Here is a 55,813-nt window from a genome sequence, read left to right on the forward strand (position 1 = left end):
CACCAACGCATGAATGCACCACGGTAGCACTCGGACATATCTTGGCGTAGCGGGGGCAGTGTGGACACTCGACAGCTTCAGGCTTTTCTCAGTGCGGTCGATGTCGGGAGTTTCACGAGAGCGGCGACCAGGCTCAACGTCACTCAGCCGACCATCACGAATCGCATCAAGGCCCTTGAGCAGTCGTTGGGTTCCATTTTGCTGGAACGACTGCCGGGCGGCGTCCGGCCGACCAGCAACGGCCTGGCGGTTATACCCCACGCCCGCGAGATCGTCCGGCTCACGGAAGAGGTGCAGCGGACGATCGCCGCACCCGGTGAAACACGTGGCCGGGTGAGCGTGGGTTCGCCGGAGAGCCTGACCAGTCATCGACTGTTACCTCTCATCGAATATCTCTACATCCGCTATCCGCTCATCGATTTTTCGGTCCATTTATCGTCTCCGCAGGATGCTGTTGCTCAGCTTCGTAGCGGTCAGCTGGACTGCGTTTTCCTGATCGGCGCGCAGCAGTCGCACGAGGATCTGGAATTCAACGTCCTCCGTCCGGAACCGCTTGCGCTGGTGGCCGCGCCAGGCCGGACCGAGGGCGACGGCGACCGGGGCACACCGACTGCGGATTCCTTTTCGACCATGCTGGTGTGTTCCGACGTCGATGCCGCATTCTGTGACGGCATTCCCCTGCTCAGCGATGTCGCCACCGGAACTCCGAAACGCCGGACATTGAAACTCAATACGATCGACGCGGTGAAACGGATCGCCGCTAACGGAATAGGCGTTGCCCTGCTGCCGGAAATAGCCGTCGCCCAGGAGATCGCACAGGGGGTGCTGCGGAAGCTGAACTGGCAGCCCGCGGTGCAGACCTTCACCCAGACGGTATGGCGACGCAGCAGAATTCCCCGGCCGGCTCTGGACACCGTTCTCGCGGCTGCGGAGCAGGTCGTCCGCGAAGAATAGACGGCCGTCCCCGATTCCCTCTCCGTTTCCCCGTACGGACGAACTCCTCCGCGGTGCCGCGCGCATCGGATCACGCCGCACCGCGGGAAGGACAACAAAGCTTGTCCGACTAGGCGCTCGCGAGTGAGGCGACAAGTTTACGGTGATCGGTTTTGCCGTGCTGATTGACCGGCAGTGCGTCCGTCACCCGCATGAGGCTCGGCGCCATGTAAGCGGGCATCGAGCGCAGACAGAACGCCACGACGTCGCTCTCGTCGGCGGGCCGTGCCTCCTCGTCGAAGACCACGAAGGCCGCCAACTCGGGTTCTTGTCCCGGGGATTCCACCACGAGGGCGGCGGCCTCGGTCACTCCCGGGAATTCCAGGAGACGGCGCTGCACCTCATTCAGTTCCACCCGGTTGCCACGGATCTGCACCTGGGAGTCGTTGCGTCCGCAGAAGTACAGCTCGCCGTCGTCTCCGCGACAGGCGAGGTCGCCGGTCCGGAAGACCCGTTGCCCCGACCGGGGTTCGACCGGATCGGGGACGAGGGCTGCGGCGCTCGCCCCGGGGTCCGCCCAGTAGCCGGAGAACAGCGCGGGACTGCGCAGGTACATCTCGCCGACCGTCCCCGCCTCCTCGATGACCGTGCCGTCCTCCCCTACGAGCAGCAGTTCCGCCCCGGTGTGCCCCTGGCCGATCGGCAGGCGCCGGGTCTCCTCCGGGAGCGGGCGGGGTACGTCGGCGAAACTGGCCGCCATGGACTCCGTGGCGCCGTAGCAGTTGACGAGGCGCATCCGGGGACGCAGCCGCTGCAGGTGGCGCAGTTCCGACGTGGGGAACTCCTCGCCGCAGAACAGGACACCGCGCAGGTCGGGAAGTTCGGCCAGCTGCTCGGGGACGTGTCGCAGCACCTGGCGCCAGATCGACGGAACGCCGTTGACCTGGGTGGCCCCGGTGGCCCGCAGGACCTTGAGGAACCGGGTCGGCCAGCGCAGCAGGGGCCGGGGTACCGGCACCAGGGCGGCACCGCTGCCCAACGCGAGGCCCAGGTCCAGCAGGGAGAAGTCGAACTGAAGGGGCGAGGTGGACGCCACACGGTCGTCCGCGCCGACGATCCTCTCGGCCAGCATCCCCCGGTAGAAGGACACGACCGCCCGGTGGCTCATCACAACGCCCTTGGGCCGACCGGTGGTTCCCGAGGTGAAGATGATGTACGCCGTGTCGGTGGGCGCGAGGGCCCGGCGGCGGCGCGCGCCGGGCACCGGCGGGTGCGGCACCCTGATGCCCTCCGGGCCGAACGAGCCCTGCCCGACGGGGGTCGCACCCGGCGCGGCCGTGGCGTCGCAGGAAGCGGCGGTGAGACACAGGGCGGGTTCGGCGAGTTCCGCGATCGTCGCGCGCCGTTCGGGCGGCGCCTCCGGGCTGACCGGTACGAACGGCAGCCCCCGTGCGGCGCAGGCCAGCAGAAGCGCGACGGCCTGCGCCGACATGTCCGACACGATCATCACCCGGTCGCCGATGTCGAGGCCGTACCGGTCCAGCTCGGCGGCGTAACGGGCGGCGCTGTCCTGCAATTCGCGGAACGTCGTGGTGCGTACGGTGCCTTCGGCGTACTCCACCACCGCGGGCCGCTCGGGGGTGAGGGCCCCCGCCGCGAGAAGGAACTCGTCGAAGCGTTGATCGGGCACGTGCGTGAGGTGTCCGGGGGACATCAAGGCCTCCAGGTCAGCGGATGTCGTCGGGTGTCGTCGGCCGGGGAAGGGCCGGCACCGTGGTGTGGGGCTCGCCGGTCACCAGCACCAGGGGTGCCGCGGCGGCGGCGCGCAGGTCACGGACGGAGCCCACGAGCAGGATGTGGTCGAGGGCGCGAAGGGACTGTTGCAGGTCGCAGACCAGCGACACGGCCGCACCGCTGAGGAGAGGGGCCCCGTGGGCGACGGTGTACTCCAGCCCCCGGAAGCGTTCGCGTGCGCTGCCGGTGGCGAACCGGCGTACCAGGGAGCCTTGCTCGTGCGAGAGCACGTTGATGACGAATCGTCCCGCGGCCTGGATGTCGTCCAGGGTGCGGCTTCCGTACTGGAAGGCCACGAGCACGCTCGGCGGGGCGACCGACAGCGACATGAGGGAGGTCGTGGTGCATCCCACCGGTCCTGCGGGCCCCAGTGCGGTGGTGACGGCCGCACACTTGGCCAGCCTGGTCATGGCCGCGCGGAACTCGCGTTCGTCGACGGCTTCCTCAAGGCTGATCATGGCGTTCCACCGTCCTGGTCGTGAGCTCGATGAGCGTGTCGAAGGCCTCGGCGACGACTCCGCCGCGGTGGCGGCCGCGCCGGGCGGATTCGGAGGCGAAGCGCAGGGCTTTCGGCAGTTGGGCCCACGCGGCCGCCGCCTCGGGGTCGCCGTGCCGGGTCAGCGCGTGCTCGTGGTGGCGCGCCGCGGCCCACAGGTCGTCGGCGTGCTGGTGGAGTGCCTGCTCGTCCCTGACAAACCGGTCGCGGAGTGCTTCCAGTACCTCTGGCAGCTCCCGTAGCCACTCCCCCGACCAGTCGGTCTCCGCGCCTCCGGCGGGACGCAGCCAGCGGTACCGGTCGGGGTCGCCCACGTGGGTGGGGACGCCCAGTGCGTACACGTCCCGGTGGTGCAGGTGGGGGGCCTGGCGGCCGAGGGGGGTCATCGCTCTGCACAACTCGGCGTCGCCCAGCGTGCCTTCGAAGGGGCGCTGCTCGCCGCCGGGCATGAGCGCCGTGAACCCGTCGGTGACGTCCCACGCGTCGTCGCGGCGTCCGCGCAGCAGGAACCAGTGGGCCACCGGCCGCTCATCGTGGTGCGGGGACCAGGGGAGGTGGAAGGCGTTGCCGACCACGATCACCGAGGCGTACCGGGCGAGCTGCTCCCCGAGTGCCCGGCTTGCCGTCGTCCAGTCCTCCGCGTCGGCATAGGCGAGGCCCGGGTCGATGCGGTCGTGATGGGAGAAGGCCAGCGTTCCGTCCGGGGCGTCGGTGCGTACCCACAGATGCACGGCGTCCGCCAGGCGGTCTGCGGCTCCGGGGCCGAGGTGGTCCACGAGGGCGGTGCTGTAGCACGACAGCGGAGTTGTCATCGGCTCTCCTCGTCCCAGGCGCAGGCCATGGGGGCGTCCGCCAGGCCACGCACCTTGCGCCACTGCAGTCCCTGCCAGCTGCCCCGGTCGGCGTGCGGGGGCACGTCGATGGTCCACGGGAGGCCGCCGATCCCGGAACCGTCCGCCTTGACACAGGCTTCCTGCACGGTCCAGATCTCGGCGAAGACGGTGTCGCGCCGTCGCGGGGAGAGTCCGGCCAGGGCCTCCAGGTGGCCGCGGGCGCACCTCCGCAGCAGCCGAGCGCCGACCCGGTCGGGTGGTAGTTGGATGTCCACGCCCACGCGCCGGTCCGCTCCCACGCAGACCGCCAGGTGCTCGTCGTCGTGGGAGATGCTGATGCCGAGACGGGGCCGGCCGTGGAGGAACGGTTTGCCGTTCGGTCCCGCGACGACCGGCGCGCCCGCGGCTTGCGGCAGCACCTGCGAGAGCAGTGCCCGCAGCAGCGCACGGCCCCCCAGAAGCTGCTGGGCGCGCCACGGGGCCGCGCCGCGTACCGCGATCCGGTCCGCCGCCGTCACCTCCTCGGTACGGGGCGTCCCGCTCGCCGCCCACACGGCGGGGCCGATCTCACGCACTCTCATCGGTCCAGCTCCTCAAGGAGGTCGGTGGCGGCGCCGGCCATGACGGACAGCACGATCTCGGTGGTACCGCCGCCGATGCCGAACAGGGCGGCCTGGGCGCGCAGCTCCTGGGGCCCGCCGCGGCGGAAGCCGTGTGCGCCCTGGAGGTGGGCGCACTCGTCGAGGACCCGTTCGACGGTGCCGGCGGCGCTGGCCTTGAGCATCGCCGCGGACGTGGCGTCCCGTCCGGACGCGACCGCGTCGGCGAGGCCCGCGGTGAGCGCCTGGTGCTGCCGGGCGAGCAACAGGGCGGCCGCGTACCGCTGCCGGATGCCTTCCACATGCCACAGGGTGCCGTCCGCATACGGGCGCTCCCGCAGGTGGTGCAGAGTGTCCCGCAGCACCCGTCGGCACAGTGCGACGGCCCACAGTGCTCCGGCGAGGCGCTCGGAGGCGATGTGCGCGGCGAATCCGCTCATTCCGCGGCCGACGCCGCCCATGACGTGTTCCCGGCCGAGGCGGACGTGGTCGAAGGAGAGGTGTCCGGTGCCGGAGCCGTCGAACAGATCGGTGTCGGCCGGTTCGGCGTGGACTCCTGGGGCGTCGGCCGGGACCAGTACCCAGGTGAAGTTGGTGAAGTGGGGGCCGGGCCGGTGCCGGGCCAGGACCAGTAGGGCCTCGCACCGGGTCGCGTTGGTGATCCAGCGTTTGGTGCCGTTGAGTTCGACCACGTCGTCGTCGAACACGGCTTCCGTGTTCAGCGACGTCAGGTCGCAGCCGGCCGTGTCGTCGGTGGCGGCGAGCGCCACGACCGTCCGGCCGCGCAGCGCGTCGCTCAGCGTCCGGGAGGCGGGGCCGGCGGCTCGGGCCAGCAGCGGCAGGCAGGTGGCGAGCGGCACGCACACCGCAAGGGTCGTCCCCAGGGAGAAGCGGCCGTCCACCGCCGCCAGCAGTCTGCCGAGCTCGCCCGGTTCGAGCCCGCGGCGCGGGTCACCGTCGCGGTACGCGCGGGGCAGCAGCCCCTCGGCGCCCAGCGCTCGCCACACCTCAGGTCCGCTCGCCCCGGTCGTCAGAGCGTCGAGCGCCCGGTACGAGGGCGGGTCGGCCCGGGGCAGCAGCGTCGGCGTGCTCACGCCGCCGCCTTCCGGTCCTCCTGGCCGGTGCCGGCCCGCTGCACGGCGTTCCACAGGGCGCCCGCCGTGGCGAACGTGGCGTCGTTCAGGTCCTCGTCCGGCAGCGAGACGCCCAGCTCGTCCTCGATGGTGAAGAGCAGGTCGATGGCTTTCATGGAGTTCAGGCCCAGGTCGTGCAGTCGGCTGTCCTCGGTGAGCGGATTGCCGTTGAGGTACGGCAGGAAGGGGGTCAGCAGATTCTCGAACGTCGCGTTCACGGGGTCTCCTTCTGGTCGGTCGGGGTGGCCAGGACTGCACGGTCGGCGGTGAGGGCGGCGGCCAGGTCGGGCAACAGCGCCCCGGGGGTGGGCCTGCCCCTTTCCGCCCGGCGCAGGGCGATGAACGCGGCAGCGGTGAGTTTGTCCCAGCGCTGCAGGTGCTCCTGAGCGTCGAGGTGCTCGCCCCGGTGCAGGCGGTAGGCGGCGTGCAGGCGGCGTGCCCTGGTCATCAGCCAGGTCTCGGCGGTGAGTCGGCGCAGTGCCGCGAGCCGGTCCGGGTGGCTCTCGTAGGCCTCGACGTAGGATGCCGGGTCGGCGAGGTGCACAGCGGGGGCGGGAGCGCGGTAGCCGGCCGAGGCGGCGGGGAGCGTCGCGAGGGTGACCGTGGGCAGTCGGTGCCACGGCAGCTTCCACCGTCCGGGGCGGGCGGGCCCCCACGCGGTTTCGTTGTCGTAGGCGTCGACCACCACTGCCTCGTCCCCCTCGGCGGCGACGAGGAAGCTGTGCTCCATGTGGCTGTGGCCGGCGTAGGGCAGCCACGGCATGTGGTAGCTGTCGCCCACGGCGTAGACGACGGGTGCCTGTGCCGCGAGGACGCGCAACCGGTCCGGCCGCAGGTCGTGGTGGCAGTTGCCGGTGGTCAGGCCGACGAGTCCGGTCGCCTCGGCCACATGGGACTCGACGGCCGGGTCCACGGTGGGCAGTCCGTCCGGCCCGGTGCGCGGCGCGAAGCGCAGGGTCGCGCCCAGAGCCAGGTGGCGCAGGGGCCCGCCCCAGCGGTCGGCGAGCACGGCGAGGTTGGCCTGGATGCAGTCGAGCAGTTCCGTACGCACGTCGGTGGCATCGGCGAGGACGGCGGTCACGTTCGAACTGCCACGGTCGCCAGTCCGGACACCGCGTGTGCCAGTGCCTCGTCGGACGGAGACTGGTCCTCGACGCCGCCGTCGAGGAAGTGCTCGTACGCCGCCAGGTCCAGGTAGCCGTGACCGCTGACGCAGACCAGGACTCCCTGGCGGGCGTCCGGGGAGGCGGCGATCCTGGCGGCGGCGGCCAGAGCATGTCCCGACTCCGGGGCGGGCAGGACGCTCTCGTGGCGCGCCAGCAGCCGTCCCGCGTCGAGTGCGTCGGCCTGGCTGACGGCCATCGCGTCGATGTCCCCGCTGTGCCGCATGGCCGAGATGACCTTGGCCGCACCGTGGAAGCGCAGCCCCGCGGTGTGGGCGTCGGGAATCTGGTAGTCGCTGCCGATGGTGTACATCGCTTCCATCGGTCCGCTGCCGGTGGCGTCGGTCTTGTCGTACGCGTAGACGCCACGGGTGAGTTTCGGGGTGGAGCTGGACTCGGCGGCGACCAGGCGGGGGCCTTCTGTTCCCGCTGTCCGGGCGGCGGCGTGGAACGGCAGGGCGATGCCGCCGAAGTTGGAGCCCGCGCCGACGCACCCGATCACGGTGCCGACCGGGGCGTCGAGTGCGGCGAGCTGCTCCGCGGCCTCCAGGCCGATGACCGACTGGTGCAGGATGCTGTAGGTCTCGCCACTGCCGATGCAGAAGGCGACCCCGTCGTTGTCCGCGGCGTACTCGACTGCCTCACCGATGGCCAGGGAGAGGCTGTTGCCCGCGGCGAGGTCCTCCTTCGCGGCGACCTTGGTCAGGCCACTGGGGCTGGAGTGCAGTTCGGCGCCGAGCATCCGCATGAGCACCCCTCGGTAGGGCTTGCGCTGCAGGCTGGAGTCGACCATGAAGACCCGGCAGCGCAGTCCGAACAGCGCGCAGGCCGCGGCCAGCGCGGTGCCCCACTGGCCGGCGCCGGTACCGGTGACGAGCTCTTCGACGCCCGCCGCCTTGTAGTAGTGGGCCTGTGCGAGCGCGGTGTTGAGCTTGTGGCTCCCGGAGATGTTGCCGCCCTCGTTCTTGACGTAGATCGGCACCCGCGCGTCGACCGCCTCCTCGAAGCCGCGGGCACGCCACAGCGGGGTGGGCCGGTATTGGCGGTAGCGCTCGACGACGGGTGCGGGGATGTCCCAGTACTCGCGGGTGGACACGCTGTGCCGGATGAGCTCGACCGGGATGTTGATCTTCACATCGCCACTGGCGCGGGGAGGTGTCACGTCCGGCGGCAGCGGCTCGGCCAGGTGGGGGAGCACGCTGCGCCACCGGCTCGGGGTCTCGAGTGTCATCGTGTGGCCTCCGCGGTGGTCACGACGTCGATCAGGTCGCCGACGGTGCGGAAACTGCGGCCCACGAACAGGTTGTCCGGCAGTGCCGCGTCCAGTTCGTCCTCGATGCGCACGAGCATGCCGACGAAGCCGAGCGAGTTGACGTGCAGCAGGTCACCCACGAGTGGCTCGTCCTCGGAGACGCTCTCCGGGGCGATGGACAGCCGGGACTCGGCGACGACCGTCTTCTTCACGACGGTGGCCACGGCGGCCCGGTCGAGCGACAGGTTCGGAGGCATGGTCTTCCTTTACGGGTACGGGAGGGAAGGGAGCGGAGGGTCAGCCGCGCAGCGCTCCGGCCGCGTCGGTGACGTAGCCGTAGGTGACGAGCGAGGCGAGGGTCACCGGGCCTCGGACGTGCAACCGCCCGGTGGCGATGGCGATTTCGGAGCCGAGGCCGAGGGTGGGGCCGTCGTGCAGGCGGAGGGAACCGTTGACGACGACCATGGCGGCGTCGACGCGCCGCCGGAACGCTTCGACGACGTCCGCATCGTCGGCAAGGACGCCTTCGGTGTGCCCGGAGCCGTGGGCGCGGACGTGCTCCAGGGCCTCCGCCACCCCGTCGACGGCTACGAGTGCCACGACGGGGCCGAGGAACTCCCGGCCGAGGTCGTGCGGGGCCAGCGGTTCGGCCCGCAGCCCCGGCGAGACGGGAATGGTGGTGCCTGGCTCAGTCCTGACGGTCAGCGTCGCGTCGGCCTCCTTGAGTTCCTGCGCCAGGGCCTCCACATAGGGGGCGGCGACCGCCCGGTCGACGAGGACGGTCTCCACCGAGGTGCAGCCGGCCGGTTCGGGGAGTTTGCTGTCGAGCGTGACCCGGGCCGCGAGGCCGAGGTCAGCACTGTGATGGACGTACAGGTGGTTGGCGCCGCCGCCACTGGCGATCAGCGGGATCGCGCTGGTGCGGCAGTAGTCGACGAGTGCGGGGCTGCCCCGCGGGATCAGCACGTCCACCTGGTCGGGGCGCTTGAGCAGGGCCCGCAGCAGTCGGCGGTGCGGATCGTCGAGGACGGTCACCAGGCCGGGCGGCAGTCCCGCGTCGGTCAGGGCGTCGTGCAGGGCGCGCTGCAGTGCCGCGTTGGTGGCGGCGGTTTCCTTGCCGCCGCGCAGGAGCACCGCGTTGCCGACGGCGACCGGCAGCAGCGCTCCGTCGACGGTGACGGTCGGCCGGGCCTCGTAGACCATCATCACGAGGCCCAGCGGGCGCGGGACGCGGTGCACGGCGCGTGCGGCGCCCGACACCGGCACCTCCACGTCGGTCACGGTCGCCAGCTCCCGCCGGGTCCGCTCTGCCAGCGCCACCATGCCGTCCCGGTGGGCGTCGGTGAGCCGTATCCGGTCCACCAGGGTGGGCGGCATGCCCGCCCGTCCGGCTTCTTCGACGTCGGTCGCGTTGGCCGCCGTGATCTGCGGCCAGTGCGCGAGGAGCTGTCCGGCGAGGGCGGCGCAGTACCGGTCGTAGGCGGGGTCGCCGAGCGGCGGCGCGGCGGTGTGGGCCGCTCGGGCGCGGGCGAGCAGTTCGTCGGGCACGGTCGACGCGTCGGGCACGGCCCGCTCGTCAGGCACACTCCGCTCGTCAGGCACGTTCAGCCTCCGTGGTGGTCAGGAACTCGTCGAGGTGACCGAGCAGCAGCGGCAGACGGTCACCGTCGAAGGCGCCGAAGTGGTCGCCTGGCAGCGGCCGGACCGTCAGCCGGGAGGCCACGTCGCGCCATGCCGCGAGGTTCGCGTCGTTGTCCTCCTCGGCGCAGGGCAGCAGCAGCGTGGGACAGTCCTGCCGTTGTGCCGCCCGGTAGGCGGTGACCGCGTCGAGGTGCGCCTCGACGGTCCGGGTGACGTTCTCCTGGGGGACGCCTCCGTCGTCGGTGACTGAGCCACGCACCCGCTCCCGCCAGTGGTGGGCGACCGCCGGGTCGCGGTCGATGCGCGTCGCCGGGCTGTCGATGAGGACGACGCGTGGCCGAAGCCCGCGGGAACTCAGCCGTGCCGCCAGCTCCCAGGCGACCGCCCCGCCGAGGGACCAGCCGAACAGCAGGTCCGGCGGTTGCGGCAACTCGTCCAGCAGGTGGGCGTACCGGTCGGTCATCGCGGCGACCGTACGGTCCGGGGTCTCGCCGGCGGCGAGACCGTGACCCCGGATGCCGAACACCGTTCCCCTGCGGCGGAGTTTGAGAGCGACACCGGTATAGGCGCCGAGTCCGCCGCCGGCCGGGTGGATGAGGACGGTGCACATGCCGGGCCGGGGGCGGGTCATCGGCACCAGCATCGGCTGGGCGACCTCGACGTCGTTCACGACTTCGGTCCGTGTTCCGGACCGCGACGCGGGGCGTGATTCATGGTCGGCACTCCTTCGACGCTGATTGGTATCGACACGGCTTTCCCTGCCCGGCAAACGCAAACTCAGCTGTATCGAGGGACATTAAGCCTTCTTATCCGCACCTCAAGAATGCCTATGGGAATGCCCGCGGAAGCCAATTCATCTTTCGCATGACGTTATTCGAAATGCTGATGACGGAATTTCTTCGCCGTGCGTGCTCCGTGAGGTGCCGGGTAGTCGGCGGAGGACGTCGTGACCAACCCGGTGGGAAAAGTTCCACGGTTGCCCAGGCATTCCGCCGAGCCTTACTCGAAGGAATTCGCATGACACTGCTGCTCGATCGCCCAACGGGCGCCACACGCTTCCGGGCGTTCGGACCTCGCCAGATAGACGACATAGCGGACCGGTACGGATTGAGCCCGGCCCTTCGCGACGGCATCGCCCTGCTGGCGCACGTCCTCCCTTTCCGGGTCAACGAATACGTCCTCGACGAGTTGATCGACTGGACCCGGCCGGAGGACGACCCGCTCTTCCGGCTGGTCTTCCCGCAACGCGGCATGCTGGCAGCCGAGGACGAACACGCCCTGGAGCAACTGGTGCGCTCCGGTGCGAGTACGCGCGAGACCGCCGCCCTGGTCAAACGGATACGCACAGGCCTCAACCCGCACCCGTCGGGCCAGCAGGAGTACAACGTGCCGGTGCACCGGGGCGAACGGCTGCCCGGACTGCAGCACAAGTACCGGGAAACGGTCCTGTACTTCCCGACCCAGGGCCAGTCCTGCCACTCCTACTGCACCTACTGCTTCCGCTGGGCGCAGTTCGTCGGCGACCCCTCGCTGCGTTTCGCCGCGCCCAACCCGGGCCGGCTGGTCGCCTATCTGCGGGACCACCCAGAAGTCAGCGACGTGCTGGTCACCGGCGGCGACCCGATGGTGATGAGTACGGAACGGCTGTCCGCCCACCTGGACCCGCTGCTGAAGATCGGCTCGCTGCAGACCGTGCGCATCGGCACCAAGTCACTGGCGTACTGGCCGCACCGGTTCACCAGCGACAGCGACTCCGCCGAACTGCTGCAGTTGTTCGAGCGGGTGGTGGCGGCCGGAAAACAAGTCGCGGTCATGGCCCACTTCACGCATCCCCGCGAGCTGCGGACCACAGCGGTCCGGACCGCGCTGCAACGCATCCGCTCCACCGGCGCGGTGGTCTACTGCCAGGCGCCCATGGTGGCGCACGTCAACGACCGGGCCGAGACCTGGGCCGAGCTGTGGCGTGCCGAACTCGCCGCCGGTGCGGTCCCGTACTACATGTTCGTCGAACGCGACACGGGTCCCTACGACTACTTCAAGGTGCCCCTGGCCAAGGCGCTCGAACTGTTCCAGACGGCCTACCGGACGCTGCCGGGGCTGGCGAGGACCGTACGGGGGCCGGTCATGTCCGCCACGCCGGGCAAGGTCGTCGTCGACGGGGTCGAGGACCACGCGGACGGCCGCCACTTCCTGCTGCACATGGCACAGGCCCGCAACCCTGCCCTGGTGGGCCGCCCCTTCCGGGCCCGCTACAGCCCCGACGCGGCCTGGCTGTGCGAACTGGAACCGGCCGCCGACGTACCCGAGGACATCAGGGCGGCGATGCAGTCATGACGTCCATGTCTCCCAACCTGGCTCTCAACGAGCAGGTCGCCCGGCTGCGCGCCGACGGGCGTGCGATCGTCCACCTGGGCTTCGGCGAGTCCCGGCTGCCGGCCTTCGGTCCGCTGGTGGAGCAGTTGTGCGCGGGGGCCGGGCGCAACGCGTACGGCCCGGTCGCCGGGTCGCCCGACGCGCTCGCCTCCACCGCGGGCTGGTTCGCCCGCAGGGGTCTGCCCACCGACCCGGACCAGGTGATGCTGGGTCCGGGCAGCAAACCGCTCCTGATGGCGCTGAACCTGGTTCTGCCCGGTGACGTACTGCTCCCGCGCCCGTGCTGGAACTCCTACGCGCCGCAGGCCCGCCTAGCCGGCAAGCGGGTGTGGGGGGTACCGATCCCGGTCTCCTGCGGCGGCATACCCGACCCGGCCGCGCTGCGGACCACGATCGGCAGGGCCCGCCGAGAGGGCGGCGACCCACGCATCGTCGTCCTCACCCTGCCGGACAATCCGACCGGCACACTCGCCGGGGCCGACCTCGTGCGCGAGGTGTGCGCCGTCGCCGAGGCCGAGGATCTGACGATCGTCTCCGACGAGATCTACCGGGATGTCATGCACGTGCCGGACGCCCCGTTCCTGAGCCCCGCGGAAGTCGTCCCGCACCGCACCGTGGTGACGACGGGGCTGTCCAAGTCCCTGGCGGTGGGCGGCTGGCGGGTCGGAGCGTTGCGCGTACCGCCGGGCGACGACGCGGGACGGCGCCTGCGGGAGGGACTGATCGGTGTCGCCAGCGACATGTGGTCCACCCTGTCCGGGCCGTTGCAGCAGGTGGCCGCGTACGCATTTGCCGACCCGCCGGAGATCCGGGCGCGCCTGGCGGCGAGCGCCCGGCTGCACGGCGCGGTCGCCCGCGCGGTGCACGCCGCGGTGGTGGCGGCCGGCGCGCACTGCCGCCCGCCGACGGGCGCCTTCTACGTCTACCCCGACTTCGAGCCTGTACGTGCGGCCCTGCGGCTGCGCGGCGTGAACGACTCGGCGTCGCTGGCGCGCCATCTGCTCGACGAGCTCGGTCTGGCCGTACTGGCGGGGCACCTGCTCGGGGACGATCCGCAGGCGCTCCGCTTCAAGGCCGCCACCAGCATGCTCTACGGCGAGACCGCGGAGGAGCAGGAAGCCGCCCTGGGCGCCGAGGACCCACTCGCCCTTCCGCACGTCGCCGACACCCTGATCCGCGTCGAAGAGGGATTCGCCAAGCTCACCGCCTGACCACTCACCTCCCGGGAGGGACCATGGACCAGTCCGACGTAAGCGCCGTCGTCATCGACACCACCGCCGAGGTCCTCGGCGTCGACCGGGCCGCGCTGCACGCGGCTCCCACTCTGACCGCCCTGCCGTCCTTCAACTCCTTCCGGATCGTGGAGATCGTCGAGCGCGTCGAGGAACAGCTCGACGTGGAGGTCGAACCGGGTGATCTGACGCCGGACAACCTGACCCGTCTGGACACCCTGACCGCCCTGTTCTGCCGGGCCGCCCTGGGAAGCGGGATCGCCCGATGACCGTCACCGACACCCGCCCCGCGCGTTGGTCGACCGCCGACCTCGACCGCGCGGTCCAAGAGGTCGACGCCGTCACCGCCCTGCACGCCGCCGACTGCGACCGTGACGCCCGCTTCCCCGAAGAAGCTTTGGCGGCGCTGCGCTCCACCGGACTGCTGGGGCTGATGGTGCCCGCCGAGTACGGCGGGGCGGGCGGCGGCCTCGCCGACATGGCCGCCGTCAGCAGCCGGCTCTCCCGTACCTGCATGTCCGTCGGAATGATCTTCACGATGCACTGTCAGCAGGTCGCGGCGGTCGTCCGTGACGGCGGCCCGCTGCGGGACCGGCTGCTGCCCCGCGTCGCCCGTGGCGAGCTGTACCTGGCGTCCGTGACCACCGAGGCCTCGACCGGGGGGCACCTGCTCTCCTCGGGCGCGTCACTGACCGGCGACGCGTCCACCCTGCACGTCGACAGGTTCGCGCCGGTCGTGACCGGCGGCAGCTTCGCCGACGGGTTCCTCCTCACGATGCAGGCCCCCGACGCCACATCGCCCACCCAGGTGTCACTGGTCTACGCCGACCGGGACCAGCTGCGGGTCACCGTCAGGGGAGGGTGGAACCCGATGGGCATGCGGGCGACGCACAGCGCGCCGCTGCACCTGGCCGGTGACGTACCGGCCGGACAGGTCGTCGGCGTGCACGGCGGGTTCCGCGACATAGCCGTACGCACCTTCGCGCCGATGGCGCACATTGGCTGGGCCGCGTGCTGGCTGGGCACCGCGGACGGCGCGCTCAGCCGCACCGTGACCCTGCTGCGGGCCGAACGGCGCAGCCGCGGCCTCGACTCGGAGCTGCTGCTGCGCCGACTGTCCCGGGTGCGCCAGCGGCTGGACACCGTGCATGCCCTGATCAACCACAGCGTGTCGGTGCTGGAGAAGACCATCGACAGCACCTCCGCGTCGGTTCAACTCCTCATCAACGCAGTGAAGTTGACTGCTTCGGAGATGTGCCCGGCCGCCGTCGACGAGCTGGTGGACCTTCTCGGCATGCGACACGGTTACCTGCGCGACTCCGACCTCGCCCTGGAACGGGCGCTGCGCGATCTGCGCTCGGCCCCCCTGAACTACAGCAACGACCGGTTGCACGCCGCCGACGGCGCACTGGTACTCATGGACCGCGAGGTACGCCATGTCTGAGACCCTCTACGACGTGTTCGCCGACGGCGCCCGCCGCCATCCGGACCGGCCCGCACTGGAGGTCGGCGGCACCACCCTCACCTACCGGGAGCTGTCGGCAGCCGCCGGCCGGCTGGCCACGGAGCTGGGCCCGGTGCCGGCCGGAGCGCGGATCGGGCTGCTGGCCTCCCGCACTCCTCTGGCCTACGCCGGGTACTTGGCAGTCCTGCGGGCCGGCGCGACCGTCGTCCCGCTGAACCCGATGTTCCCGCCGGAGCGCAACGCGACGATCGCCACCCGGGCCGGACTGTGGCGCATCCTGCTGGACACCTCGCTGCGTGCTTCGCCGGCACCGGTGCGGATACCGGTCGTGGAGGCCGGTCCGGACGGACGGCCGACGGGTTTTGCCCGCCCGACGGGTTCGGCTGCGACGTCCGCCGACGCACAGGGGCCGTCCCCCGCCGAACCGGGCCCGCACCACCCCGCGTACATCCTGTTCACCTCCGGCTCGACGGGCACGCCGAAGGGACTGCCGATCGGGCACGGCAACGTCCTGCCCTACATCGAGCACCAGGTCGCACGGTACGACGTCGGTCCCGGCAGCCGGCTGAGCCAGACCTTCGACCTCACCTTCGACCCGTCGGTGTTCGACATGTTCGTCACCTGGGCGGGCGGGGGGACGCTCGTCGTTCCCCAGCGCGACGACCTCGCCGATCCGGCGGCCTTCGGCGCACGGCACCGGCTGACGCACTGGTTCTCCGTACCCTCGGTGGTGTCCCTCGCCGCCAGGATGCGACGGCTGCCGGCCGGCAGCATGCCCGACCTGCGGTGGGGGCTGTTCGCCGGGGAGCAGCTGACGCTTGACCAGGCACGGGCCTGGCACCGGGCCGCCCCGGACGCGGTGATCGAGAACCTCTACGGGCCCACCGAACTGACGGTGACCTGCACGGTCCACCGGCTGCCCGCGGACCCGGCACACTGGCCGGACACCCGCAACGGCACGGTGCCTATCGGCCGTTGCCTGCCCCACCTGGAATACGTCGTCCTCGACGAGCACGGCGCCCCCTCGCCCGAGGGAGAGTTGTGCGTGCGGGGCCCGCAGCGGTTCTCCGGCTACCTCGAACCGGCCGACAACCAGGCCCGGTTCCTCGACTGGTCCCCCGGACGGACGGCGACCGGCCCGGCAGCCGCCGGCACGCCCGCGACGCACCTGTGGTACCGCACCGGCGACCGGGTCGTCGACGACGACGGTGTACTGACCCATCTGGGGCGGCTGGACGAGCAGGTGCAGGTCCACGGGTACCGCGTCGAGCTGGGTGAGATCGAGGCCGTGCTGCGCGCCCACCCGGGCGTGCAGGACGCCGCCGTGCTCTTCGACGGCGTCGACCTCAAGGCCCTGTACGTCGGCTCCGCCCTGCCCCCCGAGGACTTGGGCGGCTGGGTCGCCGCCCGGCTGCCGGGCTACATGGTGCCGGGCCGGTTCGTCCCCGTGGAGCTGTTCCCCCTCAACGACAACGGCAAGCTCGACCGCAGGAAGCTGGAGGCACTGGCGTGCTGAGGAACCCGCATGACGCCCTTTGGTACAACTCGATCACCCGCGAGGCCGTCGACACCGGTGCCATCGAGAGCAGCGCCATGTCCCGGGGCAAGGGGTGCTGGGTACAGGACGCCTCCGGCACGTGGTATTTGGACGCGCGTGCCGCGATGTGGAACACCACCCTGGGCTACGACGCCGAGCGGGTCGTGGAGGCGATGACCGGACAGCTGCGCCGACTGCCCGTCGCGCAGATCATCCGGTACGAGGAGCCGTCCGACGTGGCGCTCGAGTACGCCCGCCGCCTCGTGGACACGCTGCCCGACCCGCTCAACCACGTGCGGTTCGGCAGCACCGGCTCCCAGATGACCACCGCGGCCGTCCTGCTGTCGCGCTTCGTGCGCAAGGTGGCGGGACAGACGGACCGTACCAAGGTCATCGCCTTCACCAACGGCTACCACGGCACCGGAGGCATCGCCGGCGCCCTGACCGGGGAGCGGCAGATGCACGCACTGCAGGCGCCGCTCGTCCCCGACGTCCACCACGTGAAGCCGTGGAACCTGGAGGCACTCGCGAAGACGGTGGAGCGGCACGGTCCGGAGCACATCACCGCCATCATCGTCGAGCCCGTCATGGGCACCGACGTGCTCGCCGCTCCGGACGGCGCGCTGCGGCACATCCGCGACCTGTGCGACCGGCACGGCATCCACCTGATCGCCGACGAGGTGACCACCGGATTCGGCCGTACCGGCGCCATGTCCGTGATGGCCGACAACCGGGTGCTGCCCGATCTGCTGGTCCTCGGAAAGGGCATCACCTCCGGGTATTTCCCGTTGGCGGCGCTGGTCTGCACCGACGCGCTGTTCGACGAGGCCATCTCCCGGCCGGAGTACGTCTTCCCGCACGGCTGCACCGCCGACGGCCACCCCGTCGGGATGGCGGCCGGCCTGGCCGTCCTCGACGAGCTGGCCGACGGTTCCCTCTTCGGCCACGTGCGCGCCGTCGGAGAGCACCTGCGGCAGCGGTTGCGGGAACACGCGGCCACCACTGCCCTGATCCACGACGTGCGCGGTGCGGGGCTCATGATCGGTGTCGAGCTGCGCGACGGCGACGAGCGGCCGGGAGCGGCAAGCATGGCGGAGGTCCGGCGGGCCTGCCAGGAGGCCGGGCTGCTGCTCACGACCACGAACAGCACCCTGGTGCTGATGCCGCCGCTGGTACTGACCGAAACCGAGGCGGACGAGCTGGTGAAACGGCTGGTCGGCGCACTGGACGACGTCGCCGCGGCCCGGTCGTGAGCGGTCGCGGCGCGGGGCCCAACGGCCGGGGCACGATCGTCGTCGTCGACGGCTTCGGCTCGGCGGCCAGGCTGGTCGAGGCCTTCGGGGCCGCCGGATACAACTGCGTGCGGGTACAGAGCACCGTCGACGTCCCCGAGCACTACCTGCGCGAACTGGACCTCGGCCACTACCTCGCCAACGTCGTCCATCACGGCGACCTGGGGGTGACGCTCGGCGCGCTGGCCGTCCACCGGCCCCGCGCCGTCGTCGCCGGGGCCGAGCAGGGCGTCGAACTCGCCGACGCGCTGGCGGAAGCGGCCGGGCTGGAGGGCAACGGCACCGCTCTCAGCTACGCCCGGCGGACCAAGGACGCCCAGGCCGCCGCGGTGGCGCAAGCGGGTCTCGCGACGGCGCGCCAGCTCACGGTCCGGAACGCGGACCAACTGGCCGACTGGCACCGGGGCCTTGGCGGACGCGTCGTCGTCAAGCCGGTCCGCAGCGCCCGCAACGACGGCGTGTCCTTCTGTGACACACCGGACGAAGCCGTCGCGGCGTACCTCCGTGTCCGGTCGGCCGTCAACGACTTCGGTCTGCGCAACGAGGGCGTGGTCGCCCAGGAGTACCTCAGGGGCACCGAGTTCGTGGTGAACACGGTCGGCTGGGACGGCCGGCACCGGGTGACCGACGCCTGGCGCTACAGCAAGATCAATATCAACGGGGTGCGCGACCGCATCAACGGCATCCTGTCGCTGCCCCCGGCCGACCCGCGCTGGGCGGAGCTGCGGCACTACTCCTTCGCCGTACTCGACGCCCTCGGGATCCGCTACGGGGCCGCCCATCTGGAAATCGTCCTCACCGACGACGGACCCCGGCTGGTCGAGGTGGGGGCGCGGTTGTGCGGGTCGGACGTCGCCCGGTATGCCGTACTGGCGACCGGCGAGTCACAGACCGACCGGGTGGCCCAGGCCTACGCGGACAGCGAGAAGTTCCTGGCCGACGTGCACGCCCCCTACCGGCGCGACGCCCACGCGGCCATGGCGTTCCTCGCCTCCCCCGTGGAAGGCCGCCTCCGGTCCTACCCGCTGCTCGACCAGGTAGAGCAGCTCGAAAGCTACCGGGGGCGATCGGTCAAGGTCTCCCCGGGCCAGATGCTGCGCCGCACCGTCGACGACAGCTCCGAACCGCTCTCCATCGGTCTGGCGCACGCCGACGCCATCACGGTGGAGAAGGACTTCCAGACCCTCTGCTACCTCGACGGCCACGGATTCTACGAGCTGGAGGAAACCCCTCATGGGTAAGGGACGCACCATCGCCCTCGTCGACCCGTACGGTGCGGTCAACGACTTGGGGAAGGCATTCCGCGACGCCGGCCTCGACTGCGTCCGCGTGCAGTCGACCCCCGAGGTGCCTCCGTCCTACGGGCCGGCCGACCTCACCGGATACAGCGACAACATCGTCCACGACGGCGACTTCGACCACATGGTGGCCCGCCTGGCAGAGGTGGGTCCCACGGCCGTCGTGGTGGGCAGTGAGCTGGGCGTGGAGTTCACCGACCAGCTGGGCGAAGCCCTCGGCCTGCCCGGCAACGGCACCGCACTGAGCGAGGCCCGCCGCGACAAGTTCGTTCAGATCGAGACGCTGCGCGCGGCCGGGCTGCCGACGACCCGCCAGATCCGGGTCGACGACCCCGACGGGCTGGCGGCATGGCACCGGGAGACCGGCGGCCGCATCGTCGTCAAGCCCGTGCGCAGCGCGCGCAACGACGGGGTCTCCTTCTGCGACACGCCCGAGCAGTCGCGGGCCGCCTACCACCGCATCATGTCCCGCAACAGTGTCTTCGACGTGCCCAACGAGGGCGTCGTCGCACAGGAGTACCTCAGCGGGACCGAGTTCGTCGTCAACACCGTCAGCTGTGAGGGCCACCACCGCGTCACGGACATGTGGAGGTACCAGAAGATCACCGTCAACGGCATGCGGGACCGGATCAACGGCATGACCTCCCTGTCGCCCACCGATCCCGACTGGGACTCCGTGGCCGCGTACTCGTACGCGACGCTCGACGCACTGGGCATCCGGTTCGGGCCTGTCCACCTGGAGGTGATGCAGACCGACGACGGGCCCCGCCTGGTGGAGGCGGGCGCACGGCTGTGCGGCGCCGATGTCGCGCGGTACGCGGTGCTGCTGACGGGCGAGTCCCAGGTCGACCGCACCGTGCAGGCGTACGCCGACCCCGAGCGGTTCGCGGCCGAACACCGCAAGCCGTACGCACTGGACAACCACGGGGCCATGGCCTTCTTCGCCTCCCCCGTCGAGGGCGTCCTGCGGAGTTACCCGCACGCGCACCTCATCGAGGAGCTGGAGAGCTGCGTGGGCCTGCGGCTGCGGTTCACTCCCGGGGAGCGCCTCGTACGCACCACCGACGACGAGAGCGAACCGGTGGTGGTGGGTCTGATCCACCCTGAACGCTCCGTCCTTCTCCAGGACTTCGCCACCGTGTGCTACCTGGACGGCTTCGGGTTCTACGACCTCGAACCGGAGCGGTGAGCGGCCCGGCCGCCGCATACACCCCGCGGCCGGTGGCAGCCGCCGTACGAACGACAGAGTCGGCACAACAGTGTGAGGAGCACCATGGCGAAGGGCTGGCGCAGGGACTTCCGGTTCCTATGGGCGGGTGAAACCGCCTCCCTGGTAGGCACGCAGGTCTTCCAGCTCGCCATGCCGCTGACCGCGGTTCTGACGCTGGACGCCTCCCCGGGGCAGCTCGGGATGCTGGGAGCACTCACTTTCGCTCCCTATCTGGTCCTCGGTCTGCCGGCCGGGCTGTTGGTCGACCGCTGGCAGCGGCGTGGCGTGCTGATCATTTCCAGCCTCGGCCAGGCCGTCGCCATCGGCGCCATCCCCCTGCTCGCGGCACTGGACCGGCTGACCTTCAGCTGGCTCCTGGTGATGGCCTGCGTGGCCGGTACGGCGCGTGTCTTCTTCAACATCGCCTACCGCTCCTACCTGCCGGCGATTGTCCCGCCCGAACACCTCACCGGGGCCAACTCCCGCCTCACCGCCAGCGAATCGGTGGCGGAGGTCGGCGGCCCCGGGCTCGGCGGCGTGCTGGTGAACGCCTTCGGCGCACCCTTGGCGCTGCTCGCCGACGCCATCTCGTACCTCGGGTCGGCAATCGGCATCGGCGCCGTGCGTCAGCGGGAGAAGCCGGTCGAGATCGACAGGACGCCCCTGCGTTCGCAGATTTCCGAGGGTTTCCGGTTCACCTTTGCCAACCCGTACTTGCGTGCCTTCCTCGGTGAGGCGGCCAGCTACAACATCTGCTGGCAGATCGTGCAGACGGTCCTGGTGCTGTTCGCCGTCCGGGAACTGGGCATGAGTCCGGGCGTCCTGGGATTCATGCTGTCGATCGGAGCGGTGGGCGCCCTGCTCGGCGCTTCCCTCACCAGCCGGGTCGCGGACCGGGCGGGTCTGGGCCGCACCCTGCTGGTGGCCGCGGTCATCGGCGACCTCGCGCCCCTGCTGCTGCCGACCGCGCAGCGCGGCGTCTGGGCCGCACCGCTGTTCGCGGTCGCCTTCTTCATCCAGGGGGTCGGCATCACCGCGTGCAACGTCCACTCCATGACGCTGCGGCAGGCCATCACCCCGCTGCACCTGCTGGGACGCACCAACGCGGCGTACCTCTTCGTGGCGTTGGGGGTGAAGCCGGTCGGCTCGCTGCTCGGCGGCTGGCTGGGCACCCAGACGAGCCTGCGCACCGCGCTGTTGATCGGCACCGTCGGGTTGCTGAGCACCAGTCTGTTCCTCATCCTCTCGCCGCTGCGCAGGGTCCGTACGCTCGGCGACATCATGGACGAGAAGCGAGAACCGGCCGCCGCGCCCTGACAGGGAACGGCGGCCGGTTCCACGGGCCGCCCGACGTGGCGGAGGCCCGACAGCGGCCGCCCGGCACGGCGTCCGGCACGACAGCGGCGGCGTCGGCCCGGCGGCCGCCTCACTCCGTGGCGACCCGCAGCGCCCGTCCGGCCTGCTCCAGCGCGGACCGGCACTTCGCCGCGTCGGACCCCAGCGTGATGGCGTACGCGATGCGGCCGTCCATCAGCCCGTACGGTGGCGGGGACTTCACCTCGCCGGGCTCCGCGAGCCGTCCGTGCCGCACGACCTCCGCGGGCAGACCGTCCGGGTCGAAGGCGATCCCGCCGACGACGATGTTCTCCCGTTCCGGGTAGTAGAACCGGATGGCGGCGACCTCGCGGTGCGACGCGGCCTCCACGGCGGGCTGCCGCCCGCACGCGACGGCCGCCGCGGCGAGACCCGTGTCGGCGCCCCCGCCCAGCTGGTTCAGGTACGGGATCATGCCGCCGCCGATCCGTGCGTTGACCTCGATGATCTTCGGCCCCTCCGGGGTCAGCTTGATCTCGGTGTGCGTCGCCCCGTCGGTAAAACCCAGGGCGGCATGTGTCTTTGCAACGGTCCTCAGCAAGTTCTGGTCGTCCCACAGAAGGTCGGCGGGGTCGACCACGTGCCCGGTCTCCTCGAAGTAGGGCGCGAAGCCCACCTCCTTGCGCGCGATGCACAGCGGTGTCACGGTTCCGCGGAACACGACGCAGTCGACGCTGATCTCCTGGCCGTCGGCGTACTCCTCGACCAGGATGTTGCGCTCGTGCGTGGGCAGTTCCGGGGCCCGCGCACCGCTGCCCCCGGTGAACGCGACGAACTCCCGCAGTTCCCGCTCGCTGTTCGCCCGCACCACGCCGAAGCTTCCAGCCAGTGCCCGCGGCTTGAGGACCACCGGAAAGCCGATGTCCCGGGCCGCGGTGAGCGCGTCATCGGGGTCGGACGCCAGGCGGGAACCCGGCTGCGGAACCCCGCGAGCGTCGAGAGCCTGCCTCGTCCGGTGCTTGTCCCGGCACCGCTCGACGGCTTCCGGATCACCGGGGAGACCGAGCGCGGCGGCCATGTGTGCCGCCTGCAGGATCCATGTCTCGTCCCAGCAGATCACGCCGTCGACGGGATCGCGTTCCGAGATCTGCTTGGCGGCCCGCACCAGGTCGCCCCTGTCGGCAAGGTCGGCCACCACGGTCCAGTCGTCCACATGGGGGCGCTCCCAGGTCGGCGGCTCCGTCAGGACGAGGTGGACGCGGTACTCGCGACCGATCGAACGCAGGAGGTACTCGCGGTAGGCACGTATCCCGGAGGTCAGAACAAGAAGGTGAGGTGTCCGCATGCCTGCCCACCTACCCGCACCCTCAGCCCACACGCGGCACACACCCGGAGGCCGCCGCATGGTCGGGGCCGGGCCGACAACGCCGACGTCGCCGCATCACTGCGGTGCATGAGCCTTCGCGTTGAGCGGCCGTGTCCCCGATCCGACGCCGGTTGCAGGGCGGCTGCGCGGGGAGTCGACGGAAGCGTGCCGAGCGCCCGGCGTACGACCGTACGAGGAGTGCGCTTGGCCGACGTCAGCAGCGAGGCCGCCGGCCGGGCAACCGTGCGCGAACACGTGGCCGTTGGTCCCGGCCCGATCCGGTGAGTGGCCCTCAGAGCAGCCGCTGGATGTCTCCGCGCACCCGGTAGAAGCCGCCGGCCGCCGTGTGCAGGGCGTCCACCACGTAGCGGGCGCCGGGTTCGCGGATGGCGCGGGGGAACTGGACGTTCAGCGAACGGTCGTAGCCCTCCGACAGCACGCGCACCCGCACCTGGCTCGCCTCCTGCACGCACTCCACGACGATCGCCCCGCTGGGGGCCTGTGACACCGTGGCCAGCGCACCCGCGGTCGTGGCAGGCGCGCTGGCGGGCATGGCCGCCGCCAGCTTGACGTCCCGTGCCACCGGCACCGTGCCCGCCTGGGCGGCCGCGATTGCCGCCTCGCTGGCGTCCACGCAGACCAGCGAGCCGTCGGTGGTCACCAGGTAGAGCCGCTCGTCGTGGTACTGCATGGACAGTGCGGAGCCGTCGCCCGTGCCCAGCTTCCACAGCCGGGTGCCGTCCTGGTCGAAGCAGTAGACGGACGAGGAGGCGTCACCGGCGAACACGAACCGGCCGCCGGGCGAGGTGGCGCACGAGTACACGGCGCTGTCGCAGGTGTACGTGGCCTCGATCGCGCCGGTGTTCTTCGACAGCCGCTGGACCGCCTTGTGCGCGGTGCCCGCGTACACCACGTCGCCCTCCTGCCAGCCGAACAGCACACCGCCCCGGGTGCGCGTGTGCCACAGTTCCCCGCTGCCGTCGGGCGCGTAGGCCGTGACGCCCTTGCTGTGACCGTGGTAGACCGCCCGGTCGTCGGCGCGGACCATCCAGGCGTGCTCGCCCTGGCTGCGGCGGGCCCACTGGTGCTCGTCCTCGTGGTCGATGACGGTGAGGCGGCCGTCGCGGTCGGAGACGTTCAGCTCGCCCTCGTGGATGTCCAGCCAGAAGATGTCCACGTCCGCCGCGATGTCGTAGGCCGCGAACGGCAGCTTCGACGACAGGTCGTACACCTTGCCGTCGTCACAGCCCGCGTAGATCCAGAAGTCGTCGGCCACCAGGCACTTCACTCCGTCCGGCAGACGGAAGCGGGCCAGTACGCCGCCCTCGTGGTCCAGTGTGTACACGTCGCCACGCTGATTGCCGACCCAGCAGCGCTCGTCGTCGACGTGGATGCCGAACGCGGCCGAACCGGTGCGGAAGCGCCACACCACGGGCGCGGCGGCGCGCGCGGTGGACGGTGCGGAGGAGACCTGCCGCCTGGTGACCGCGCGCGGCAGGCGCTGCCCCCGGACCGCCGGGGCGTACCCCTTGCGGACCTTCTCGCCGATCTTCTTCGCGGCGGCGGCCCGCGCCTTGTCCGCCGTCGCGAAAGTCGTCGTCTGCGTCTGCCCCTCGGCGCCGATCCGCCCGTACCGCACGGTCACGGTCAGATCGGCGACGGCCACCTCGTAGAACTTGTGCGCCGCGCCGTCCTCCTGGGACAGCTCCAGATACGTCGTCGACACCACGGCGGAACCATGGGACATGGCAGACCCCTCCCCTGTGCATCCGCCGTCCGTCCGGCGAACTCCATTGATCGAACCGTAGGGGACGGCACTGACAACGCTCCTCGGCACGGCCCCCGCCGGCCTTGTCGCTGCGATCGGAGCCCTCAGGTCGGCGCGGTGGCGTCGCGCGGCGGGCAGGAGGCGGGAGCCGAGGGGAGCCGCCTACGGTTCGACGATGTGCCGCAGATAGGCGTGCGGGTCGGCGAGGTAACGGCGCCAGTGGTCGACGACGCCCAGCTCCCGCCAGGCGACCCTCCGCATGCCGTGCTCGCCGACCTCGATGATGTCCGCGCCGGGCAGTGCGGTCAGCAAAGGGGAGTGCGTGGCACAGATGACCTGACCGCCCTCCTTGGCCAACCGGTCGATGTGCCCGATCAGTTCGAGGCACGAGGTGAAGGAGAGCGCTGCCTCCGGCTCGTCGAGAACATAGAGCCCGGCGTGCAGGAACTTCCCGCGGAACGCGGCGAGAAAGCCCTCACCATGACTGACATGGTCCGGCGAGAACCCCTCCCTGCCCAGGGCGTCCAGTGCGGTCTCGGCGCGCAGGAAAAACCCTTTGCGCGCCGACCAGCTGGTGACCATGCGGCGCCCGCGCCCCGAGGCGGCGTCGAACTTCATGCGCTCACCGAGAACCGACTTCTCGCGCGAGGACGCGTAGCGCCAGTCGTGGGAACCGCCGTACGGGTCCAGGCCGAAGCCCTCCGCCAGTGCCTCGACGAGGGTCGACTTGCCCGAGCCGTTCTCCCCGACCAGGAAGGTCACCGGTGCGGAGAAGCGCAGCCCCTCGTCGAGCAGCTGCCGCACGCAGGGCACCGACCACGGCCAGGCATCCTCGTCGTACGTCGAGAGGTGGGCATATGCGCGTTCGACAATCACCCCACCAGTGTCACCCGGCCCCGGCCCGTACGTGCGTCCCTCCCGTCGGCGTCAGCACCTCGTGCGGCTCCGTTGCGGGTCCGTGAGCCGGGGGTGCCGACGGCGCATCCGGCCAGGCCCCGTCCCGCGAAGGGATCGAACTGCGGGCCCCCGCCGGACCAGGCCGGAACCGACCCGCCTTCGAGGGGCGGCCCACCGCAGGGCACGGACCCGAGCGACACACGGGACCCGGTCACAGCAGAAGCAGCACCGCCACACCCCACAGCACCGTCAGGGCGACCAGCGGCGGTCCGACCGGCATGCCCTGCTGCCCCGTCGGCGCCTCCTCCAGCGGGCGCAGCTCCGGCTTGAGCAGCAGTGTCCGCAGCTCCTGTGCGGTGCGCACCGCATGCGGCTCGCGGCCCAGGCGGCGCTCCAGCCAGGGCCAGCCGGTGGGCGATATCCCGACCGGGGAATTCGTGGCCCTCTCGACGCGGATGCCGTCGTCGGAGTGCCGCACGGACAGGATCTCCGTCCACGGGACCCGCCGCACCCGCCACGCCCCGGTCACCCACAACCCGTCACGGTCGGCGGTGATACGCCAAGCGAGTGCCGTCGCCACGGCCGTCACCAGCCATGGCACGCTCACGACCAGCCACAGCCAGTGCCACGACGGCCCGTCGTCGAACGCCGCCCAGATGCCACCGCCCTGCACCAGCAGCAGACCGAGGCCAACGCCCCGAGAAACGCCGTGCGCCGACCACACGCGCGGTCCCGCCATGGGCGTCATACCTGCGGTGATCTCGTCATGGGACGGCTGGGGGTTCTTCGGCGCACGGCGCCGCGACGCGCGCTCCGCCAACCCCGGGACGGCCGGCTTCACCGCGGTGGTGCTGCACTGCACCGAGACCGCGAGGTCGTCCTCGTCGTCGACCGTGACGAAGACGACCTCGGCGCCGGTGTACGGGACGCCGTACAGCACGGCCTCCCGCAACGGCGGGGGCGGGTCCTCGCCCTTGAGGATCTTCTTGATCCTGTCGAGTTCGATGACGGCTGCGTCGTCACCGTCCACGTCGTCTTCTTCCTCGTGCTCGTCCTCGTCGTCCTCGAAGGCGTACAGCGAATGGAAGTGCAGGATCGGCCGGAGGCCGTGCGGGTCGTCGGCGGCGAAAACCCAGGTGCGACCGTCCTCGTGATCCTCGCGCACCAGTACGTGCAGCACGGGCAGCGGCCCCCTCCGCAGCCGCAGCGCACGCGTCCGCCCGTCCACGCCGTTCGCGAGGAACGCCAGTCCCGCGACGGAGCCGACCAGCACCAGCAGTTCCCAGCCGGTGGCGTCGTACGGCTCCGCGGCCAGCGCCGACCAGTCACCGTCCACGACGACGTCGACCCGGCTGTCCACGGGAAAGTCCTCGGGGAAGGCCGTCTCGAAACGATGGGTGCGCCCGTCGGCCTCCACCGTGACGAGGTCGATGTCGTCGTCCTGCTCCAGAGCCGTGACCCGTCCGGGCAGTTGGGTGGCAGCCGCGGCCCGCTCCTCGTACGCGTCGGCGGCCTGCTGCACCTGCATGCAGCCGAACCCGGCAACGCCCAGCAGGAGGGCGGCCAGGACGAAGGAGAGCCGCCCCCTGCGGAACGTCCGCGCGGCGGCGGGCAGCGGTTCGCCGACCGGCCCGGCCGCCTCAAGGAGCCGCGCCCGTTGCCGCCCCGCGGCGGCCAACCGGTGGACGAGCCCGGCCGTGGCGAACGCGGCGGCCGCCAGGAACGCGAGCGCGGACGGTTCGCCGAGCGCCGAGGTGAAGCCGCTCTCCACGGCGAACCCCGTCAGCGTCACCGCGAGCCCCGCGAGCGCGAGCCGCGGCTGCCGCCACACCCAGTACAGGGTCAACAGCACTACGACGGCTGTCCCGAGGCCAAGCCAGTCGGTACCGCACGGGGCGGCGGACGTGCAGGGGGCGACGGGAGCCGCCGCGATGTACCAGATCAGCGAGACGGCCAACGCCGACAGCGCCCACAGAGGGTGCGCCCACCGGGCGGGCGCGGCGGCGAGCCACCGCTCGGCGTCCGGAGTCCGCCACTCGACGGTGCCGGGCGGTATGTGTTCGGCGGGCAGCGGCAGGGGAGGTCTGTTCACCCGCGCATTATGACCAGGTGCGATGTGCCGGTCGGCTCCGGGGACGGCGGAAGGCCGGACACCGGCCGACGTGTCCGGCCTCTTTCCGCTGCGGCCGCTCACCGTCCCGCGATCCCGGCCGCGTGGTCATCGAAAGCTGCGACGGCCGACGTCGCTCGCCGGGGAGGGTGCGGGAGTGCGTGCGCGGGGGAGTCGCCACAGCCCGCGCGGGCCCGGACTCCCGCCGAGTTCACCGCGTCCCTGCGCGCTGCGGGTCTGGAGCGGACTGACCTACCGTCAGCTTGAGGCCTGCGAGACCGCGGTCGCGGCCCAACGCCGCTGTACGAAGGACGCACTGCCCCAGGTGTTCCTCGAACCGCTGAGCAGGAACACCGCGCAGATTCAGTGGCACCACCCGCAGTACGGCATCGGTTGTCTCACCGTCCTGGCCGATGGGCCGGGCCGTGATCCGATCGAATCCCGCGACGACTGCGCCGACGGCAACCCCGCCGCACAGTTCCGCCTCGAACTCTTCGGCCCGCGTGCCGCGATCCACCTCCGTATCCGCCCGGCCGTCACCGGTCAATGTCCGGGCCTGCGCGGCCAGGACACCCAGGACGGTGCGGAAGTCGTCCACGACCGCTGCTCCGGTGCCCTCGACCAGGACTTCCTGATCGAACTGACACCACCCCCCGCAGCCGGCCTCGGGAAGCAGACGTCCGTCCGGTGACCGCCGGTGTTCGCCCCTTGCGTCCTCAACCCCCGCCTCGGCGAAGCACCTTGGCCACCAGGTACTTCCGGCGAAGCCAGTCCCCCAGCTCCCCCACCGCGACCAGCAGCGCCGCGGAGGCGGCGCAGCGCGGGATGTCGGTGAGCTGACCGGTGCTGCGGCTCAGCGGCCAGAGAACGAGTGTGAGCATGATCCACCAGAGGCCGACCGACCCGATCCCGCGCTGCCAGGACCGTGACTCCGTCATGACACGGCGCTTGCGGTGCGGTGACACGTCAGCCGCGGCGGGCGGTGGCGAGAAGGACGAGTCCGGTGACGAGCACGGTGAGGCCGAGAACAAGAACGGGAAGACCGGGGCCGGGCAGCACGTACATCGCTGCTCCGGCCAGGGCCAGTACGGCCCCGGCGGCGGTCAGGAACGCTCCGACACGTCGTGCGGGCATGCTGGCTCCAGGTGCTGCTGCGGGTGGTCGTGGACGGTGCTGGCGGGACCCGTTGTCCTGCTCCCGGGACGTCGCTCAAGGTGCGCCGTCGCTGCCGGTCGGGGTGCCCCCCTTCCTTGCGAGCCGACCCCGGGCCGGACATCCACGTGATCATGACACCGCGTGAACAGTACGTCCACGGCCCCGCTCCCGGTGGTCATGACCGGCGGGTACGGAGCGACGGTGCTCCGGGGCCGCAACGGCGTGACCTGAGCCCGGGGGGTTGCGGTCGCAGGTGGGCGACGCCCCAGGCAACGGCACACCACAGGACAAGGAGGGGACGCGGGCCCGGGCAACGGGGCTGTGATCCTCCGGCCCCCCGTCAGACCTTGTGCACCAGCGACCGGGCGTGCCGTCCGGCGCTCCGCGTGTGCTGCCGCTGCACTACCCATCGGACCGACGGCAGCAGACCGAGCCACACCACCCGCATGACCGGTACGTTCGTCAGCCGTGGCGCATGGGAAGCGGTCCCTCGCTGACGCGTTCTCACGGGCTTCAACCATGCCGGGCGAAGATTTCACGTACGCGCGCGAGGTACGCCTTCTCGTACCGGGTCGCCGCCAGACTCTCCGGAGTGAAGTCCCGCCCAAAACGGTAGACGTCCAGGCAGTAGGTGAGGCCGGACTCGCGGAAGAGGTCCGCGTCCTCGCGGCGGCAGTGCTCCGCCAGGCCGTCGGACACATGCCAGCGCGTGCCGTCGTGCCAGAAGACACCGCCCGCGTAATGGATCGTCCGGCCCGTCGCGGAGTCCGTGAGGTTCAAGGACTCGTAGTTCTCGGGACGGTCACGGACCAGGGCGACGAGGGATTCGGGAACGCCCGCGTAGAAGGACTCCTGGAGGGCGAAGTCGTCCTCGGCGTACAGGTTCAGTTCCGACTCGTGGTCGAACGTCAGCAGCAGCACGCGGCCGTCCTCCGCGAAGTACCAGACCGCGGACTGACCGCCGCGGTCGTTCCAGGCCAGGCGGCGTGCGCCGGTCACCGTCACCGGTTCGACCCCGGCGAGGTCGTCCACGACGGCGGCACGGCGCTGTACTTCCGGGAGGGGTGTCGCCGTCAGGGCGTCCCATGTCGCGTTGCTCATGTCCGCAGGGTATCCACCGCCTATGACAACGCGACCGTGACCTTTCTCGTCGGGAGGGTTGGCGAGCACGGGGCAGGAGCCGGTCCCGGGCCTCGCCCGCAACCGGCCCGCCCCCTGTTCAGTGTCTGCGGCCAGCAGCTCAACGCCCCGGACTCGCACCGGGCATGATGCAGGCATGATCACTGTGCATCTGAAGTACGAGATCGACGCCGACAAGCTGGCGGACTTCGAGGAGTACGGCCGCCGCTGGGTGCGGCTCGTCAACCGCTTCGGCGGGACGCACCACGGCTACTTCCTCCCCAGTGAGGGCGACAGCGACATCGCCTACGCGCTGTTCTCCTTCCCCGGCCTCGCCGCGTACGAGCAGTACCGCGCGGACAGCATGGTCGACCCTGAGTGCCAGGAAGCATTCGCGCTTGCTCGCCGGACCCGCTGCATCAAGCGCTACGAGCGCCGTTTCCTGCGACCGCTCGACGCGGTGTCCTAGAAGTCGCGCCGGGCCACTCCATCCCGGCTGACCGCCGGTCATGCGCGGCGCCTCTTCCTGCCGTCGGCCCCCTGCGGGACACGGCTCCGCCGGGGGCGCGTACCTCGTGGGGTTCGCGCCCCCGGCGGAGGCGGCCGCCCGGTGGACGGGTGGTCGCCGCGGCTGGTCAGCCGCCCGGCCTGCTCAGCAGCTCAGGTTGGATCCGGGGTCGACACCCAGGATCCGGGTGAAGTTCTGGTAGCTGTTGATGCGGCTCTGCACCTGCGCCGGGTTGCGGCCGTCGCACTCCAGATAGCCGTTGATGGAGCGGATGGTCTCGCCGAAACCATGGCCGTTGACGATCGCTTGGTGCGGGGTCATGGTGCCCGGACCGGTCTGAGTGGTCCAGTACCACAGGCCGGTGCGCCAGGCCACGGACGGGTTCTGCTCGACCAGGTACGGGTTGCGCAGCAGGTCGAGACCGAGGGCTTCACCGGCGGCCTTGTAGTTGAAGTTCCAGCTCAACTGGATGGGGCCGCGCCCGTAGTAGGCGGCCTGTCCGGCCGGGCAGCCGTACGGCTGGGCGGCGTCGCAGTAGTGCGGGTAGTTCGCCGTGTTCTGCTCGACGACGTACCGCAGTCCGCCCGTCTCGTGGTTGACGTTGGCGAGGAAGGCCGCGGCCTCCTGACGCTTGACGGTGTCGCTGCCCGAGTTGGCGAAGGCGGGGAATGCCTTCAGCGCGTCGACCAGGCCCGCGTAGGTGTAGAAGCTGTTCCGGTTCGGGAACATCTGGTTGAACTGGCTCTCGGAGACGACGAATCCGGACGGGTCAGGGTTCTGGCCGCCTCCGCCACAGGTGCCCTGGTCGGCCCAGACACCCCAGGAGCCGGTGGTCCCGGGCGTCTCGCCCTGTGTCCACCACTTGGCCTGGTAGTTGCGACCGCCGTGCGACACGGCCGCTCCCTGGGTGTAGACCGCGCCGGAGTTCCAGGCGGCGGCGCAGGAGGCGGCCGCCGCGACGCCGGCGGCCACGGCGGTGCCGGTGGCGAAGAGCGGGAGCAGCACCGCGAGGAGAGCCGCGGCGGCGAGAGAAGCGATGGTACGGGAGGGCTTTGTCGCGGAGATACGGGTACGTGACACGTCACCACATCCTCGGTGGGGGGAGAGTGGGCCCGAGCAAACCGCAATGGTCTGGACCTGTCAAGGTCCGGACCATTTCTGGCCGTTGGGGGCAGCCCTTGTTTCCCGCGCGAGTCGGACCGGAAAGGAGTTAGGTTCCAGGGTCGCCTTGCCATGAGGGAGAGTGAGGACTTCACTGCTCACCGGCGACGCCGCGGGTCCGCCCCCGCGCCCACCCCTTCTGTGGGCAGGCGCGAGGTGGCCCGGTCGCCCGCGGCGGCGGGACCTCACGCGTGGGAGCGCGCCAGGCGGAAACCCACGTCGTCGACCTGGAAGGTGGGGTGGCTGCGGCGGCGTGCCGAGGCGCGGCAGCTCCAGTGCTCGTCGAACCAACCGCCGCCGCGGAGAACCCGGTACGCGCCGTAGACCTCGGCGTCGTAGACGTCCCAGCACCAGTCCCAGACGTTGCCGAGCATGTCGTGCAGCCCCCACGCGTTGGGGCGTTTGCCGCCCACGTCGTGCAGGCGCTCGTGGGAGTTGCCGCGGTACCAGCCGATCTCGTCGAGGTCCCCGTAGCGGGGTCCCGCCGCACCGGCACGGCACGCGTGCTCCCATTCGGCCTCGGTCGGCAGCCGGTAGCCGTCCGCGGACGTGTCCCACTCGACCTCTTCGGCCCCGGCACCGAAGCGGTACGCGGACGTGAGCCCTTCGTGCCGGGACAGGGCGTTACAGAACCGGACGGCGTCCCACCAGGACACGCTCTCCACGGGCAGCCGGTCACCGGGGGTGGTGCTCGGCCGCCGTTCGGTGATCCGTGCGTACAGCGCCTGGGTGACCGGGGTCGCCGCGAGCAGGCCGGGCGCGAGCTCGACCTGCCAACTGCGTTGTGTCCGCCGATCCGACAGGGTCACCCGCCCCGGCGGAACGGCCATCATCTCGATCCCCGTCAGCACGTCCATGATCAGGGGATCCTACAAAACGACCTGCCGGTACGACACGGCGGTACCACCTCGGCCGTCCTCGGCCGACGGCTCTGGCACGGCCGGGCGCCGGAGCCTGCCAGGGCGGTATCGCGCGGGATGCGGCGCGCCTCGTCTCAAGTACGCCCCCCTCAACCGAGGTTTGCGCCTGGGCCGTTACCACCGGTCTTTCCACGCGTTGACAGTTCCGTGGCGCTCGTAATACTGCGGTCGCCGTGTTTCCTCGAAGGAGAACTGATGTCTCGTTTCGCCCAGACTGCCGCTGTCGTGGCCGGTGCCGGTGCGCTCATGGTCGGCGGTGCCGGTGTGGCCACCGCCGACTCCGAGGCGGAGGGCGTCACCGCCAACTCCCCCGGTGTCGTGTCGGGCAACCAGCTTCAGGTTCCCGTGCACGTTCCGGTCAACGTCTGCGGTAACACCGTGAACGTCATCGGGCTGCTGAACCCGGCGTTCGGCAACACCTGCGTCAACGGTGACGAGCACCACCACGGCGGCTACGGCAGCTGATTCCGGCTCTTTTCCTGCGGCCCCTCGACCACATGTGTCGAGGGGCCGCAGTGCGTCCCGTGCGGCCGGGGACGTGCGAGGTCAGGCGTAGCGGTACCGCGAGCCGTGGTCGAGCAGTTGGGCCGACGTCACGTTCCAGGGCGCCAGCTTCTCATGCAGGCTGAAGACCCGGCCGCGCTGCGGATCGCCCTCCCCGAGCGGGGCGGCCGGCAGGTATCCGGAGCGGGGGTGAGCCCGTTGCCAGCGCGCCCACAGCAGGTCGACGAACGCGTGATGGAGCCAGAAGACGGGGTCGTTGGGGGAGACCGCGCCCACCATGACGCCGCCCACCCAGCGGTGCACCCGGTTGTGGTTGGTCCCCCTGTCCGCCGCGCTCGTCGCCCAGCCCTCGAGCTTGTTGCGGAAGCCCCGGGTGGACCTGCTGTCCCAGGGGGCCGCGTCGTACTCGGGGTCCCGCATCGCCCAGGCCACGTCCTCCTTGGTGGGCAGGGACACCGTGCCTCTGGGGCCGCCGAAGTTGCGGGTGAGGAAAAGGGTTTCGGTGACGGACGAGGAGATCTCCCAGTTGCCGTACCTGTGGGCGAACGGTCCGGTCATGACCTGCTGATCACCCTTCCTGCCGTTGCCGCCCAGGAAGTCCTCCGCCCACAGCGAGGCCGCGGGGGTGTTGTCCGTGGTCCAGTCCCAGTACGGCACCGACACCGACGGATCGATCGCCTGCAGTGCCTGCTCGAACGTCAGGAGGAACTGCCGGTGCCACGGGAAGAAGGAGGGCGTCATGTGAGCGGCCCGCGGCCCGTTCTCGCCGTCGGCCGTGTAGAACCGGCCGTGCAGGGACACGAACTCGTCGTAGCGGCCGGACCGCTTGAGTTCGAGGAACGCGGCGACCAGCCGGCGTTTCTCCGTGCGGGTCAGGTTCCGCTGGTTCTTGCGCGTGTGCACCGGTGCGGTCTCTCCTGGTTCAGGTGGCGTGCGCGGACGTACGGGACAGCCGGGCGGGCCCCAGGCCGTCAACGGCGGCGCGCGCGGCGGCGAGCAGGGTCGGGAACGACTCGTAGTGATTCACCACGCTCATGTAGCCGCCGTTCGCACACCGCATGACGTGGAGGGGTCTGCCGTCGATGAGCACTTCGGGGCCGCCGGGGGTCCACCCGGCACCGTGCTGCCAAAGCGCGGCGGCGCCCGGCGTCAGGCAGTCGATGTGGCGGCCGCGGTAGATCTCGGTCAAGCGTTCGGCCGGCGGGGCCGCCGCGCCCGCGGGACCGGCGGACGCCTTCTTCGTGAGGATCGGTGCGAGCGTCCCCGCGGTCCCGGCGACGACGGCTCCACCGAAGACGGCACGCACCACCGCCCGCCGGGTCGGCGCCGCGCGCGCTTTCCCGGCGGGGCGGCCCACCTGTGGCGTGGGGGTCCTCATGACCGGCTCCCTTTCCCATCTGTTCATGTAACGAACAACGAGATGAGCGCGAAACCGTTCTCGGCGGGACCGGGATCCGGGAGCCGCAAGCGGCACTCCGCGCGTTCCGGTCGTGCGTAGTCGAATGCACTCTCGCTTTTCGCACGACGGGCCGCGTCCGCGTCGAATTCCACCCGACTGGCCCCGGTAGAAAGGTTCCTGCTCCCCCGATGGCGTACTAACGGGCCCTCAGTAAGCCATTCGTAGGAATGTCGGCCTAATGTCCGGAGTATGCACCGCCCTGCGGAAAAGGAGAGGCACATGCCAAGTCGGCGGAGTCTGACCGCCCTTTCGATCGGGACGATTTCCGTCGCCCTGTTCGCTGCCTCGGGCAGTGTGCCGGGGGAGGCGCCCGAAACCGACCGCCCTTCGGTCCGCTCGGACGCGAAGCCCGCCACCGCTCCGCGCGCGCCGACGGCCACCCCCGAGCAGGACGAGACCCGGCCGGACACCGCGATCGGCGCCTACCTCCACTACGGTCCGGCGGGGGTGCAGCGGGCGAAGAGGCTGTCACGCTGGCTCGGCGGCACCGAACTCACCGTCGGCCACACCTACCTGCCGGGTGATCTGTGGTCCAACATCGAGGGCCGGCCCGAGTTCCTGCGTCCCTGGGCGGAGTGGCGGCGCGGCGCTCCCGAGCGGATGTTCGTCCTCAACGTGCCGATGCTGGAGGGCAACGAGAACCGCGTCTCCGACCGCCAGGTCCGCTCCCTGCTGCGGTCCGGTGCCCAGGGCGCCTTCAACAGCCACTACCGGCAGCTCGCCGAGAACCTGGTGGACCTGGGCGTTCCCGACACCGTGATCGTCCTCGGCTGGGAGATGAACGGCATCACCTACACCCACCGGTGCGGGCCCGACCCGGCCGCGTGGAAGGAGTACTGGAGGGGGATCGTCGCCACCATGCGGTCCGTTCCCGGGCAGAAGTTCCGCTTCGACTTCGCGCCGAACCGCGGCCCGGACGCCGTCCCCTGGACCGACTGCTACCCCGGGGACGACGTCGTCGACATCATCGGCATGGACTCCTACGACCAGCCGCCCGGTTCGTCCTTCGACGACCAGGTCCGGGGCCCGTACGGACTCCAGCACCAGGTGGACTTCGCCGCCGCCCACGGCAAGCCGATCTCGTACCCGGAGTGGGGGCTGTTCCGCAACGGCGACAACCCCGAGTACATGCGGCGCATGCTCGACTGGATGGCGCAGCACAAACCGCTGTACCAGACCATCACGGACTACTGTCCGCACGGCGTCTGGCAGTGCGACGAGAACCCGCAGTCGTCCGAGGTGTTCCGCAAGGCGCTCTCGGCGAAGCCCGCCCCCGTTCCTCCGGACCCCACTCCCGATCCGCCGAACCCCACTCCGGTGCCGCCGAAGCCGACTGTCCCTGCCTGGCCCGAGCCGAACCCGGACGGCTGGTGCGTGCCCTGGAAGGTGGACGAGTGGACGGCCCGCTGGGTGCCCGGTCTGCGGACCTGCACCTCGCCGTTCTGGTCCGCGTACTTCAAGTAGGCGCCGCCGGAAAGCGTTCCTGCCGACGCCGCCCGGCCGCTCCCTCTCGGAGGGGGCGGCCGGGCGGTTTCCGCTGCGGCGTGCGGAGGGGGGCGGTGCGCGCCGCAGCCGGACGGTTCAGTGCGCGGGGGTGCCGGCCCGTCGGCTGTTCCACCGCGCCCGCCAGTCACGGGCCGCGGGCAGCTGCTCGACGACCGTCCTGGCGGCCCAGTCCCGTGACGTCACCTGCGTCGCGCGCAGCCGCAGCAGCGGCTGGAGTGCCGGGTTGGCCAGCAGCAGTCTGCTGTTGGTCACCGGCTGGGGGCGCCAGTGGTCCTTGTACGCCTCCGAGCCCCGCAGCAGGCTGAGTACGTCGCCCCCGGAGCCGGCGGCCAGGTGTGCGTCGTGGCGCAGCAGCATCGTCGTGACGTCGACCTTGCGCTCCCTGAGCACCGGGTCCGCACCGTAGAGGTAACCACCGGTGAGCCGGCCGGAGTGGACGGTCAGTTTGGCGGCGACGACCTCGCCGTCCTGCCGGAACTCGGTGAGCGCGGCGTCGCCGTCCCGCACCATGCGCCGGGCCGCCCGCTCCAGGTGCGCGGCGAACCTGGGCCGAAGGTGCTCGACGTTGATCCCCCGGCCCCGCCACTGGAGTTCGTGCAGCCGCAGCAGGTGGCCGACCGTGTCGGACACCTCGTGCTCCGCGACCACCCGGCTCTCGATGCCCATCGCGTCGATCTTGCGGAGCTTGGCGCGGATCCGCTGCGCCCGGCTGCTCGCCATCCGCCGGGTCAGTTCGTCGATCGGCGAGGCGGGCAGTTCCATGCAGGTGGAGTCCTGGAGGCGTCGGCGGGCACCGGTCCAGGTGTCGTACAGCTCCTCGGCCACCGCTCCGGGGCGTACCTCCCGCATGTCGATCACGGCGTTCCTGGCGGCCCGGTGCAGGCCGTGCCGCAGGGCGCGCAGCGTCTCCTTCGCGCCGTCGTCGTCGACGAGTACGTCGAAGTAGTCGGAGATGCCGAGGCCGACGGGGACGAGCAGCGGCATCGGCGCGTGCACGAGCATCAGCGGTGCGGCGGCGACCAGGCGGTCCCCGCGCCGGACGAGGACGGTGCGCAGCCGGCCTTCTGCGCCGTAGGAGAGCCACCACGAACTCAGCCAGGCGTGGCTCTGGAAGGGGGTCGCCGCGGCGCACCGGCGGTGCAGTGCGTCCCACGAGTCCCGCAGTTGTGCGAAGTCCTGGGGGTCGCGGCAGAGAGTGGCGTGCAGGGTGTCCCGGGTCATGTCCGTCACACCCTCTCCCGCTCGGCGCCGACGCGGTCGGTCGAGTGCGCGGGCGCCGGCAAGGGGGTGGGGGCGGCCGGCTCCCCGGGGCGCCGTGGCCGTACGAGGAGGACGAGCCCGCCGAGGAGGCCGCCGGCGCAGGCGCCCACGGCCGAGGTGAGCGGCACGGGCTGGGAGGAGGAGGCGATCGGGGGCACCGCCCGGGAGAAGTCGACCAGCTTGACGCCGGTGTTCTGCGTCATCCCGTTGCTCTTGGTGAGCAGGGCGTCCGCCACGGCGTTGGCGATGTCGGCGGCCTGCGTGGGGGTGTGGGAAGTGCCGGTGATCGCGATCATCGGCGAGTCGGGCGAGGTCTCCGTCTGCACCTGGGCACGCAGGGTCGCCGCCGGGACGCCGGCGGTCACGCTCGCGTACGTGAGGGTGGAGTCGCCGGAGGTGATCCGCCCGTACGCCTGCGCGTAGCCGAGGGCGGCGTCGGGCGGGGTGCCCTTGGCGGGAGCCGCGATGACGTATCCGGTGGACCGGTACTCCGGTTCCTGGAGCATCCCGTAGGTGCCGGCGCACAGTGCGCCGAGGACGGCGCAGGCGGGGACGGGCCACCAGGCGGGCAGGGACGGCAGCGGCGGCACGGACCGCGCCGTGAGGCGGCGGAGCCGTCCCGGGGCGGGCTTCGGCTGCTCGGGCTTCTCGGTCATGGGCGTGCTCTCTCGGTCGAAGGGGCAAGGGCGCGGGCGTAGACGTCCATGAGACGGGCGGCGCTGCGCGCGATGTCGTAATGACTCACTGCGGGGGGCGGGGGCAGCCGTCGCGTGCCGGCTTCCCGCCGGGCGCGCAGTGCGGCCGTCAGTTCGGCCGCCCCGCCGGTGAGGCGCCGGGCGTGCGGGGCGTGGTCCGCGGGGAGGTCCTCGATCGCCGGGCAGGTCCGGTACAGGACGGGCAGTCCGGCGGCCAGTGCCTCCACGACGGCGAGTCCGAAGGCCTCTTCGCGGGAGGTGGAGACGAAGAGGTCCATGGCGCCGAGCAGCGCCGGGATGCCGGGGGCCGCGGCGCCCGGCGTGCAGTCGCGCTCGCCGAGCAGGTGGATCCGGTCCGCGGCCTCGAGCCGGGCCGCCAGCGCGCGCAGCGGTTCCCGTTCGGGGCCCTCTCCTGCCAGCAGCAGGCGTGCGCCGGGCAGCGCGGCCACCGCGCGCACCAGGACGTCGAAGCGTTTGCCCGGCACGAGGCGGCCCACCCCGCCGACCACGAAGGCGTCCTCGGGGATGCCGAGGGTCGTGCGGGTGGTCCGGCGGCTCGCGCTGTCGTGGCGGAAGAGGGCGGCGTCGATCCCGTTGGGTACCACGTGGATGCGTGCGGAGGGGACGCCCCAGTCGCGCAGGCGTGCGGAGACCGTCCCGGAGACGGCGACGGTCGCGGAACCGAGGCGTTCGGTGGACAGGTACAGCGCGCGGGTGCCGCGGCTCAGCGGTCGTCCCTCGATCTCGGCGCGGCCCAGGGAGTGTTCGGTGGCGACGCAGGCCCGGACGCCCGCCAGCCGTGCGGCGATCCGCCCGTACACGCAGGCGCGGTAGAGGTGGGTGTGGACGAGGTCGTACGAGCCGTGGCGGATCAGCCGGACCAGCCGGGGCAGCGCCGCGAGGTCGCGGTTGCCGTGCATGCCCAGGTGGGTGACGCGCACGCCGTCCGCCCGCAGTCCGTCGGCGACCGCCCCCGGGTTGGTCAGCGTCACGACGTCGCAGCGGGCCGGGAGGTGGCGCAGCATCAGCCGCAGCTGCTGTTCGGCGCCGCCGACGCCGAGGCCGGTGATGATGTGCAGTGCCTTCATCGTCCGCCGCCGACCGGGAGGGGGCGCGGGGCGGCGGCGCGCTCGGGGGGTGTGAGGCTGCCGCGGCGGGGGCGCAGGCGTTTGGCCCAGAGGTGTGCGGCACGGTCGGCCTGGCTGATGTGCGTGCGGGGCAGGGCGTAGGGACCGGTCAGCGGGCCGGGGTCGATGGCGCAGCCGTACGTGTAGCCCGCGTCGCGCACCGCGTCGGCCACGCGCTGGTCGAAGGTGCCGTACGGGTAGCAGAACCCCTGGGGGGGCTCGCCGGTGACGCGGCGGATCAGGGCGCGGCTGCTGCGCGTCTCCAGGCGCAGCTCTTCGTCGGTCGCGCGGGTCAGGTCGCGGTGGACCAGCCCGTGCGAGCCGATCTCCATCCCTGCCTCGGCGGCCTCCCTGATGCCGCTTTCCGTCAGCAGGGGTCTGCGCGGGCCGAGGGGGTCCCATTCGTTGGTGCCGCCGGGGCGGCCGGGCAGGACGAAGACGGTCGCGGTGCAGCCGTGCCGGCGCAGGGCGGGCAGGGCCGCGTCCAGGAAGTCGGCGTAGCCGTCGTCGAAGGTCAGTCCGACCAGTCCGCGGTCGCGGCCGGCCGCGCGGGCCCGCAGCAGGGCGCCGACGCCGACGCCGGTCAGTCCCCGGCGGCGCAGCCAGCGCAGGTGGTGGTCGAGGCGGTCGGCGGCGACGGTGATGCCGTACGGGTCGTCCCTCGGGTCCGCGACGGAGTGGTACATCAGGATCCACGGGGGCGCGGCCGTCGGTGCGGGGGGACAGGTCCTGGTGGGGCGGGGGCCCCGGGCAGTCGGGTCAGCGGTCATGGCAGAACCTCTGTCGGGTGAGTGCCAGCAGGTGGAGGACTTCGGGGGCTCTGACCGCCAGCCCCGTGAGCACGAAGGTGACGGGGACGAGGACGCAGCCGGCGCAGAGACTCAGCAGTGGGCCGGCCGGCAGGGGGGCGGCCGCCCAGCCCGCGGTGGCGGCCGCCGCGGCGGCGACGATCAGTCTGCCGAGCGCGAGGCTGACCCCGCGTACGTCGACGGGCAGTACGCGGGAGCCGAGGCCGGCCAGCAGGAGCAGAGCGGTGGTGGTGATGCCCACGGCGTTGGCCGCGGCGATCCCGTAGACCCCCCAGGGGCCCACGGTGACCGCGCCCGCCGCGATCGTCACGGCGAGCCCGGCGCCCATCGAGGCGGCGGGGTACCAGGTGGGCCGGGCCGAGGAGAAGAACGGGCGGCCCAGCGCCCCCACCAAACAGTGCCCGAGGAGGCCGAGCGCGTACAGCCGCATCACCGTAGCGGTGGCGGCGGTGTCCTGGGCGTCGAACGCGCCGCGCTGGAAAAGGACTTCGATGATCTGCGGGGCGTAGCCGAGGACCATGGCGGTGCCGAGCAGGACGATGGCCCCCGCCACGCCCAGGTCCCGTTCGACGCGGCGGCGTGCGCGCTCCAGGTCGCCCTCGGCCATGGCCTGGGCGAGGGCGGGGAAGGTCACGGTGCAGATCATCAGCGACAGCACCATCGGCATCTGGGCGACCTTCTGCGCGTAGTTGAGGTGGGAGATGGCGCCCGCGGGCAGCCCGGAGGCGAAGAAGCGCTCGACCAGGACCTGGGACTGCCGGCTGAGCGTGAAGGCTATGACGGGCAGCAGGAGGGCGATGCCCAGGTGCCGGATGGTCGCGGCGCGGGGCGTTCCGGGCGGCCGGCGGGTGCGTCGGCCCGGTCGGCGCGGCCCCACCAGCCGTACGAATCCGGGCAGTTGGACGAGGACCATGAGCAGACTGCCGAGGGCCACTCCGGCGGCCGCGGCGCGCACTCCCCACATGCTGTGCAGGGCGAGCATGGTGGCGATGACGCCGAGGTTGTACGCGACGTACACTCCGGCCGGCGCGAGGAACCTGCCGTGGGCGCGCAGCCCCGCACTGCAGTAGCCGGTGAGGGCGAAGGTGAGCACGGTGATCGAGGTCAGACGGGTGCAGTCGACGGCCAGTCGGGGGTCCTCGAAGCCGGGGGCGAGCACCCGCACGACCCAGGGCGCTCCGAGCATCAGCAGCCCCGCCAGGCAGGCCAGCAGGCCGAAGAGGCGCGGGCAGGTGGCGGTGACCAGCGCCCGGACGGGGTCCGGCTCGGAGCCGTCCGGGGCGGCGGCGGCACGTCGCAGGAGGGCGTGGCTGAAGGCGGGGATCAGCAGCAGCGCCATCGCGTCCTCGATCAGCAGGGTCGCGGCCATCTCGGGCACGGTCCAGGCGATGAGGAAGGCGTCGCTCTCCAGCCCCGCACCGAACAGGTGCGCGATGGTCTGGTCGCGCACCAGGCCGAGCAGCGAACCGGCCGCGGTGAGTGCGGCGGTGACCCACGCGGCGCGGACGAGCAGACGCCCGAGCCGGGGCGGTTCGCTCTTGCCGGGGGTTGCGGCACTGCCGGTCGCACTGTCGGTCGCCACGGGCGGGACGGCGGCGGGATCCACCTCCTCGGCCGGGTCCGTTCCGGTCCTGAGTTCGCTCATGTCGCTGCCCGCGCTTCCGCTTCGACCGGCGCGCCCGGGACCCGGGCCGACGGGCAGGCGGGGGCGGGGGATGCCGCGTGCCGCGGTCCCGCCAGCGCCCACCAGGCGGCCAGGCCGAAGACGATGCCGGTGAGGACGGTCGAGGGGCCGCCGATGTCGGCGTACAGAAAGTCGACGGTCTGCCACAGGGCCAGTCCGACGGCCACCAGTCCGCAGTCGGCGGCGGCCACGGTCCGCCTCCCGGCGGGCAGCAGTCGGCGTACGCCGCCCACGAGCACCGCCGCCCAGCTGCCGACGAAGGCGGTGACGCCGATCAGCCCCTGCTCGCTGAGGACGAGCAGATACATGTTGTGCGGGGACAGCAGGGGCTGCTTCTCGAAGGAGCGGCCGGCGCCCGCGGTGTCGCTGCCCGAGGACAGGCCGATCGAGGCGTGCGCGTCGCGGTGTGCGGGGAACCCCTTGAGTCCGACCCCGGCGGCGGGCTGTTCGCGCCACATGCTCGTCGCGGCGGCCCACATGGTGTACCGGTCGTTGACGGACCGGTCGGGGGTGTCGGTCACCTGCGTGATGCTGGTGAGCCGTTGCGAGATCATCTCGGATCCGACGCCGAACCCCACGACCAGGACCACCGAGGCGGGCACCAGGACCGCGAGGGTGCGCATCGCCAGGCGCCGGCCGGCCAGCAGGAGCAGGGTGGCGCCGGCGATCACCGTGGCGATCCAGGCTCCCCGGCTGAAGGACAGCGCCAGGGGTACGACGAGACCCATCGCGGCGACGAGCGCTGCGGGCCGCAGCCAGCCGGGGGCGTGGCGCGGCGTGCGCAGGGCGAGTGCCGCCGCGGCGAGCAGGCCGTAGGCGACGACGGTGGCCATGCCCATCACGTCGGTGGGCCCGAAGGTACCCACCGCGCGGATGTCCTCGCCCATGTAGGACGCGCCCGTGCCGGTGACGTACTGGTGGACGCCGACGACGCCCTGCACGAGCGCGAGTACGACGAGGCAGCCGGTGACGACCCGGAAGCCCCAGGCGTCGCGGATCAGCAGGACCACGGCCAGCGGCACCAGGACGAACACCTGGAGGTAGCGGACGAAGCCGGTCAGGCTCAGCGCGGGGTCGGCCGAGGTGACGGTGGCGATCGCGCAGCCCACCGCGGGGGCGCCGAAGACGAACACGGCGACCGGTGCCAACGGTTTCGTCCTGCGGCGCAGTACGCCGACCAGGGCGCAGAGCACCACGGCGCCCGATGCGGCGTCGGCCGGGGTGACACGCGCCGGGCCGCCGGCCCCGGCGCCGTGCACGGGGGCGGCCAGCAGCAGCACGGTCGCGAGGACCGGCAGCAGCGGCCACCAGCGCGCCGTCGCCTCCCGGACACGGACGGCCGCGGCCGGTGGCGGTGCGGGAACGGCGGTCCCATGGGCGTGCATGCTCAGCTGCCTCCGAACCGGAACAAGGAGGCGGCGGTGCGCACGAGGATGCACATGTCCTGCCACAGCGACCAGGTCTCGATGTAGTGGTTGTCGAACCGGGCGCGGTCCTCGATCGATGTGTCGCCGCGGAGCCCGTTGACCTGGGCGAGGCCGGTGATGCCGACGGGCACGCGGTGGCGTGCCCGGTAGCCGGGGTAGGTCTGGCCGAACTGGGTGACGAAATAGGGCCGTTCGGGCCGGGGGCCGACCATGCTCATGTCGCCGCGCAGCACGTTCCACAGCTGTGGCAGCTCGTCGAGCGAGGAGCGTCGCAGCAGGCTGCCCACCGGACTCATCCGGCGGTCGAGAGCAACGCTCCAGCGGGTGGCCGACTCGTGCGCGTCGGCCGGCCGCAGGGTGCGGAACTTGAGGAGGACGAACGGCCGCCCGTGCAGTCCGACGCGTTCTTGACGGAACAGGACGCCCGGCCCGTCGGAGAGCCGGACGGCGAGCGCGCAGACTGCGAGCACGGGCGCGGCGAGGACCAGGAAGACAGCTGCCAGTACGACGTCCAGGGTTCGCTTGGCCTTCAGCGCGACCGTCTTCCGCGGCACCGCCATGGGGCGCACGGCGAACCCCCACAGATGGTCGGCGCCCGCCGACGCGCCCGGCCCCGCGGAGTCCGCGGCTGGGCCCTCGACGGCCCAGAGTCGGCAGCCGAGTCCGGTCAGCAGCGCGGCCAGTGCCTGCGGGTCCACCTCGCCCTCGTGCGGCCGGAGGAAGACGGCGTGCCGCACGTCGGCCTGCACGACCGCCCGGCTGACGTCCTCCGCCGTGGCGAGCACGGGCAGGGTGCGCAGGTCCGCCGACGGTTTCTCGGGCGTACCGACCCGGCCCACCGGCCGCATGCCGTACTCGGCTCGCTCGTACAGGGCGGCGGTGAGGCGCTCGGCGGCGGGTCCGCCGCCGACGACGAGCGTCGACTGGGGGTTTCGGGCGGCGCGCCGGCGGTTCAGCCGGTAGGCCCCGGCCCGGCCCCCGCACACCAGCAGGGCCTGGAGGGCCGCCGCCGCGCATACCGCCGACCACCCTCCGGGCTCGGAGCCGTACGCGGCGAGCGCCTCGGTGGTGACGCACCACTGGAGCAGGGCGAGACCGCAGAGCGCGGGCAGTTCGGCGAGCGCGGCCGGGGAGAGCCGCGGACGGTACAGGCCGCAGTGGGCGAGCAGCAGCAGCTGTACGCACACCAGCGGGACGATCGGCCACCAGGGCCGGGCGATGCCCGGCGACAGCAGCAGGGCCGCCGAGAGAGCGATCGCGTCGCTGGTGAGCAGGGTTGCGAGGTGCCTGTTCCCGCGGGCCGCGTTTCCGGCGGGGGCGGCGGGCCGGCGCCGTGGGGATCTGCGGGGCGCGTGCAGCAGCGTCGAGCTGAGGACGGCCTCGCGGGGGGACGCCTGCGGCGCGGGCGCGCTCTCTGTCGTCATTACGGGGTGCACTCCCTCGTTGCGGGCCGGGACGGGCCGAGGACTTCCTGGTAGAGGTCGAGGACTGCCGCAGCGGTGGTGCGTACGTCGTGTGCGGCGCGGGCGTGGCTCCGGGCCCGCCGTCCCAGGGCCTCCCGCAGGGCGGGGTCGGACAGGAGTGCGGTGAGTGCGCTCCGCAGCGCCGCGGGCTCCTGCGGCGGTACGAGGCAGTGGGCGCCGTCGCCGGGAGGCAGGCTCTCCCGGGCGCCGCTGACGTCGCTCACCACGACGGGGGTGCCGCAGGCCATGGCTTCGAGGGGGGCCAGGGCCATGCCCTCCCAGCGCGAGGGGAGGACGACGACGTCGGCCGCGCGCAGCCAGGGCCGGGTGTCGGCGACCGCTCCGGTGAACAGCACCCCGGGCGGGGCGAGGTGACGCAACCGCTCCCCCTCGGGGCCGTCGCCCACCAGAACGAGCCGTGCGCCCGGAACCGCCCGGACAACCCCGGGCCAGGCCCGCAGCAGGACGTCCTGCCCCTTCTGCCGGCACAGCCGGCCCACGCAGACGACCAGCGGGGCGCCGGCCGGCAGCCCGTCGAGCGGCGGCACGTGCGCGCGCGCCCCGGTGCGGTCGGGCGCACTGTCGGCGCCGAACCGGTCGAGGTCGATGCCATTGCGGATCACCGACCAGCGGGCGGCGATCCCCGCTTCCTCCCCGGCGCGCCGTTCGGCTTCGCTGACGCACAGGATCCTGGTGCTCCAGCGGGCCGCGTGGCGCTCCCAGGTACGGGCCAGGCCGGCGGGGCGTCCCTCCATCGCGTCGAACGACCAGGCGTGCGGCTGGAAGACGGTCGGGATCCGGCCCCGTACCGCGAGCCGGCCGGCCAGCCCGGCCTTGGCACTGTGCGCGTGCAGGACGTCGGTCCCGCTCAGCCGGATCAGCCGGGCGGCGGTCGCCACCTCGGAGGCGAGTGCGGGGCCGGGGGCGCGGCCGGCGGACCAGGGGAGCACTTCCGCCCCGGCCTCGGCCGCCTGTCCGGCGAGGGGCCCGCCGGGCGGGCAGGCCACCAGCGCGCGCACCCCTCTGCCGACCTGGGATCTGACGAGGTCGACGACCATCCGGGCGACTCCGCCGTCCACCGGCTGCACCAGGTGAAGAACCGTCAGCGGCCGCTTCCCGGCACGGCTCTGCCTCACGGGTGGCTCCCTTCGTGCGTGGAAGTTGATCGGGCTGGGGCGCGGACATCGGAACGGGCGGCCTCGCCGCCGAGGGACCCGGTGCACTCCCCTTGGAACGGGTGCGTGCGCGGCGTCCGCGGGTATGCACCGCGCGTCGGGCCCGGGCGTTCCGGGGAGGGGCGGGAGGGGTTCTCCGCTCGCGTGGGGGCCGCGGTCGGCACGGGACCGCTACGGCGCCGGCCGCGGTGCGGGGAGAAATGCCCGGCGGTACCAGGTACCGGCCCGGACCGGGCGAACCGCATTCATATGACGAATGGAACGGACCGGATCGGCGTTTCCCCAGTGCCCGACGAAGCAGCGCTCATCGACTTCTGCACGCGTCGCACTCCGCATTCCGTAGGACAAAAGGAGGAGTGCACATTCTCAGACGGCCGATACAAGCCACAGCAGGCGCGCGTGCGCACACAGTCGAAATTCTCCTTACACCCATTCGGCGGGGCGCCCGGACGGCCGGGCGAACAGCCCCGGACGGCCGAGGAGTCAGGACTTTTAACGCTCGATCAGTCCCTTTGCGTACACCGTCCATGACACCTCACCCGAAAGAGCGCACCTACCACGGAAGACACACCGACGTTGTTACCCTTCGATTTCATCTCATCACTCAGAGTCACCAAAGGAGTGCGTGTGCGGTTCGCGTGCGTCGGCGGAGGGCCCGCCAGCCTGTACTTCGCGATCCTGATGAAGCGTCAGGATCCGGCCCATGAGGTCACCGTCTACGAACGCAACCCGGCCGGCGCCACCTACGGCTGGGGCGTGACCTACTGGGAAGGACTGCTCGACCAGCTCCGCGACTGCGATCCGGAGAGCGCCGAGAGCATCCGGGCCGCGTCGGTGCGCTGGCACGGCGGCATCGCGCACGTCGGGGAGCGCACCACCGCCCACGACGGCGACTCCGGGTACGGCATCAGCCGCCACCGCATGCTGGCGGTCCTCGCCGCGCGCGCCACCTCGCTCGGCGTACGCGTCGCCCACGAACACCCCTGGCCGTCCCACGGCCCGCTTCCCGACGCCGATCTCGTCGTCGCGGGCGACGGCGTCCACAGCGCACTGCGCGAACGTTTCGCCCGGCACTTCCGCCCCACGACCGTCGCGGGCCGCAACACCTATCTCTGGCTCGGCACCACCAGACGGTTCGACGCGTTCACCTTCAGCTTCGTGGAGACACCGCACGGCTGGATCTGGTGCTACGCCTACGGGTACGACGAGAACCGCAGCACCTTCATCGTGGAGTGCTCGCCGGAGACCCGCCGGGGCCTGGGACTCGACGCGACGGACGAGGCGGGAACACTGGCGGTCCTGACCCGGCTCTTCGCCCGGCCGCTGCAGGGGCACCCCCTCATCGGCCCGGCGGGCTCCGACGGGCAGGCACGCTGGCAGACCTTCCGGACCCTGACCAACGAGCGGTGGCACCAGGACAACGTCGTCCTCCTCGGCGACGCCGCCCACACCACCCACTACTCGATCGGTGCGGGAACCACACTCGCCATCGAGGACGCCCGGGCACTCGCCGCCGCACTGCGCGACGAACCCGCCACCGCCACCGCTCTGCGGCGCTACGAACAGCAACGCAAAGCAGCGCTGCTCACCGCCCAGAGCGCGGCGCACTACAGCGCCCAGTGGTACGAGAACCTGCCCCGCTACCTCCGGTTGCCGCCCGCACACATGTTCGCCCTGCTCGGCCAGCGCCACTCCCCCCTCCTGCCCCACCTGCCGCCCCAGCTCTACTACCGCCTCAACCGCGCCACGGATCATCTCCCGGCCCTCCGCACCCTGAAGCGCCGCCTCGCACCGCACCTCGCACGCCTCACGCACACCCCCGACCGACGGCCGGACGAGCCGCGCACGCTGCCGGATCCGCCCAAGGTCGGCGCCGCTCCGCCCCGCCGGTGATCCGACGTCGCCGTCCTCGCCGGGTCGCCCGCGGGGCCCCACCAGGTCACCCGGGACGGGCGCACCCACGCCCCTCCTGCGACGCCCGGCAAGGCGCCGTCGTCCGTCGGACGAGCCGGTCGAGCCCCCGCGGCGCCCTTCGTTGCCATCCTCCGTGAGGGCGGGTTGACTTCCCGCCACTAGTGCATATTCACTAGTGCGCAACTGATGCCCTCGCACTATGAGGTAGCAATGGCACACCTGACAAAGAGAGGCCCGTCCACGGGAAGGGCGCACGGATCCGTGCCGCGCCTGCACGCGTCGCACGCGAACCCGGAGAAGGGCGGGACGCCATGACCGTTCGCCCGTTCACGTCACATGCCGCCGTTCACTCGGGCGTCGCCCGCGTGACTCTCGCCGGCGAACTCGACCTGGACACCGCCTTCCACGTCCGGGACACGGTGGCGGCCTGCCTGGTGAAGCAGCCGACGGAGGTCCGGCTCGATCTGACCGGCGTCTCGTTCTGCGACTGCTCCGGCCTGAACGCGTTGCTCGCGGTACGGAGTTCCGCTCTGCGGGCGGGCGTCGGCCTGCGCGTCGAAGGGATCGGAACACAGCCGGCCCGGCTGCTCGCCCTGATCGGGGCCGACGGCCTCTTCGCCGAGCGGGCGTCCTCCGCGACGGCGGTGCCCGCTCCGTGCGCCGCGGAGGCCGACACCCGTCGCCCCGATGCGGCCATGGCCGTCGCCGAAAAAGCTCCGTTGCGGGGCCTTCTGGCATGATCGTGCAGTCCGCCACCTGCAAGGATGCACAGATGCCTTCACCCTCCCCGCACAGTCGTCCGGTCCGAGTCCTGTTGGTGGAGGACCACGACATGGTGGCGGAGGCCATCTGCCTCGCCCTGGAACGCTCGCCCGGTCTTCGGATCGTGGGCCGTGCGGCGTCGGTGGCGTCGGCACTGGCCGACGCGCGGCGGACAGAACCCGATGTCGTACTGATGGACCGGCGTCTGCCCGACGGTGACGGGGTCGCCGCCATCGCCGACCTGCTGGCACTCGTGCCGAACGTGCGCGTACTGGTCCTGGCGGGCGAGGGAAGCGGGTCGGTCGCCGCGCGCGTCGCGGAGGCGGGCGGAGCCGGTCTGATTCTGAAGGCCCGCGGGCTGAGCGAACTGGAGGACGCCGTCCGCCGGGTGGCCCAGGGCGAGCTGGTGTTCAGTCAGGATCTGCTCGGCGACGTGCTGGGCCGGCTGGCAGGCAGGACATCGGGTCTCGGTGCGAACCTGACGCCGCGGGAGCGCGAGGCCCTCGCCCTCCTCGGGCAGGGCCGTACCACCGCGGAGATCAGCGAACAGTTGGGAGTCGCCCTCAACACCGGGCGCAACCACGTCCAGCGGGTACTGGAGAAGCTGGGAGCGCGCTCCCAGCTGGAGGCCGTGACCATCGCACGACGGGAGGGGCTCCTCGCGTGACGCAGGCACCCCGGCAGCAGAAGCAGACGCGCAAACAGGCCGCTCCGATGTCGGAGGCCGCGTTCACCCTGCTCGTCCAAGGCGTCCTGGACTACGGCATCTTCATGCTCGACCCGCAGGGGCACATCATCAGCTGGAACGCGGGTGCGGAGCGGATCAAGGGGTACAGCGCCGAGGACATCCTCGGTCAGCACTTCTCGGTCTTCTACCCGCCCGAGGACCAGGCGTCGGGCAAGCCGCAGTGGGAGCTGGAGACCGCCGTGGCCGACGGCAGACTGGAGGACGAGGGCTGGCGGGTACGCCAGGACGGCTCCCGGTTCTGGGCCAACGTGGTCATCACCGCGCTGTGGGACGAGAAGGGCGTACTCCAGGGGTTCGGGAAGGTCACGCGTGACATGTCCGAACGCCGGGCGGCACAGCACGCCCTGCACGAGCGGCGGCGGCTGTTCGATCACCTGGTCCAGGCACAGGAGACGGAACGGCGCCGCATCGCCTGGGACGTGCACGACGATTCCATCCAGGCCATGGTCGCCGTCGGAATGCGACTGGAGTTGCTGGCGGATCGGGTGCCGGAGACGTACTCCGCGGAACTCCGGCGGCTGGACGCGTCGGTGCGCGAGGCGATCGGCCGGCTGCGCAGCCTGACCTTCCGGCTGCATCCGCCGGGGATCGACAGGCACGGTCTGGCCGACGGGCTGTCGAGTCACCTGGAGGACGTCGTGCGCTCCTCCTGGGGGATGCCCTACTCCTTCGAGCACCGGCTGGACCGTGAACCCACGCCCGAGACGGCCGTCACCATCTTCCGTATCGTCCAGGAAGCGCTGTTGAACGTACACAAGCACGCGCGTGCGAGCAGAGTCGACCTCCGGGTCCAGTCCGCGGACGGCGGCATCGTGACGCGCGTCGTGGACGACGGAACCGGCGCCCCGATGTCCCAGGACGTCGGCCGCGATCATTTCGGCGTCATCGAGATGCGGGAGAGGGCCGAGACGGCGGGCGGCTGGTGGTCGATACACAGCCGGCCCGGCAACGGCACGACCGTCGAGTTCTGGGTGCCGAACCCGCTGCCCCTTTCGGAGGAGGAGTCCGCCGGGACGGGAATTCCCGCCAAGGAGCTGTACGGGACGGGGTTTTCGGCGGCAGGGCACTCAGCGACCGAGTCTTCGCCGACCGGGCCCTGCCCGACCGCGCCCACGCCGACAGGGACGTGTGCGGCGGGAACGTCTGCGCCGGAGCCTTCCGCGACGAAGCCCTCCGGGACGGGGCTTTCCGCGAGCGGGCCGTCCGTCCCGGAGCTGGAGGACGACGCCTCATGACCGCGGTACCACCGGACGCCTCCCCCCACTCCCCCGACGCCGCCCGCCCACCGTTCAGTGTGCTCCTCTGCGACGACAACGCACTGCTCCTGGACACCCTGCGCGAGGTCGTGCAGGCCCAGCCCGACCTGGAGGTCACGGGCACCGCGCGCAACGGCGAGCAAGCGCTGCAGCTCGCACGCCGCCACCGACCGGACCTCGTGATCCTGGACGTCCGTTTCCCGGGCGGCGGCCCCGCCCTCGCCGCGGACTTGGCACACTGGTCGCCGACCACCCGCATCGTGGCGTTCTCGGCGTACGACGACAAGGCCTCCATCGAGCAGATGAAGAACGCGGGCGTCTTCGCGTACGTACTGAAGGGCGCGAGCAATCGGGAACTCCTCGCGGCGCTGCGCCGGGCGGCACGATCCCGCTGAGTCCTGCTCGGCGGATCGAGCCCACGGCAAAGGTGTGACGGCGGTGCGGCCGGCGGACGAGGTGCGCGCGGTGGTGGGCGCGTTCGGTGCGCGCGCCGTGCTCCGTCGCGCCGACCGTACGAGGCGGACGCGGGGTCCGGACGTGACGCCGGTCCGCGGCGGCGGGGTCAGGGCAGGTCGAGCCGCTGGGCCACCCGTTGGCAGAGGGCCTCGTGCCCGGCGTCGTTGGGGTGATAGCCGTCCGTGGTGTAACCGCCGAAGGCCGGCCGGCCCGTCGGCAGGCGGTGGGGCGCGTGGTCGTAGAGGTCGGCACAGGGGATGTGGAGCCCGCCGTTCTCCGCGCAGCACTCGCCGATGATCTCGTCCCAGGAGTCCACCCGGGAGACCGGCTGCGCGGAGCCGTTCCCGGTCCAGGTGAGCGCACGGTCCCCCCACACGCCGAGGACGACGACGACCGCGTCGGGGTTGCCCGCGGCCACCGCGGTGAAGAGGGCCCGGGCGGCGGCACGGGTGTCGGCCGGGGAGTAGACGTAGGTGCCGTTGCGCCGCGCCAGGCAGTCGTTGCTGCCGAGACCGACGACGACCAGGTCGCACCCGAAGGGGACGGTGTCCACGGTCGCCAGACATGTCACGCCCTGCGCGTCCCGGGAGGTCGCGCCGTTGACGCGGGTGACCGTCCAGGACTTCGCCAGCCGCGCCTGCAACAGGGCGGTCCACGGCCGTTCCTGGCTGGAGGCGAAGCTGCCGCGGCCGGTGATGCTGTCGCCGACGACTCCGTACGTGAGCGGTCGGCCCGGCGGCACCAGGGCGGGCGTGCGCGAGGCGGGAGCGCCCGCGGCGGCCGGGAGGACTGTGGCGGAGGCGGTGAGGGCAGCGGCGGTGAGCAGCCCACGGCGGTCGAGGATCATCGGACGGTCCCCGCGGGGCGGCGGGCTCCGGCGGTCCCGGTACGGCCAAGCAGCCACGCGTGAGGAAGACCTGACAAGGCATTGCCCTTCGGGACGGGAAGCGGAGCAGGAAGCGGAATCGCCTTCCTCCACGTTCCCCGCGTCCACGATCCGGCCAATCAGCTCCTCAGCCGTACGGGTGGGGCAATTGCGCCGAATCGCCGTGTCCCGTGCGTCAGGTACGGCCGGTGAGGTGGGCGAAGACGACGACGTTGCCCAGGTAGCGCCGGGTCTTCTTGTCGTAGCCGCCGCCGCAGGTGATCAGCCGTAGCTGCGGTGTGTCCGAAGGGCCGTAGACCTTCGTGTCGGGGAAGGCGTCGGCCGGGTACAGCTCGACGGCGTCCACGGTGAACACGGCGGTGACGCCGTCCGTACGCGGGACGCGGACGGTGTCGCCCTTCGCCAGCGACCCCAGGCCGTAGAAGACCGCCGGGCCCTGGGCGGTGTCGACGTGCCCGGCCAGCACGGAGGTACCGACGGCGCCGGGAGGCGTGCCGTCCTGGTACCAGCCCGCGAGGTTCTGGTCGGCGTCCGGGGGCGAGGCGAGCCGCCCGTCCTCGTCCAGGGTGAGGCCGATGAGCGGGGCGTCGACGTTCAGCCGCGGGATCACGACACGCGACGGGGCGACGGAGGGGAGCGGGCGCACGGCGGGGGCGGGGGCCGCACGTCGCGTTCCGGCGTCGAAGGCCTGGGCGGCACCCGGTTGGGGTGGTGGCGCCGCGGGGCCCCCGTCGCTGAGCGCGGTCAGGCCCCAGTAGGCGAGGACGAGCGCCAGCGCGGTACGGGCGGCTCGGTCCACTCGCTGTCGGAAACCGGGCGGAGAGTCCACGCGAGTCCTGCTCTCGTACGAGGCGGCGGGAAACGGTCCGGCCGGTGCACGCCTCGGGAGCGGGCACCGGCCGGGGCCGGGAGCAGTACCGGGGTCAGCCCTGGCCGTGGTTGCGGCGGCGGGCCATCAGCAGCACGCCTGCCGCGAGGGCTCCGGCCACGCCGACGCCGAGGGCGACCTCGGTGCCGCTGTTGTCGCTGGTGGTGCCGACACCGGTGTGCATGGCACCCCTGGGGTGCTTCTCCGCGGGCCGGGTCGGGTTCATGACCGTGTCGCCGCAGATGCGCTGGGCTTCGGAGGCCAGCATGTTCGCGTTCTGCTCGGCCTCGTCGACCTGCTGCTTCAGCGACTTGTCACCGGCTTCGTACTGCTTCTTGACCGCTTCGTAGTCGTCCTCGGCCGCCAGCGCCTGGGACTGGGCGGTTTCACAGCTGGAGGGGGCCGCCTGCGCGGCGTGCGCGGTGAGGGGGGCCGTGAGGAGAAGGGCTGTGCCGGCCAGGGCGGTGCCGGTGGCTATCGTCAGCGAACGCACGGAAATGACCTCCAAGGAACCCGGGGCGGCACCTGTGCACCGCGGCGGGGGAACGGGCTCACCCCGAGCAAAAGGGCCACGGGCCGAACCTGCATCCCGAAGACCCGTCGGTGGGCGGCGCTCAGAGGAGCGGCGCCCGGTGGCACCGTCAAGAACGCGCTGGTCGTCACGGTTTCCGTAGCCGCAGGCGCCCCGTTCATCCTCCCCACGGCCCATGCCGAACGAGTGAGGCACGGGGCCCGGTCCGGCTCCGTCCCGCCCCGGCGACGCGTCCCGGCGCCACTCGGCCCACGCGTCGGGCACGATCAGGGCTTTGACGCGAACGTCGACAGCCCTTGGCGTCGCCGCCGGCGCGCTCCGCTGCCGCGCGATCGGTAACCGACGGGGCGGGAACCTGGGGGCGACTACTGGGGCCGGTCGCCCGGTACTGTGCGGCCGTCGGTTCCGGCCGGGGCGGGGGCGTTGCCCGGCTGTGGGTCCACGTCGCAGGTTCCGGAGGTGGTCGCGCCGTCCCTGCCCGTCAGGCGCACCGGGACTCGGCCGTCGCGGTCCTTGCTGTAGGCGGCCGTGCAGATCAGCTGGCGTACCGCCGTGGCGTCCAGTCCGGCGACGGCGAGGGGCAGGTCGAGCACGACGCCGCCGGATCCAGAACCGCTTCCGGAAGCGCTCGCGGAGGTGCCGACGGAGAAGCGGACCCGGACCGTTCCGTCCGGCACCCTGGGCAGCGCGGTGTCGAGCCCCGCGGCTCTGTCCGCCGGCCCGGGGCCGTGGAGCAGTGCGGAGATCACCTTCTCGGTGGTGGGGGGCCGGACCGTCCCGCCGCCCTCCTGGTATCCGCCGCCGAATTCGCCCGTGGCAGCGACGGGCGTGAGCTGCCGGGTCACGGGGGCCAGGTCGCCGTGCGGCAGCCGGAAGAACAGCAGCGCTCCGTAGGCCTCGGAGACGAAGTTCTGCACATGGGCCGGACCGCCCGCCTCGATGACGTCGCTCTCCGGGATGCCGCAGCCGCTGAGCAGCAGCGCGGCCACCGGCCCGGCGGCCAGCGACCGCCGGTGTACCCGCCCCTGGCTCACGCGCCGTCCTCATTCCTGTGCAGCGGTATCTCGACGGTGAAGACGGCACCTCCCCCTGGCCGGTTCCCGGCGCGGACCGTCCCCGCGTGCAGTCCGACGTTCTCCCGGGTGATCGCCAGCCCGAGTCCGCTGCCCGCCGAGCGGGTACGGGCCGCGTCGGCCTTGTAGAAGCGGTCGAAGATGTGCGGGAGCACGTCCGGCCGGATGCCGGGGCCGTTGTCGGCGACCTCGGTGATCAGCACGGCTTCGCCGTCGGAGCGCGTCCCCGTGCTCAGCCGTACGGTGACGGGCGCGGCGCCGTGCCGCAGTGCGTTGCCGACGAGGTTGGCGACGACGATGTCGAAGCGGCGCGGGTCGAGCCGTACCCGGATGCCGTCCGGGAGTTCGGCGCGCACCCGGTCGTCCGTCCAGTGCCGGTTGCCGAGTGTCTTGCGGATGGCTTCGGCGGCGTCGAGTTCGTCGGTGTTCAGCTCGGCCGCGTGGGCGTCGAAGCGGGAGATCTCGATCAGGTCCTCCACCAGGACGGCGAGCTTTCCGGTCTCCGCGCTGATCAGCCTGACCGCGCGGGCGGTGTCGGGGTCCAGTTGGTCCGCGTCCTCGTCGAGGACTTCGGTGACGGCGAGCATGCCGGCGAGCGGGGTGCGCAGCTCGTGCGAGACGTCGGACGCGAAACGCCGGGCGCGTGCCTCGGCCCGGCGCAGCTCCTCGACGGAGTGTTCCAGGCTGCCGGCGGTCTCGTTGAAGGTGTGGGCGAGGTCGGCCAGTTCGTCGGTGCCGCGCACCGGAATGCGGGTGTCGAGCCTGCCGCTGCCCATGCTGTGGGCGGCCCGGCGCAGTTCCCGTACCGGGCGCAGCACACTGCGGGCGGCCAGCAGGCCGGGCAGCAGCGCGACGGCGAGTCCGGGCACGGCGCCGTTGCGGGCGGCGGTCAGCAGCGCGTCGACGTTGGTCTGCTCGTCGTTCATCCGCATGACGGCGTACAGGATCAGCCCGGTGGGCAGCGTGCTCTGCGGGCCGGTCCTGAAGACCGTGGGCATGGCGATGGTCAGATACGGGACACCGTCCTTGACGACGCGCTCGAAGCTGCCGCGGGGGTTGGCCTGCGCGGCCCGGCGCAGCTGCGGGGTGATGACGGTCGAGACGGGGCTGGTGCCCGAGGAGACGCGGATGGTGCCGTACTCGGCGAAGACGACCCACGGGCGCGGTTTGCCCTTGCGGGCGATGTCGCGCAGGATCTCCTCCGTGCCCTCGGCCCGTACGGGCAGCGCGAAGCTGGTCTGCCGGACGTGTTCGCGGAACGTGGCGACGGCCGTGTCCTGCGCGGTGTGCAGCAGGGCGTTGCGGGCCTCCCGGTAGGTCAGTGCGGACGTGGTGCCGGCGCTGACGGCGGCGACGAGCAGGAACGCCAGGACAAGGCGGGTACGCAGGCCGAACGCCGTCGTACGGCGCACCGGACGCCGTCCCCGGGCGCCGGGACGTTCGTCCCCGGCACGCCGTGCGCCGTCGCCGGACGGGGTGTGGGTGTCACCGCACGGGGTGTGGGTGTCACCGGCCGGGGCGTGGTGGGGCCGGCCGTGCGCGTCGGCGGAACCGTGGTGGGCGCCGGGCGCCGGCGGTGCGACAGAGACGTTCTCCGTACCGTCGTCGGGTCCGCCGGGGCGCTTGCGTCCGAGGAGGTT

At 71.9% G+C, this 55,813-nt stretch carries 55 protein-coding genes (1 of these 55 only partly in view); 19 read left to right on the forward strand and 36 right to left on the reverse strand.

From position 1 onward, the window contains the following. The first annotated feature begins 60 nt into the window (after positions 1-60). Complete coding sequence (locus HNQ79_RS25245; RefSeq protein ID WP_185034864.1) at positions 61-954, forward strand: LysR family transcriptional regulator; 894 nt, start codon at positions 61-63, stop codon at positions 952-954. A gap of 109 nt (positions 955-1,063) precedes the next feature. Here the strand turns inward: HNQ79_RS25245 and HNQ79_RS25250 are convergent, their stop codons facing one another. The 11 genes from HNQ79_RS25250 to HNQ79_RS25300 are packed head-to-tail and all read right to left on the reverse strand — an operon-like array spanning position 1,064 to position 10,514. Further along, positions 1,064-2,647, reverse strand: coding sequence for an amino acid adenylation domain-containing protein (locus HNQ79_RS25250; RefSeq protein WP_185034866.1), 1,584 nt, complete (start codon positions 2,645-2,647; stop codon positions 1,064-1,066). A 13-nt stretch (positions 2,648-2,660) separates the two neighbouring features. Next, positions 2,661-3,185 (reverse strand): flavin reductase family protein, encoded by a 525-nt coding sequence (locus HNQ79_RS25255; RefSeq protein ID WP_185034868.1) that lies wholly within the window; start codon positions 3,183-3,185, stop codon positions 2,661-2,663. Next, positions 3,172-4,035 carry a hypothetical protein gene (locus HNQ79_RS25260; protein ID WP_185034870.1) on the reverse strand — a complete coding sequence of 288 codons (864 nt, stop codon included), beginning with the start codon at positions 4,033-4,035 and terminating at the stop codon, positions 3,172-3,174. The genes HNQ79_RS25255 and HNQ79_RS25260 overlap by 14 nt, the downstream gene beginning before the upstream one ends. Beyond that, positions 4,032-4,637 carry a 4'-phosphopantetheinyl transferase family protein gene (locus tag HNQ79_RS25265; protein ID WP_185034872.1) on the reverse strand — a complete coding sequence of 202 codons (606 nt, stop codon included), beginning with the start codon at positions 4,635-4,637 and terminating at the stop codon, positions 4,032-4,034. Before HNQ79_RS25265 ends, HNQ79_RS25260 begins: the two co-directional genes overlap by 4 nt. Continuing rightward, positions 4,634-5,749, reverse strand: coding sequence for an acyl-CoA dehydrogenase family protein (locus HNQ79_RS25270; protein ID WP_229923468.1), 1,116 nt, complete (start codon positions 5,747-5,749; stop codon positions 4,634-4,636). The genes HNQ79_RS25265 and HNQ79_RS25270 overlap by 4 nt, the downstream gene beginning before the upstream one ends. Beyond that, positions 5,746-6,006, reverse strand: coding sequence for an acyl carrier protein (locus tag HNQ79_RS25275; RefSeq protein ID WP_185034874.1), 261 nt, complete (start codon positions 6,004-6,006; stop codon positions 5,746-5,748). Before HNQ79_RS25275 ends, HNQ79_RS25270 begins: the two co-directional genes overlap by 4 nt. After that, positions 6,003-6,869 carry a hypothetical protein gene (locus HNQ79_RS25280; RefSeq protein WP_185034876.1) on the reverse strand — a complete coding sequence of 289 codons (867 nt, stop codon included), beginning with the start codon at positions 6,867-6,869 and terminating at the stop codon, positions 6,003-6,005. Before HNQ79_RS25280 ends, HNQ79_RS25275 begins: the two co-directional genes overlap by 4 nt. Then, positions 6,866-8,182, reverse strand: coding sequence for a TrpB-like pyridoxal phosphate-dependent enzyme (locus tag HNQ79_RS25285; RefSeq protein ID WP_185034878.1), 1,317 nt, complete (start codon positions 8,180-8,182; stop codon positions 6,866-6,868). Before HNQ79_RS25285 ends, HNQ79_RS25280 begins: the two co-directional genes overlap by 4 nt. After that, positions 8,179-8,460 (reverse strand): acyl carrier protein, encoded by a 282-nt coding sequence (locus tag HNQ79_RS25290; RefSeq protein WP_185034880.1) that lies wholly within the window; start codon positions 8,458-8,460, stop codon positions 8,179-8,181. Before HNQ79_RS25290 ends, HNQ79_RS25285 begins: the two co-directional genes overlap by 4 nt. Positions 8,461-8,500: 40 nt before the next feature. Beyond that, the gene (locus HNQ79_RS25295; protein ID WP_229923467.1) at positions 8,501-9,805 is read right to left on the reverse strand and encodes a glutamate-5-semialdehyde dehydrogenase; all 1,305 of its coding nucleotides are present in this window, start codon (positions 9,803-9,805) and stop codon (positions 8,501-8,503) included. Then, a complete protein-coding gene (locus HNQ79_RS25300; protein WP_185034882.1) occupies positions 9,798-10,514 on the reverse strand; it encodes an alpha/beta fold hydrolase in 717 nt (238 codons plus the stop codon). The genes HNQ79_RS25295 and HNQ79_RS25300 overlap by 8 nt, the downstream gene beginning before the upstream one ends. A gap of 347 nt (positions 10,515-10,861) precedes the next feature. Between HNQ79_RS25300 and HNQ79_RS25305 the strand changes: the two genes are divergently transcribed. The 9 genes from HNQ79_RS25305 to HNQ79_RS25340 all read left to right on the forward strand — a co-directional run bounded on the left by HNQ79_RS25305 (position 10,862) and on the right by HNQ79_RS25340 (position 21,568). Next, on the forward strand, positions 10,862-12,178 hold the full coding sequence (locus HNQ79_RS25305) for a KamA family radical SAM protein (RefSeq protein WP_185034884.1): 1,317 nt from the start codon (positions 10,862-10,864) through the stop codon (positions 12,176-12,178). After that, on the forward strand, positions 12,175-13,428 hold the full coding sequence (locus HNQ79_RS25310; RefSeq protein ID WP_185034886.1) for a pyridoxal phosphate-dependent aminotransferase: 1,254 nt from the start codon (positions 12,175-12,177) through the stop codon (positions 13,426-13,428). The genes HNQ79_RS25305 and HNQ79_RS25310 overlap by 4 nt, the downstream gene beginning before the upstream one ends. Positions 13,429-13,451: 23 nt before the next feature. Beyond that, entirely contained in the window at positions 13,452-13,718 is a 267-nt protein-coding gene (locus tag HNQ79_RS25315; RefSeq protein WP_185034888.1) for an acyl carrier protein, read from the forward strand. Further along, complete coding sequence (locus HNQ79_RS25320; RefSeq protein ID WP_185034890.1) at positions 13,715-14,893, forward strand: acyl-CoA dehydrogenase family protein; 1,179 nt, start codon at positions 13,715-13,717, stop codon at positions 14,891-14,893. Before HNQ79_RS25315 ends, HNQ79_RS25320 begins: the two co-directional genes overlap by 4 nt. After that, positions 14,886-16,430, forward strand: a complete 1,545-nt coding sequence (locus HNQ79_RS25325; protein ID WP_185034892.1) for an amino acid adenylation domain-containing protein — start codon at positions 14,886-14,888, stop codon at positions 16,428-16,430. The genes HNQ79_RS25320 and HNQ79_RS25325 overlap by 8 nt, the downstream gene beginning before the upstream one ends. Beyond that, positions 16,424-17,704, forward strand: coding sequence for an aminotransferase family protein (locus tag HNQ79_RS33980; protein ID WP_229923466.1), 1,281 nt, complete (start codon positions 16,424-16,426; stop codon positions 17,702-17,704). The genes HNQ79_RS25325 and HNQ79_RS33980 overlap by 7 nt, the downstream gene beginning before the upstream one ends. Next, positions 17,701-18,984, forward strand: coding sequence for an ATP-grasp domain-containing protein (locus HNQ79_RS25330; protein ID WP_229923465.1), 1,284 nt, complete (start codon positions 17,701-17,703; stop codon positions 18,982-18,984). The genes HNQ79_RS33980 and HNQ79_RS25330 overlap by 4 nt, the downstream gene beginning before the upstream one ends. Continuing rightward, on the forward strand, positions 18,977-20,230 hold the full coding sequence (locus HNQ79_RS25335; RefSeq protein WP_185034894.1) for an ATP-grasp domain-containing protein: 1,254 nt from the start codon (positions 18,977-18,979) through the stop codon (positions 20,228-20,230). The genes HNQ79_RS25330 and HNQ79_RS25335 overlap by 8 nt, the downstream gene beginning before the upstream one ends. 84 nt (positions 20,231-20,314) lie before the next feature. After that, a complete protein-coding gene (locus HNQ79_RS25340; RefSeq protein ID WP_185034896.1) occupies positions 20,315-21,568 on the forward strand; it encodes an MFS transporter in 1,254 nt (417 codons plus the stop codon). A 109-nt stretch (positions 21,569-21,677) separates the two neighbouring features. Here the strand turns inward: HNQ79_RS25340 and HNQ79_RS25345 are convergent, their stop codons facing one another. From HNQ79_RS25345 to HNQ79_RS25360, 4 genes are all read right to left on the reverse strand, one after another. Beyond that, positions 21,678-22,910: an ATP-grasp domain-containing protein gene (locus HNQ79_RS25345; protein WP_185034898.1), complete on the reverse strand. Its 1,233-nt coding sequence runs from the start codon at positions 22,908-22,910 to the stop codon at positions 21,678-21,680. Between the two features lie 313 nt (positions 22,911-23,223). Then, positions 23,224-24,678, reverse strand: coding sequence for a WGR domain-containing protein (locus tag HNQ79_RS25350; protein WP_185034900.1), 1,455 nt, complete (start codon positions 24,676-24,678; stop codon positions 23,224-23,226). Positions 24,679-24,861: 183 nt separating this feature from the next. Then, complete coding sequence (locus HNQ79_RS25355) at positions 24,862-25,575, reverse strand: AAA family ATPase (RefSeq protein ID WP_185034902.1); 714 nt, start codon at positions 25,573-25,575, stop codon at positions 24,862-24,864. 232 nt (positions 25,576-25,807) lie between these two features. Beyond that, positions 25,808-27,688 carry a hypothetical protein gene (locus tag HNQ79_RS25360; protein WP_229923464.1) on the reverse strand — a complete coding sequence of 627 codons (1,881 nt, stop codon included), beginning with the start codon at positions 27,686-27,688 and terminating at the stop codon, positions 25,808-25,810. A gap of 343 nt (positions 27,689-28,031) precedes the next feature. Between HNQ79_RS25360 and HNQ79_RS25365 the strand changes: the two genes are divergently transcribed. Then, on the forward strand, positions 28,032-28,397 hold the full coding sequence (locus HNQ79_RS25365) for an RICIN domain-containing protein (protein ID WP_185034904.1): 366 nt from the start codon (positions 28,032-28,034) through the stop codon (positions 28,395-28,397). Positions 28,398-28,422: 25 nt separating this feature from the next. Here the strand turns inward: HNQ79_RS25365 and HNQ79_RS25370 are convergent, their stop codons facing one another. The 3 genes from HNQ79_RS25370 to HNQ79_RS25380 all read right to left on the reverse strand — a co-directional run bounded on the left by HNQ79_RS25370 (position 28,423) and on the right by HNQ79_RS25380 (position 29,962). After that, entirely contained in the window at positions 28,423-28,644 is a 222-nt protein-coding gene (locus HNQ79_RS25370; RefSeq protein ID WP_185034905.1) for a hypothetical protein, read from the reverse strand. 28 nt (positions 28,645-28,672) lie between these two features. Beyond that, a complete protein-coding gene (locus HNQ79_RS25375) occupies positions 28,673-28,840 on the reverse strand; it encodes a hypothetical protein (protein ID WP_185034907.1) in 168 nt (55 codons plus the stop codon). A gap of 534 nt (positions 28,841-29,374) precedes the next feature. Further along, positions 29,375-29,962: a hypothetical protein gene (locus HNQ79_RS25380; protein ID WP_185034909.1), complete on the reverse strand. Its 588-nt coding sequence runs from the start codon at positions 29,960-29,962 to the stop codon at positions 29,375-29,377. Positions 29,963-30,137: 175 nt separating this feature from the next. Here HNQ79_RS25380 and HNQ79_RS25385 point away from each other — a divergent pair, with 175 nt between their 5' ends. Beyond that, the gene (locus HNQ79_RS25385) at positions 30,138-30,449 is read left to right on the forward strand and encodes an NIPSNAP family protein (RefSeq protein WP_185034911.1); all 312 of its coding nucleotides are present in this window, start codon (positions 30,138-30,140) and stop codon (positions 30,447-30,449) included. Positions 30,450-30,632: 183 nt separating this feature from the next. Here HNQ79_RS25385 and HNQ79_RS25390 read toward each other — a convergent pair whose 3' ends face one another. Next, positions 30,633-31,568: a glycoside hydrolase family 19 protein gene (locus HNQ79_RS25390; RefSeq protein WP_373312548.1), complete on the reverse strand. Its 936-nt coding sequence runs from the start codon at positions 31,566-31,568 to the stop codon at positions 30,633-30,635. 266 nt (positions 31,569-31,834) lie between these two features. Then, positions 31,835-32,506, reverse strand: coding sequence for a formylglycine-generating enzyme family protein (locus HNQ79_RS25395; RefSeq protein ID WP_185034913.1), 672 nt, complete (start codon positions 32,504-32,506; stop codon positions 31,835-31,837). Between the two features lie 258 nt (positions 32,507-32,764). Between HNQ79_RS25395 and HNQ79_RS25400 the strand changes: the two genes are divergently transcribed. Then, positions 32,765-33,034 (forward strand): chaplin, encoded by a 270-nt coding sequence (locus HNQ79_RS25400; RefSeq protein WP_185034915.1) that lies wholly within the window; start codon positions 32,765-32,767, stop codon positions 33,032-33,034. An 81-nt stretch (positions 33,035-33,115) separates the two neighbouring features. Here the strand turns inward: HNQ79_RS25400 and HNQ79_RS25405 are convergent, their stop codons facing one another. Both HNQ79_RS25405 and HNQ79_RS25410 read right to left on the reverse strand, forming a co-directional pair. Next, complete coding sequence (locus HNQ79_RS25405) at positions 33,116-33,976, reverse strand: tyrosinase family protein (RefSeq protein ID WP_185034917.1); 861 nt, start codon at positions 33,974-33,976, stop codon at positions 33,116-33,118. Positions 33,977-33,995: 19 nt separating this feature from the next. After that, the gene (locus tag HNQ79_RS25410; protein WP_185034919.1) at positions 33,996-34,451 is read right to left on the reverse strand and encodes a tyrosinase family oxidase copper chaperone; all 456 of its coding nucleotides are present in this window, start codon (positions 34,449-34,451) and stop codon (positions 33,996-33,998) included. A gap of 300 nt (positions 34,452-34,751) precedes the next feature. Here HNQ79_RS25410 and HNQ79_RS25415 point away from each other — a divergent pair, with 300 nt between their 5' ends. Further along, a complete protein-coding gene (locus HNQ79_RS25415; RefSeq protein ID WP_185034921.1) occupies positions 34,752-35,996 on the forward strand; it encodes a glycoside hydrolase family 26 protein in 1,245 nt (414 codons plus the stop codon). 117 nt (positions 35,997-36,113) lie between these two features. Here HNQ79_RS25415 and HNQ79_RS25420 read toward each other — a convergent pair whose 3' ends face one another. Genes HNQ79_RS25420 through HNQ79_RS25455 form a run of 8 tightly spaced genes read right to left on the reverse strand, consistent with a single transcriptional unit; the run spans position 36,114 to position 45,561 of the window. Continuing rightward, on the reverse strand, positions 36,114-37,259 hold the full coding sequence (locus HNQ79_RS25420) for a GNAT family N-acetyltransferase (RefSeq protein WP_185035036.1): 1,146 nt from the start codon (positions 37,257-37,259) through the stop codon (positions 36,114-36,116). A 5-nt stretch (positions 37,260-37,264) separates the two neighbouring features. Beyond that, positions 37,265-37,954 carry a YveK family protein gene (locus HNQ79_RS25425; protein WP_185034923.1) on the reverse strand — a complete coding sequence of 230 codons (690 nt, stop codon included), beginning with the start codon at positions 37,952-37,954 and terminating at the stop codon, positions 37,265-37,267. After that, the gene (locus HNQ79_RS25430) at positions 37,951-39,081 is read right to left on the reverse strand and encodes a glycosyltransferase (RefSeq protein WP_185034925.1); all 1,131 of its coding nucleotides are present in this window, start codon (positions 39,079-39,081) and stop codon (positions 37,951-37,953) included. The genes HNQ79_RS25425 and HNQ79_RS25430 overlap by 4 nt, the downstream gene beginning before the upstream one ends. Next, a complete protein-coding gene (locus tag HNQ79_RS25435; RefSeq protein WP_185034927.1) occupies positions 39,078-39,890 on the reverse strand; it encodes a polysaccharide deacetylase family protein in 813 nt (270 codons plus the stop codon). The genes HNQ79_RS25430 and HNQ79_RS25435 overlap by 4 nt, the downstream gene beginning before the upstream one ends. Continuing rightward, positions 39,880-41,574 carry a lipid II flippase MurJ gene (locus HNQ79_RS25440; RefSeq protein ID WP_185034929.1) on the reverse strand — a complete coding sequence of 565 codons (1,695 nt, stop codon included), beginning with the start codon at positions 41,572-41,574 and terminating at the stop codon, positions 39,880-39,882. The genes HNQ79_RS25435 and HNQ79_RS25440 overlap by 11 nt, the downstream gene beginning before the upstream one ends. Beyond that, positions 41,571-42,998, reverse strand: coding sequence for an O-antigen ligase family protein (locus HNQ79_RS25445; protein WP_185034931.1), 1,428 nt, complete (start codon positions 42,996-42,998; stop codon positions 41,571-41,573). Before HNQ79_RS25445 ends, HNQ79_RS25440 begins: the two co-directional genes overlap by 4 nt. Positions 42,999-43,000: 2 nt before the next feature. Continuing rightward, complete coding sequence (locus HNQ79_RS25450) at positions 43,001-44,464, reverse strand: sugar transferase (RefSeq protein ID WP_185034933.1); 1,464 nt, start codon at positions 44,462-44,464, stop codon at positions 43,001-43,003. Continuing rightward, on the reverse strand, positions 44,464-45,561 hold the full coding sequence (locus HNQ79_RS25455) for a glycosyltransferase family 4 protein (protein ID WP_185035038.1): 1,098 nt from the start codon (positions 45,559-45,561) through the stop codon (positions 44,464-44,466). Before HNQ79_RS25455 ends, HNQ79_RS25450 begins: the two co-directional genes overlap by 1 nt. Before the next feature lie 744 nt (positions 45,562-46,305). Here HNQ79_RS25455 and HNQ79_RS25460 point away from each other — a divergent pair. The 5 genes from HNQ79_RS25460 (at position 46,306) to HNQ79_RS25480 (ending at position 50,753) form a co-directional block, all read left to right on the forward strand. Beyond that, a complete protein-coding gene (locus HNQ79_RS25460; RefSeq protein ID WP_185034935.1) occupies positions 46,306-47,571 on the forward strand; it encodes an FAD-dependent monooxygenase in 1,266 nt (421 codons plus the stop codon). Between the two features lie 332 nt (positions 47,572-47,903). After that, entirely contained in the window at positions 47,904-48,332 is a 429-nt protein-coding gene (locus HNQ79_RS25465; protein WP_185034937.1) for an STAS domain-containing protein, read from the forward strand. 32 nt (positions 48,333-48,364) lie between these two features. After that, a complete protein-coding gene (locus HNQ79_RS25470) occupies positions 48,365-49,021 on the forward strand; it encodes a response regulator transcription factor (protein WP_185034939.1) in 657 nt (218 codons plus the stop codon). Then, complete coding sequence (locus HNQ79_RS25475) at positions 49,018-50,337, forward strand: PAS domain-containing sensor histidine kinase (RefSeq protein ID WP_221508131.1); 1,320 nt, start codon at positions 49,018-49,020, stop codon at positions 50,335-50,337. Before HNQ79_RS25470 ends, HNQ79_RS25475 begins: the two co-directional genes overlap by 4 nt. Further along, complete coding sequence (locus tag HNQ79_RS25480) at positions 50,334-50,753, forward strand: response regulator (RefSeq protein WP_185034941.1); 420 nt, start codon at positions 50,334-50,336, stop codon at positions 50,751-50,753. Before HNQ79_RS25475 ends, HNQ79_RS25480 begins: the two co-directional genes overlap by 4 nt. A gap of 167 nt (positions 50,754-50,920) precedes the next feature. On the opposite strand, the gene HNQ79_RS25485 is transcribed toward HNQ79_RS25480, so the two are convergent. The 6 genes from HNQ79_RS25485 to HNQ79_RS25510 all read right to left on the reverse strand — a co-directional run. Then, positions 50,921-51,661, reverse strand: coding sequence for an SGNH/GDSL hydrolase family protein (locus HNQ79_RS25485; protein ID WP_185034943.1), 741 nt, complete (start codon positions 51,659-51,661; stop codon positions 50,921-50,923). 214 nt (positions 51,662-51,875) lie between these two features. After that, complete coding sequence (locus tag HNQ79_RS25490) at positions 51,876-52,499, reverse strand: class F sortase (protein WP_185034945.1); 624 nt, start codon at positions 52,497-52,499, stop codon at positions 51,876-51,878. A gap of 124 nt (positions 52,500-52,623) precedes the next feature. Next, positions 52,624-53,061 (reverse strand): GVDTG sorting domain-containing protein, encoded by a 438-nt coding sequence (locus HNQ79_RS25495; protein WP_185034947.1) that lies wholly within the window; start codon positions 53,059-53,061, stop codon positions 52,624-52,626. Positions 53,062-53,465: 404 nt separating this feature from the next. Next, positions 53,466-54,134, reverse strand: coding sequence for a hypothetical protein (locus tag HNQ79_RS25500; protein WP_185034949.1), 669 nt, complete (start codon positions 54,132-54,134; stop codon positions 53,466-53,468). Continuing rightward, positions 54,131-55,585 (reverse strand): ATP-binding protein, encoded by a 1,455-nt coding sequence (locus HNQ79_RS25505; RefSeq protein ID WP_185035041.1) that lies wholly within the window; start codon positions 55,583-55,585, stop codon positions 54,131-54,133. The genes HNQ79_RS25500 and HNQ79_RS25505 overlap by 4 nt, the downstream gene beginning before the upstream one ends. A 227-nt stretch (positions 55,586-55,812) precedes the next feature. After that, a protein-coding gene (locus tag HNQ79_RS25510; protein WP_185034951.1) for a response regulator crosses the window boundary here: on the reverse strand, position 55,813 shows a 1-nt sliver of it. Its footprint extends 683 nt past the window's final position; a 1-nt sliver of its 684-nt coding sequence is all that appears in the window; the start codon falls outside the window, past its right edge; its stop codon straddles the right edge of the window (only 1 of its three bases is visible, at position 55,813).

The organism is Streptomyces candidus, assembly GCF_014207445.1.
GTDB classification, from domain to species: domain Bacteria; phylum Actinomycetota; class Actinomycetes; order Streptomycetales; family Streptomycetaceae; genus Streptomyces; species Streptomyces candidus.

Excerpts from the sequence above, each read along its gene's own strand:
- HNQ79_RS25260 (WP_185034870.1), bottom strand. The coding sequence starts at position 4,035 with ATGACAACTCCGCTGTCGTGCTACAGCACCGCCCTCGTGGACCACCTC.
- HNQ79_RS25315 (WP_185034888.1), top strand. The coding sequence starts at position 13,452 with ATGGACCAGTCCGACGTAAGCGCCGTCGTCATCGACACCACCGCCGAG.
- HNQ79_RS25485 (WP_185034943.1), bottom strand. The coding sequence starts at position 51,661 with ATGATCCTCGACCGCCGTGGGCTGCTCACCGCCGCTGCCCTCACCGCC.
- HNQ79_RS25265 (WP_185034872.1), bottom strand. The coding sequence starts at position 4,637 with ATGAGAGTGCGTGAGATCGGCCCCGCCGTGTGGGCGGCGAGCGGGACG.
- HNQ79_RS25400 (WP_185034915.1), top strand. The coding sequence starts at position 32,765 with ATGTCTCGTTTCGCCCAGACTGCCGCTGTCGTGGCCGGTGCCGGTGCG.
- HNQ79_RS25370 (WP_185034905.1), bottom strand. The coding sequence starts at position 28,644 with ATGACGGAGTCACGGTCCTGGCAGCGCGGGATCGGGTCGGTCGGCCTC.
- HNQ79_RS25285 (WP_185034878.1), bottom strand. The coding sequence starts at position 8,182 with ATGACACTCGAGACCCCGAGCCGGTGGCGCAGCGTGCTCCCCCACCTG.
- HNQ79_RS25480 (WP_185034941.1), top strand. The coding sequence starts at position 50,334 with ATGACCGCGGTACCACCGGACGCCTCCCCCCACTCCCCCGACGCCGCC.
- HNQ79_RS25450 (WP_185034933.1), bottom strand. The coding sequence starts at position 44,464 with ATGACGACAGAGAGCGCGCCCGCGCCGCAGGCGTCCCCCCGCGAGGCC.
- HNQ79_RS25340 (WP_185034896.1), top strand. The coding sequence starts at position 20,315 with ATGGCGAAGGGCTGGCGCAGGGACTTCCGGTTCCTATGGGCGGGTGAA.
- HNQ79_RS25395 (WP_185034913.1), bottom strand. The coding sequence starts at position 32,506 with ATGGACGTGCTGACGGGGATCGAGATGATGGCCGTTCCGCCGGGGCGG.
- HNQ79_RS25335 (WP_185034894.1), top strand. The coding sequence starts at position 18,977 with ATGGGTAAGGGACGCACCATCGCCCTCGTCGACCCGTACGGTGCGGTC.
- HNQ79_RS25255 (WP_185034868.1), bottom strand. The coding sequence starts at position 3,185 with ATGATCAGCCTTGAGGAAGCCGTCGACGAACGCGAGTTCCGCGCGGCC.
- HNQ79_RS25250 (WP_185034866.1), bottom strand. The coding sequence starts at position 2,647 with ATGTCCCCCGGACACCTCACGCACGTGCCCGATCAACGCTTCGACGAG.
- HNQ79_RS25410 (WP_185034919.1), bottom strand. The coding sequence starts at position 34,451 with ATGAGGACCCCCACGCCACAGGTGGGCCGCCCCGCCGGGAAAGCGCGC.
- HNQ79_RS25455 (WP_185035038.1), bottom strand. The coding sequence starts at position 45,561 with ATGGTCGTCGACCTCGTCAGATCCCAGGTCGGCAGAGGGGTGCGCGCG.
- HNQ79_RS25310 (WP_185034886.1), top strand. The coding sequence starts at position 12,175 with ATGACGTCCATGTCTCCCAACCTGGCTCTCAACGAGCAGGTCGCCCGG.
- HNQ79_RS25430 (WP_185034925.1), bottom strand. The coding sequence starts at position 39,081 with ATGAAGGCACTGCACATCATCACCGGCCTCGGCGTCGGCGGCGCCGAA.
- HNQ79_RS25320 (WP_185034890.1), top strand. The coding sequence starts at position 13,715 with ATGACCGTCACCGACACCCGCCCCGCGCGTTGGTCGACCGCCGACCTC.
- HNQ79_RS25305 (WP_185034884.1), top strand. The coding sequence starts at position 10,862 with ATGACACTGCTGCTCGATCGCCCAACGGGCGCCACACGCTTCCGGGCG.
- HNQ79_RS25470 (WP_185034939.1), top strand. The coding sequence starts at position 48,365 with ATGCCTTCACCCTCCCCGCACAGTCGTCCGGTCCGAGTCCTGTTGGTG.
- HNQ79_RS25375 (WP_185034907.1), bottom strand. The coding sequence starts at position 28,840 with ATGCCCGCACGACGTGTCGGAGCGTTCCTGACCGCCGCCGGGGCCGTA.
- HNQ79_RS25415 (WP_185034921.1), top strand. The coding sequence starts at position 34,752 with ATGCCAAGTCGGCGGAGTCTGACCGCCCTTTCGATCGGGACGATTTCC.
- HNQ79_RS25350 (WP_185034900.1), bottom strand. The coding sequence starts at position 24,678 with ATGTCCCATGGTTCCGCCGTGGTGTCGACGACGTATCTGGAGCTGTCC.
- HNQ79_RS25325 (WP_185034892.1), top strand. The coding sequence starts at position 14,886 with ATGTCTGAGACCCTCTACGACGTGTTCGCCGACGGCGCCCGCCGCCAT.
- HNQ79_RS25445 (WP_185034931.1), bottom strand. The coding sequence starts at position 42,998 with ATGCACGCCCATGGGACCGCCGTTCCCGCACCGCCACCGGCCGCGGCC.
- HNQ79_RS25440 (WP_185034929.1), bottom strand. The coding sequence starts at position 41,574 with ATGAGCGAACTCAGGACCGGAACGGACCCGGCCGAGGAGGTGGATCCC.
- HNQ79_RS25345 (WP_185034898.1), bottom strand. The coding sequence starts at position 22,910 with ATGCGGACACCTCACCTTCTTGTTCTGACCTCCGGGATACGTGCCTAC.
- HNQ79_RS25435 (WP_185034927.1), bottom strand. The coding sequence starts at position 39,890 with ATGACCGCTGACCCGACTGCCCGGGGCCCCCGCCCCACCAGGACCTGT.
- HNQ79_RS25465 (WP_185034937.1), top strand. The coding sequence starts at position 47,904 with ATGACCGTTCGCCCGTTCACGTCACATGCCGCCGTTCACTCGGGCGTC.
- HNQ79_RS25425 (WP_185034923.1), bottom strand. The coding sequence starts at position 37,954 with ATGACCGAGAAGCCCGAGCAGCCGAAGCCCGCCCCGGGACGGCTCCGC.
- HNQ79_RS25380 (WP_185034909.1), bottom strand. The coding sequence starts at position 29,962 with ATGAGCAACGCGACATGGGACGCCCTGACGGCGACACCCCTCCCGGAA.
- HNQ79_RS25385 (WP_185034911.1), top strand. The coding sequence starts at position 30,138 with ATGATCACTGTGCATCTGAAGTACGAGATCGACGCCGACAAGCTGGCG.
- HNQ79_RS25420 (WP_185035036.1), bottom strand. The coding sequence starts at position 37,259 with ATGACCCGGGACACCCTGCACGCCACTCTCTGCCGCGACCCCCAGGAC.
- HNQ79_RS25290 (WP_185034880.1), bottom strand. The coding sequence starts at position 8,460 with ATGCCTCCGAACCTGTCGCTCGACCGGGCCGCCGTGGCCACCGTCGTG.